Here is a 41,739-nt window from a genome sequence, read left to right on the forward strand (position 1 = left end):
GGTTGATACTTGTGCTGCAGAGTTTAAAGCATTTACACCATATTATTACTCAACTTTTGAAAGTGAAGTTGAAACCTCTAACGGAGAGCGTTTTGCAGATAACGAAAGTGTAGTGTCTGATAAAAAGAAAATTATTGTTTTAGGTTCTGGTCCAAATCGAATCGGACAAGGTATTGAGTTTGATTATTGCTGTGTTCATGGTGTTTTAGCTGCTGCTGAAAGTGGTTATGAAACCATTATGATTAATTGTAATCCAGAAACGGTTTCTACCGATTTTGATACTGCAGATAAACTGTATTTTGAACCTGTATTTTGGGAACATATTTACGACATTATTAAGCACGAAAAACCTGAAGGAGTCATTGTGCAACTTGGTGGTCAGACCGCTTTAAAGTTAGCTGAAAAATTAGACAGATACGGAATTAAGATTATTGGAACAACTTACCAATCTTTAGACTTAGCTGAAGATCGAGGGCTGTTTTCTAATTTGCTTAAAGAAAATAATATTCCATATCCTCAATTTGATATTGCAACGACTGCAGATGAAGCTGCTGCTATTGCAGATGTTTTAGACTTTCCGATACTGGTAAGGCCTTCGTATGTTTTAGGAGGACAAGGCATGAAAATTGTCATCAATAAACAAGAATTAGAAGAGCATGTAGTTGATTTGTTAAGGCAAATGCCTGGAAATCAACTGTTGTTAGATCATTATTTAGATGGTGCTATTGAAGCTGAAGCTGATGCGATATGCGATGGTGAAAATGTTTACATTATTGGAATAATGGAGCATATCGAACCTTGTGGTATTCATTCTGGGGATAGTAATGCGACATTACCTCCTTTTAATTTAGGCGAATTCGTCATGCAACAAATTAAAGATCATACTAAAAAAATCGCTTTAGCTTTAAATACTGTAGGTCTAATAAATATTCAATTTGCTATTAAAAATGATACGGTTTACATTATTGAAGCTAATCCAAGAGCTTCACGTACAGTGCCATTTATCTCTAAGGCTTATGGCGAACCTTATGTAAATTATGCGACCAAAATTATGTTAGGTGATAAGAAAGTAACAGATTTTAACTTTAAACCTGAATTAAAAGGCTATGCTATTAAGCAACCTGTATTCTCTTTTAATAAATTTCATAATGTGAATAAACAACTTGGGCCAGAAATGAAGAGTACTGGTGAAAGTATTTTATTTATTGATAGTTTAAAGGATGATGAGTTTTATAATTTATATTCTCGTCGTAAAATGTACTTGAGTAAATAGACCTTATTATTTGTTTTTATTAAAAAATCACTAAATTAGCCAGTAATAAACCTATTTATAAATAAACATTTATGTTATGAAAAAAAATTACTCATTTTATTTGAGCCTTTTAGGTATACCAGTTTTCGCCATATTATTCTTGTCTTTTGGTGCTGGTCAAAATGCTTTTTATGTTTCTGGATCACCAAGTGATATTGCTGAAAACAGTCCTGGCGATTGTACTTTTTGTCATACAGGTAACCCAGTAATTACAGATAGTCCAACAATTACTTTAACTGTTCCTAGTGATTATGATTTAAATACAACTTATAATATTACTGTAGCTTCTGGTTCTGGGGCTAGTAGACAAGGTTTTCAGATGTCTGCAGAAGATGGATCTGGAAATAAAGTTGGAGATTTTAGAGATGATGGCACTAACAGTCAGGTTTTTGATCTAGGTAGAGGTGAAGCGATTACTCATACAGGTTCTGGAGCGTTTAATCAGCCATGGTCTTTTGAATGGACTTCGCCTGCATCAGATGTTGGTCCTGTTACTTTTTATGTAGCTTTAAATGAGTCTAATATAGACTTCAACTCAACAGGTGATCAAATTCATTTAAAACAATCATCAGCGACTTTATCTGTTGATACTGCTATTTTTGAAAACTTAAAAGTATATCCTAATCCATCACAAGATATGGTAACAATAGATTTGCCTTCTCAATTAGAAGGCAATACTAATATTACCGTTTATGATTTTTTAGGGAAACAAATTTTGTCTAAAGAGTTAAACACTATAAGTAATACAGTAGATGTGTCTGCATGGCAATCTGGTGTATATTTAATGCAGTTAACAAATGAAAAGGCTGCTATTACTAAACGTTTTGTAAAACAATAATTGTCATAACATATAAACGAAAAAAAGCCTTCAATTCTGAAGGTTTTTTTGTTTTATTCCGAAAAGTAGTAAGAAATTCAATATTGCTTACTATTTTAAGGGTTTACTTTTAATGCCTTAAATAAAGATATAAAAGGCCTATACCTATAGCGATTCCAAAACTAATCAGTGTGCCTATAAGAATGTATTCTGTAAGTTTTCTATGTTTAGATTCTTTTAAATCGCCAAACCTAAATACAGATTTCGCTGTAATTAAAAAGCCCACAGCTTCCCAATGATCTGCAACAATAAAAACAAATACAAGAATACGTTCTAAAATCCCAATATATCGTCCAGCGTCTTTTAAAGATTCTGTGCCTTCAGTAAGTTTAGAAATGTTCCATTTCGTAAAAATGGTTTTCATAATTATTGAAACAGGTTGAGTCAAAAAAGCTAAGCAGGTTATTAGTAATAGATTTTGTTCTGAGAATAATTCAGCAAAATTAATTTTCACCTTACTATAAATAAGATAAACAGTAATAATAACTATAATATGTAAGACTTGGTCTATAAAGAAAAGAAGGCGTTTTGTTTCTTCTTTTTGAATGCTAAGTTTGATAGCATCTATTATAAAATGCGAAATACCAATAATAAGTACTATTGGCCAAAGTGTAATATCCCTAAGGATTAAGCACAATAACGCAATATGAATTAATACATGAAAGTATAGTTTAGGCGATTTTAGCTTTTTTACTTCTTTTTCATCAACCCACTGTTGTGGTTGTAAAAAGAAATCACCAATAAAATGAGCAAGTAATAATTTGATAAGTAAAATCATAAGATGCAACGAATTTTTTTTCTATACATTTGATCTAAGGCGAGTATTTCATCTAAATTAGCGCGTTTAAGACGTTTGCTAATAGCATTTTGATTGGTGCCTACTCGTTTGGCTAAATCCTCTTGTAATGCGTTAGGATGCTCTAGGGTTAATTTAACAATTTCTGCTGAATTTATTGTCCAATTATCCATCGTTATTAAAGCAAGTTTAAAATAAAGATTTAGCTCATCATTTAAAACCTGTGATTTAGTTTTAATGCGTAAGTTTTGTTTTTCTTTCTTTAATAGTTCAAAGGTTTCTCCAGAATAGACAAAAGCTTCGCCATTAGATTCAGTGACGTCTTTGCCTTGGTACGTTTTTTCGCCTATACCTATAGCAAGCCTAACATCTAGGCCTTTTATCATTTTTATAGCAGCTTTAATATAAGTTGAAGCCTTAAAACTAGAACTTATGTCTTTAATTTCTATTTGAAAGCTATCTCCTCTGTACACTTCCCAGAGGGTATTGTCTGGCTCTAGAGTCGATAAAGCAGACTTCAATGTGTTTAACCATACCTCAGGATTGGTTTGTCCGCGCGATTTAATGATGTCTCCTGTAATAACACTTGTCATAACTAAATATTCCTTTTTTATGGAATAATCAAATATATTCCTTTTTTATGGAATAATCAAATATATTCCTTTTTTATGGAATAAATTAAAGATGTGTCTGTTATAGGTGTGAAAAGCTTTAGATGAAAGTCAGTTAAGAATAGATGCTGTTCTAGTCATCTTCTTGAGCACGCTTTATAATTTTTTCAGGAAGTGATTTTTTTGCTTTAGCACCTAATTTTTTAAGTTTTTCAACACTAGTGATGAGGTTACCTTTGCCTTCAACTAATTTATTCATTGCAGAGGAGTAGTCGGATTTTGCTGCATCAATCTTTTTACCAACTCCAGTCAGGTCGTTAACTAAGCCTTCAAATTTATCATATAAAGCTCCAGCTTGGCGCGCGATTTCTATAGCGTTTTGTTGTTGCTTTTCATTATTCCACATAGAATCAATAGTGCGTAATGTGGCTAAAAGAGTAGAAGGTGTTACGATAACAATGTTCTTTTCAAAGGCTTTATTGTAAAGTGAATTGTCCTCATTTACTGCAATAGCAAAAGCAGGTTCAATAGGAATAAACATTAGCACGAAATCGGGTGATTCTATGTCGTATAAATCTTGATAGTTTTTTTCTGATAATTGATCGACATGCTTTTTAATCGAATTTACGTGTGCTTTTAAGTAGATGGCTTGGTCATCTTCATCTGCGTTAACCATACGCTCATAATCGGTTAATGAGACCTTGCTGTCTATAATCATACGCTTATTATCTGGAAGATGTAATACCACGTCAGGGAGTACGCGAGTACCATCATCAAGTTTGAAGCTTTGCTGAACATAATATTCTCTATCTTTCTCTAAACCAGATTTTTCCAAAACACGTTCAAGAACTAATTCGCCCCAATTTCCTTGCATTTTACTATCGCCTTTCAATGCTCTGGTAAGGTTGGTTGCTTCCTTAGTCATTTGCTGATTTAAATCTTTTAAACCTAATAACTGTTCTTTTAAAGCAGAGTGCATGCTAATGCTTTCCTTTTGAGTATCGTCCACTTTTTTCTCGAAGATTTGGATTTTCTCTTGTAAAGGATTTAATATGTTTTTTATGTTTTCTTTATTCTGAAGTGTGAATTTCTCGCTTTTTTCATCCAGAATTTTCGAGGCCATAATTTCAAAATCCTTTCGTAATTGCTCTTGTTGTTTGACTAACTCTTCGTCACGTTTTAGGTTCTGAGTTTGTAAATTTTCGTATTCAGTATGTTTTCTAGCTAATTCTTGATTTAGAATTTCTTTTTCATTTCTTATGACTTCACGTTCATCTTCAACCTTGCTTAAACTTTGCTTTAAATCATTTATCGTTAAACTCATTTGGTTTTGACGTTCTTCTAAAGTGCTTTGTTCACTTTTACTTTTTAGTTTATTAAAAAGCATACCTAAATAAGCACCAATAGCAGCAGAAATTAAAATAGAAATAATAAGAATAAGATTGTCGTTCATGAATTAGGTGTTGATTTTTATCAAAGATACTTATTTTTTCACTCTAAAACTTTCAGTATTCTTATCAAAATCAATTAAATCCTTTGGAAATAAATCATTGAAAGTCCCTTTAATTATCAAGTTAGAAGGCGTGTCTGTAATGACTTCAGATTTGGTCATTACAATCATGCGATCACACAATTGGATGGCCAAATCGATTTCATGAGAAGAAAACAAAATCGTTTTCCCTGTATTTTTGACTAACCTTTGAAGCAATTTTAGAATGTAAGCTTTATGATACATGTCTAGATGTGTTGTAGGTTCATCAAGTATAATTAAATCGGTATCTTGAGCTAAAGCACGAGCAATCATTACTTTTTGAAGCTGACCATCGCTAAGTTCGAAGCATTTTTTTTCTTTTAAATCTTCAATGTTGGTGTGCGAAATCGCTTTGTTTATAATTGTTTTATCATCTTCTGATAAATTTCCAACCCAGTTGGTATATGGTTGTCTGCCTAAAGCAATCAATTCAAAAACAGTAAGATTTTTAGAAGCAATGGCTTCTGTTAAAACTAAACTTAAATTTTTTGCTAATTCTATATTGGAGTAATCTTCTAATAATTGCTCTTGTAAATGAATGGTTCCTGATAATTTATTTTGAACATGAGTCAGTGTTCTTAATAGCGTAGATTTCCCAATACCATTAGCTCCAACAAGACCTATTAATTCTCCTTTTTTTAGTGTAATATCAATGTTTGAAGCAATAACTGTTTCTGTTTTTTTGGTTTTGTACCCAATAGACAGTTGGTTTGTTTCTAGAATGATATGTTGGTTTTTGTCGCTCATTAAAATATCATTTTACGTTTTCTCACTAATAACCAAATCACTACTGGAGCACCAATTATTGAAGTGATTGCATTTATTGGTAGCATGTAATCACTCGTTGGTATTTGTGCAATACTATCGCAAATAAGCATGACAATAGCGCCTAGTAAAAAGACAGCAGGTAATAATATTTTATGATTCGATGTGTTAAATAGTTGCCTTGTGATGTGTGGAATGGCTAAGCCTACAAAAGCAATTGGACCAGCAAAAGCGGTAATCGTGCCAGCTAACAAACTTGTTGCTATGATAATAATTAATCGACTTTGTTTAATATTTAAGCCCAAACTTTTAGCGTAATTTTCACCTAACAATAAGGTGTTTAATCCCTTGATTGAGATGATACTAAAAACAATTCCAAAGCTATAAATTATGAAAAAGATGAAAAGTTCATACCATGATAAATTCCCTAGACTTCCAAATCCCCAAAAGATATATTGCTGTAATTGCTCAGCAGAACTAAAATAGGAGAGGACACTCACCACAGCAGCTGTTATGCTTCCAAACATAAGTCCAATAATAAGTATAGCCATCGTATCTCGAACTCGAGTTGAAACTATTAACACAGCCAATAAGACTAAAAAACTACCTAAACTGGAGGCGATGACGATGCTCCATTTAGATATAAGAGCGGTTGCAAATAAACCACCAAAAAGTCCAGAGCCCAGAATGACTAGGGCTACACCTAAACTTGCTCCAGAACTAATACCAAGTACAAAGGGTCCTGCTAATGGGTTTCTGAATAGAGTTTGCATTAATAACCCCGAAATTCCTAAACCAGAGCCAACTAAAATTGCAGTAAAAGCTTTAGGTAATCTGTAATTTTGAATGATATAGTTGTCAGCTCCACCAAGCAGACTATCAATTATAGAACTTAAAGGAATAGATACAGAACCCAAGCTAATGTTAGCAAAAAAACAGACTATTAAAACTAGTGTTAATGCTAAGAAAGGGAGTTTATATGTGTTTGTTGTTGACAATTATTCAAGCGGTTTAAAAAAATAAGGTTGATACTCTTTTAATAATTCTGGGTGACAGATTTTAATGATGTCTTTTAACACTAAATCTGGTCTGGCAGTACCTAATTCATAATACATAACACCACCAGTTTTTCCAGTTGTATTTACAAATGAATAAATAGTTTTATTCTTAAAAGCGTCAAACTCGACATAATGCTGACTTGCTTTTTCAAGAGCTTCAAGCGATGAGTAATAAGAAGGACTTAGCCACAAATCAGCATCTTTTGCTTTATCAAAAACAGTTTCAAAGCTTAATGCAATACTGCCTTTGTCTGTAGTGTCCTTCCATAAATAATTCACATTTGCATCTTTAAGAATTTGTGCTTCAGGACTTGTGCCATTTGGTAAATACCAAACGTCTTTATGCATTGCGCCACATAAAACAGTAGGTTGCTTTTCTACTGTTAAAGCGACTGACTTAGCCTTTAAATAATCCGCTTCAATTTGGTTAAAAATAGAATCGGCTTCATGTTCTTTGTTATAAAGTACTCCAAAAAATTTAATCCATTCTGCTTTGGCTAAAGGCGAAGTTTCAACCCAATCTCCATTGTAAATCACAGGAATGCCAGATTTTTTAATGGTTTCAAACGTTTTGTTGTTTCCATCTATACCAAAGCCAACAACAAGATCTGGTTTGACGTCTAATAAAACTTCAGTATTAATGCCTTCATTTTTTCCTAGCTCTCTGACTTGACCTGAATCAATTCGAGTTCTCGTTTTTTCTGAAGACACATAATCTGTTCCAGGAAATCCAACTAAGGTTTTTTCTGCATCTAATAATTCTAATGCAGGAATGTGTGTCGTAGAGGTTACCACTATTTTTTCAATAGGAAGGGTTATAATACCATCATAATCTTCTTTGTTAAAAGTGCTTGCCATCGCTTGCGCTTTAGTGAGTAAGAGGTATTGATAGGTTTTTTCAGCTTGAGGCCAAGGATTATTTATTTCCAAGATTTTATGGGTTTCAAAATTTAAAACCTTAAAACCTGTAGCATAGGTGTTTGTATTTTGAATAACTGTAAGAGGTTGCTGTTTTATGCTTTGATTTTCTTTACAGCCAATAAGGGTTAAAAGGAAAAAAAAGAGTAAATAAAAGGTAGTGTTTTGTAACATTTGTAACTGATAAAATATGCTTTAATCAATAAATTTGATAAAATATTTAGTTATGCGTGATGGTTCAAATTTAACAATATATATAGTAGGAGGAATCATAATACTTCATTTTTTAATTGGCTTTATTTATCTTATTTATAAAATGACCAAGAAAAAGTAAATTTCCTTAGCCTGCATTTAAAAAAGAATCTACTTTTGCAATGAAATTTGGTTCTATTCAATTTTATTGAATGGATTAAAAGGGAATCTGGTGCGATACGATTATCAAATCCAGAACTGTTCCCGCAACTGTAAGTTTATACTCAACTAAATTGAGTACCTCATTATGAGATGCTATAACTTCTAAACCACTGACATTTTGTTGGGAAGGTTAAATAGCATGAAACAAGTCAGGAGACCTGCCATTTTCAAAACAAATAAGTCAAACTTTCGGGATAAAAGTTGATGTATGGAAACCTATACATACTCTCGAGTAAATTAAATTTAAAATGAACAAAAAGAATGTTCTTGGTATGTTATGCATACTATCTACAGTATTCGGATTTTCTCAAACCGAACCCAATGTTATCAAACCTGTATCACTTGAAGAAGTCGTTATCACAGATTCAAAATTTAAAATCAAACGTGAAAATGCTGGTAAGGTCATCACTAAAATCACACAGAAAGACCTTGAAAAGCTACAAGGAAAAAGCATTGCAGAAATTATAAGCATGACTGCTGGTGTAGAAATTAATGGCGTAAAAAGTAATGCAGGACAAAATTTAAGCTACAATATTCGTGGAGGAAGAAACCGTCAAGTGTTAATTCTTATTGATGGTATTCCAGTCACAGACCCTTCGCAAATTGCTAACGATTATGATTTACGTTTGCTAAACGCAGATCAAGTTGAAAGTATCGAAATCTTAAAAGGGGCTTCTAGTACTTTATATGGTTCTGGTGCTGCTTCAGCGGTTATTAATATCACTTTAAAAAAAGCTTCAAAAGACAAATTAGCAGCTAATTTTAGAAGTGTTTTAGGAACTAATATGTCTTCTACTGATGATAATTATGCTGTGGAAGACTTTAAAAATTCAGTTGCTGTGAATGGAACACTTAACAAATTCATCTATTTAGCGAGCTTCGGAAATCAGTTTACTGATGGATTGTCTGCTGTGGCTAACGGAACAGAGTCTGATGCTTTTAATGCCATTAACGGAAATTTAAAATTAGGCTATTCCTTTTCTGATGCGTTTAATATGAACGTTTACGGAAGTTTTGATACATATAAAACCGATTTTGATGATGGTTTTTCGGGAACAGATGCAGATCATGTTTCTATCTCAGATCAATATCGACTTGGTATTGCACCAGAGTTTAAGTACAAAAACGGAAGCATTACTTTAAATGCAGCTTATAATGCTATTGAGCGCGACATTCAATCGAGTTTTCCAGCACAATTTAATGCCAAAAGCTATATCGCAGATGTCTTTAATCGTTATAATTTTAAGGAGACACTTTTTACTGTTATTGGTGTTCATGCACAGCAAAATGAAATGGAAAGTTTTGCTATTCCTTTTGGAAGTTCTGCTTTTGAACAAAGCATAAATCCTGAAGATGCTACGTTTACAATTATAGACCCTTATGTTAATGTGGTATATGCTTCCGATTTTGGACTAAGTGTGAATGCAGGAGCACGATTAAATAACCACTCAGAGTATGGCTCACATGTGGTTTATAGTGCTAATCCTTCGTTTAAAAAAGAGGTAGGTTTTGGTTATGTAAAAGGATTAGCTAGTTATAGCACAGCTTATATCACACCTTCGTTGTATCAATTGTTTGAGCCTACCTATGGGAATGATGAATTGCAACCTGAAGAAAATACAACAATTGAATTTGGAGCGGAAATTCACTTTAGTAATAAAGCGACTTTAAGTTTGGTGTATTTTAATAGACGTGAAACTAATTTTATTGATTTTGTCGATTTGGGAAGTTTTACTTATCAGTATAAAAATGTAGATGAGTCTTTTACTGCTAGCGGATTTGAGTTTGTGGCAGATTATAATGTTTCTGAAAAACTGAAATTTCAAGCAAACGCAACATACACAAACGTAGAAGAGGATTTAAATTTACGCCTTCCAGAATTTAAAATAAATGCATCTATAGATTATGCTATTTCTGAAGCTAGTGTTGTGAGTTTACGTTATCAGTTTAATGATGACAGACGTGATTCTGTTTATAATAGTACAACATTTATGAACGATGATGTGACTTTAGAAAGCTATAATCTTTTTGACTTTTATGTGAGTCATAAAATAGCTAAGGATAAGATTACACTTTTTGCAAATGTGACTAATATCTTAAATGAAGACTATCAAGAGTTGTATGGTTATTCTACTCGAGGACGAAATGTTAATATTGGATTTAATATTAAGTTATAATTTAAAAAGCCACTCATTTAGAGTGGCTTTTTTTTAATCGATATACATGTCATTTTGTAGAGGATGATCATCTACTGTACTCTTAATGCGTTTAAAATCATATTGCTCAGGTGCTGAAACTCTACCATTATCAATAATGTGTTGGATTGCAGTAGCAAGTAGAGGTTCGTCTTCATGTCCTAAAGCGCCATAATTCATTGGGTTTTCATTTATTGTTATAGTTGGAGTTATTCCAGAAGAAGGTACGCTTTGATCTAGAGAATTCACAGTTTTAGCCACTAATGGTTGTAAGGCATAATTGTGGTTAGGATTCGCGCCACTTCTACCATAATCTGGTGAGTCATAAATGGTAATTGAAGCTTGAGACTTACCAGTGGTTACTTGTCCAATTTGAATGACATCAATATAAGGACTTAAACTATTAATAATCATTTCACTCGCCGAAGCTGAAGAGTCTGTAGTTAAGATATAAACCTTATTAAGATTCAAGCTATTAATAGAATTCCCAGAAAATGAATCAGTGAAATTGTAAATGGTATTATTGCTTTGTAAATCACTGTTATACTCTAATTTAGAAAACACCTCACCATTAAATTGACCAGTAATCATACTACCCAGTAATGTCGCGCTGAGTATTGAGCCTCCAGGATTGTAGCGCAAATCTAAAATTAAATGCTGAACATTATTCGCTTGAAAATCATCAAAAGCAAAATTAAGTTGATTGTTATAACTAGATGTAAAACCATTATACATTAAATACCCAACGTTTTCACCATTAACTTCTATGATTTCAGTTTTATGAATAGGATTTTCAGAATAATTAATTCTACTTAAAGTTACACTTTCAGATGTCGAATCAATTGAGTCATCTGTAATACTTGGTGTACCATTGTTATTATAATTCGCCAAATTTAAAGTGTACGAACTTTGATTTAATAACGCGCTATAATTACTTTCGGTTAAAGAAGTGCCATTGATTGCATTAAAAATTTGTCCGCGTTGTAAACCTTGGTTTTCAGCAGGACTATTATTTAAAACTAACCTAATAACTCCAAAAAGTTGAGTGGTGCTTCCTGGTTCAAAATAAAAATCAAATTCTGCGCCAGTACTTTGAGAATTTCCACTTAAAAATTGTTCTAAAGCTATATAATCACTTGTTATCCAACTAAACCGATCGACATGTTCTCTGTCGTGAATAAGGCTTTCAAATAATTCTTCAGGAGTAGAAAACCCATTTAAATATTCAGAATATTCTGAGTCATTAGTAAACCTATCGTTAGCAAGATTTGGAATATTTTCTTTATACAAATAGTAAGAGTTCATTCCTTTCCATACAAAATCTTTAACATCTTTAGAAGAAATTGGGTTGTCGTCTAAGTCTTCAAAACATCCTGTAAATACAGTCGCAACAAGAATTAGAAGTGCAATTTTTTTAATTTTCATCATAGCAATAAGGTATTCTTTTTCACCTTAAAAATACTTATTTTATCTTGGACTGAAAATTTTTTGTAACAAAAAGTAGAGTGGCTCGTCGTAATATCAAACAGCCTTAATAAAGTTGTTTTATAACCAATCAAGAATCAATGACACAAACAGAGTTTTTAAATACAGTAATGCCTTTTAAAGATAAGGTGTTTCGTTTGGCTAAACGCTTGTTGGTGTCTAGAGAAGAAGCAGAAGATGCCACGCAAGAAGTATTGTTGAAATTGTGGTCAAATAAGGCGAAAATGCAGGAGTATAAAAACGTTGAAGCCTTCTCTATGACAATGACTAAGAATTTTTGTTTAGATAAATTAAAATCGAAACAAGCACAAAATTTGAAGTTGGTTCATAGTAATTATCAAGACCACAAAGTATCATTACAAAAGCAATTAGAGTTGAATGATAGTGTGGATTGGGTTTCAAAAATTATTGAAGAATTACCAGAACAGCAAAAAATGGTAATTCAATTGAGAGATGTTGAGCAATATGAGTTTGATGAGATTGGCAAGATGCTTGATATGAATAGTACAGCAGTGCGAGTTGCACTGTCAAGAGCAAGAAAAGCAATAAGAGAAAAATTAACTAAAACACATAATTATGGTGTTAACTAATATAGAACAACTACTAGAAAAGTATGACAATGGTGAAACTACGCTTCAAGAAGAGCAGCAGTTAAAAGACTATTTTTCGCAAGAAACTGTAGCGCCACACCTAGAAATGTATAAGCCTTTGTTTACTTATTTTTTGGTTAATCAGCAAGAACAGTTTACTAAAGACGTTCCATTAAAATCTAAAACAAACAGTTGGTACAAGTGGATTTCTGTCGCAGCAGTAGCCGTTCTTATGTTAAGCGTCTATTTTAATCAATCTAATTTAGGAAATGATTATGGCACTTACGATGATCCGGAAATGGCTTACAATGAAGTTGTAAAGTCTTTAGAAATGATTTCTACTCATTTTAACAAAGGTGCTTCTAGTATTAACTATTTAGCCGAAGTAGATAACACAACCAGTTTAATTTTTAAAAAATAGAAAACATGAAAACACAAATAAACAATAAAACAAATACAATGAAAAAGAATGTAATTTTAGTCTTAATGGCTTTATTAATGATGCCTTTAACATCTATGGCTCAAGATATTTTTGCAAAATATAGCGATAATGCAGATGTGACTTATGTGAACATTAAACCAAAAATGTTTCAAATGCTAGCAAAAATGGAAGTCGATACAGATGATCCTGAAACTCAGGAATATATGAACATGGTTAATAGTATTACGAGTTTAAAAACTATTATTACTGAAAAAGGAGCTATTTCTTCTGATATTACTGCTTGGGTAAACTCTAAATCAAGAGCTTTAGAAGAATTAATGGAAGTTAAAGACGATGGTACAGTAATTAAATTCTATATTAAAGAAGGAAAAGATGAAGACCACGTTGAAGAACTTTTAATTTTTGTTAATGGTCTAAGTAATCAAATGAAGGATTCAGACGTTAAAATTAATGGAAAAGACCGTAAGTTTGAAACCATCATTGTCTCTTTAACAGGAGATATCGATTTAAATCAAATTTCTAAATTGACCAAAAAAATGAATATTCCTGGTGGAGAACATTTAGAGGATAAGAAGCACTAAAAATATGATACAATCAATCAAAAAATCATTGTTCAGCTTACTAGCACTAATCATGTTAGTAAGCTGTAGCAATACGCAATCATTACAAACATATTTTGTAGATAATCAAGAAACACCAAACTTTACTACTCTAGATATTCCTACAAGTATTGTTAAATTTGAAAACACAGAGTTATCTGCATCAGAATTAGAAGCTTATGAGTCTATAGACAAATTAAACTTTTTAGGGTTTAAGCTCGATTCTAATAACCTTGATAGCTATAAAGCTGAAATGAATAAAGTAAGCTCTATTTTAAGCGATAAAAAATATATTGACTTAGGAGAGTTTAATATGCAAGGTTCTAAAATGATAGTCAAATATTTAGGCGACAATGATATTGCTGATGAGTTTATCATATTTGGAAACTCTAAAGATGTTGGTTTTGGTGTTTTACGTGTTTTAGGTGACGATATGAGTCCAGCAAAACTCTATATGCTTGCGCAGTCTATGAATAAAGCAAGTGTCGATCAGTCACAACTACAAAGCTTAACAGACTTTTTTAAATAAGTAGAGTTAATGTTAATATATAAAAGGTTTGCCTTATTTGGTAAACCTTTTTTTATGACTCTAAGTTGTCTGTTTTCGAAATAATGTCTTGAGGAGCTTCGGTTTTTGGGTGTCTTTTTGTAATCAATAAATTGATAATAATTAAGCCAAAAAGAGACATGATAGGAATTGCAATATAAAGACGCTCTAGAATGTTAAGTATTCCAAAGACTACAAACCCTACTACAACAAGTGTACAAAGAAATATGGATTGTCTGTCTGTTAGCATTATTTATATTCCTGTATAATTACTAGGTGTTATGGCTTTTAATTCCTCTTTTATAACATCAGAAACCTCTAAGGTATCAATAAAATTTGAAATGGCGTTTTGATTGATTTTCTCGTTAGTTCGTGTTAATCCTTTTAAGGCTTCATAAGGATTAGGATAGGCTTCTCGACGTAATATTGTTTGAATCGCTTCAGCAACAACAGCCCAATTATTTTCTAAATCTTCAGCAAATTTTGCGTCATTTAATAATAGCTTATTCAATCCTTTTAAAGTCGATTTAAATCCAATTAAGGTATGTCCAAAAGGCACACCAACATTACGTAAAACTGTACTGTCTGTTAAATCACGTTGTAATCTCGATATTGGTAATTTTGCTGATAGGTGTTCAAATATCGCATTAGCAATACCTAGATTACCTTCAGAGTTTTCAAAATCTATAGGATTTACCTTATGTGGCATTGCAGAGCTTCCTACTTCACCAGCTTTAATTTTTTGCTTAAAATAATCCATAGAAACATAAGTCCAAATATCTCTATCTAAATCAATAATAATTGTATTGATGCGTTTTAAACCATCAAACAGCGCAGCCATATGGTCATAATGTTCTATTTGAGTTGTAGGGAAAGAGTGCTGTAAGCCAAGTTTTTCTTGAACAAATTGACTCCCAAATGCTCTCCAGTCTATATTAGGATAAGCAACTTTATGCGCATTAAAGTTTCCTGTTGCACCACCAAATTTAGCAGCACTAGGAATATCATTTAATAAATTAAATTGCTCTTCTAAACGCACTACAAAAACTTCAATTTCTTTTCCTAATCGAGTAGGAGAAGCTGGCTGACCATGTGTTCTTGCTAACATGGGAATGTTAGCCCAATCTTGAGCTAATGCTTTCAAACGTTTTAAAATCACAAAAAATTCTGAAACATAAACATCGTTCATAGCTTCCTTAATACTTAATGGAATAGCAGTATTATTTATGTCTTGTGAAGTTAATCCAAAATGAATAAATTCCTTGTAAGCACTTAAGCCTAAAGCATCAAATTTTTCTTTAATGAAATATTCAACAGCTTTAACATCATGATTGGTCACTTTTTCAATCTCTTTAATTGCTAAAGCATCTTCTGTTGAGAAGTGCTTGTAAATCGCTCTTAAGTCATCAAATACAGAAGTGTTAATAGCTTCTAATTGTGGTAAAGGTATTTCGCAAAGCGCAATGAAATATTCAATTTCAACTAAGACACGATATTTTATAAGTGCTTCTTCTGAAAAGTATTTGCCTAATTCATCAACTTTGTTTCTGTAACGACCATCAATAGGAGAAATAGCGCTAAGTGTATTTAAAGACATAGTTTGTGTGGTTTTAAGAAGTGGCAAAGATAAGGTTTTGAATTCCGAATTGCGAATTACTAATTATGATTTTTTTCCTTTTATTTTTTTTATGATATGTCTTGCTCTAGCCTTGAATCCAGAACTTTGCATTTGAAAGTCACGCTCTAAAATTAAGACCAATTCTGGGTGAATCCAATCATAATCTTTGCCAAGTAAAAATAGGCTGTTCATAGAGTAGGCTTTAGGTGCAATTTTTTCGTCATTAATCATATAATCAAAGCAAACTTCAATAATTTTTTCACGATGTTTCGGAAGTAATCCAGATTGAATTCTGTTTTCTGTTTTTGAATAATAGGCTTTGACTAGATATTCACAGACTTTAGCGACAGGACGAACCGCAGAATCTAAATGGACCTTATGCATGTTTTCAGTAAAAAAATCTAAATGAGGAATAATTTCTTCAAGGTTTTCACCACACATAAATTCAAAAACCCAAGCAGCGCGTGGCGAGATTTTATCATCTACCATAAAAAGAATCTCAAGAAGTTTCGGAATTAAATCAGGATGATCAATAATTAAATTGGCATAATATAAACGCTTTTCACGCGAGTGATTCACATAATTTAATTCTTGATAGAGTTGTGCTGTAGTCAAAAGGTTTTCTTATTTTTAAAGAATAAAATTAAATAAAATGAAGATTATAAAAAAAATACTTTGGCTTTTACTTCTAGTTTTTGTCATAGCTCAGTTTTTTGGTCCTGAAAAGAATGAAGGTGATATCGCAACTATTGATGCCTTTTTAGCAGAGACTAATCCTCCAGAAGATGTAAAGCTTATTTTAAAAGAAAGCTGTTACGATTGTCATAGCGATGTGACACGCTATCCTTGGTATAGTTATATTACTCCTGTTAATTATTGGATGGCAGATCATGTAAAACATGGCTCAAAACATTTTAATGTCTCTAATTGGGAAAACAATTCTGTAAAGCGAAAGGATCATAAGTTTGAAGAGCTTATAGAACTGGTTTCTGATAAAGAAATGCCATTGCCTTCATATACTTGGATGCATTCTGAAGCTAATCTAACAGAGGCACAAAGAGAGGCTGTTTTAAGTTGGGCAGAAGAAGTGCGATTTAAGTATAGTTTAGCTCCAAGACCTGAATAGTTTATTTTAATTAGCTCAATGCAAAAAAAACTGTTAATTATTGGTTATGTCTGGCCAGAACCAAATAGTTCTGCGGCTGGAAGTCGAATGATGCAGCTTATTTTTTGTTTTCAAGCGTATAATTATCAAATAACGTTTGCAAGTCCTTGTGCAAAAAGTGATAAGGCATTCGATTTAAATAGTATTGGTGTCACTCCAATGTCTATAGAAATAAATGATTCTCATTTTGATGATTTTATAAATAATTTCAATCCAGAGGTCGTTGTATTTGACCGTTTTATGATGGAAGAACAATTCGGATGGCGTGTTGCCGAAAACTGTCCGAATGCTCTACGAATACTCGACACAGAAGACTTGCATAGTTTGCGAAAAGGAAGGCAGCAGGCTTTTAAAGCGAAGACTGAATTTGATGACAGTGACCTGTTTAATGATACTGCAAAGCGAGAGATTGCAAGTATATATAGGTGTGATTTAAGTTTGATTATTTCTGAAGCCGAAATGGATCTATTAAAGCATCGCTTTAAAGTAGATGAAAGCTTATTGCTTTATTTGCCTTTTTTACTCGATGAAATCGATTCAGAAAACATTCAGAATTTACCAAAGTTTGATAATCGACAGCATTTTATAACGATAGGTAATTTTTTACATGAACCAAATTATAATTCAATTTTATATTTAAAAGAAACCATTTGGCCATTAATACGACAACAACTTCCGAAAGTAGATATGCATATTTATGGCGCGTATTCAAGTCAAAAGATAAACCAGTTACACAACCAAAAAGAAGGGTTTTTAATTCAAGGTTTTGCTGAAGATGCACAACATGTCATGCAAAATGCTAGAGTGTGTTTAGCGCCTTTGCGTTTTGGAGCTGGATTAAAAGGAAAACTGATTGATGCCATGCAAAACGGAACGCCAAGTGTTATGACTAGTATTGCAAGTGAAGGCTTATTCGGAGATTTAGAGCCTCATGGTTATACAGAAGATGATCCAGAAGAATACGCTAACAAAGCTGTGCAGTTGTACACCAATAAAACCCTTTGGGAAGCTAAGCAGCAAAACGGATTTATAGCGCTTCGTAGATTTGATAAAAAGGAATTTCAGAATCAGTTGCACCATAAATTAAATGATTTAAGGCATCAATTAATTACGCATCGATTTAATAATTTTACAGGTCAAATGCTCATGCATCACACATTACAAAGCACAAAGTATTTGTCACGCTGGATAGAGGAAAAACATAAAAATCAATAAAATGAATTGGATTCTTTTAGCTCAAGTCATTTATATACCTCTGCTTATTTTGGTTTGTTTGCGTGTAATCTATGATACTCAAGATATTACCAAAACATTAGCCTACTTGTTGTTAGTTATTTTCTTACCAATATTAGGAGTAATTATTTATTTCTCTTTTGGTGTGAATTTTAGAAAACGTAAAATATATAAGAAAAAACTGATTGATAATGAGCAATTAGAAAAACAAATGGAAAGCGCTCTAATAAAATATTCTAATAATGTTTTACTAGATAGTGACTCTAGTGTTAAGAGTAATAAAAAGTTAGTAAATCTCGTATTAAATGAAAATATAAGTCCACTTACCAATAAAAATGATGTTAAACTGCTTATTAATGGCGAAGAAAAATTCCCTGAAGTCTTTAAAGCTATTGAAAGCGCAACTGATCATATACACATTGAATATTATATTTTTGAAGACGATACCATAGGTACACGTTTTGTCGAACTATTAATAAAAAAGGCCAACGAAGGTGTAAAAGTTCGTTTTATTTATGATGATTTTGGAAGTCGTTCAATTAGAAAAAAACTTATACCAAAGCTTAAAGCTGCTGGTGTCGAAACCTCTCCTTTTTATGAAATTAAATTTTTTCTTTTAGCTAGTAGAATTAATTACAGAAACCACAGGAAAATTATAATAATAGATGCTAAAATTGCATTTGTTGGAGGTGTTAATGTTAGTGATAAGTATATTAATAAGAAGGAATTTAAATCTAAATTATACTGGCGAGATACACATTTAAAAATTGAAGGTCCAGCCATCTGGTATTTACAATTTCTATTTTTATGTGATTGGAATTTCTGTGCTGAAGCTAATGTGTTGCCAAGTGATCAATTGTTTTTACCAAAAGAAAAATTTAACACTAAACAAGACAAAATATTGCAAATTACTGCTAGTGGTCCAGACTCAGATGTTCCAACCATTCTTTTTGCGTTGTTGCAAGCGATTAATCTTGCGAAAAAAGAAGTCTTAATTACGACACCTTATTTTATACCTGGAGAAAGTATTTTAAATGCTTTAATCATTTCGGCAAAGAGTGGAGTGTCCATAAAATTACTAGTGCCAGGCATTTCAGATTCTAAATTAGTTAATTATGCAGCTCGTTCGTATTACAGTGATTTAATGAGCGCAGGAGTTGAAATTTATAAATATCAAAAAGGTTTTGTTCACGCAAAAACATTAGTCATTGATAATGAGATTGCCATAGTTGGAACTGCAAATATGGATATTCGTAGTTTTGAGCTTAATTTTGAGGTTAACGCTATTGTGTATGATAAAGTCGTGGCAGATGAATTAAAAACGGCTTTTTTTGAAGATCTTAATCATTCTGAAAAAATAGATTTAGAAACTTGGAAGAATAGACCTCAGCATAAACAATTCTTTGAAAAAATTGCTCGACTATTTTCTCCAATGCTTTAATTAATTAGAAGTAAAGAACAAGAATTAATTCTTATCTTTAAAAACGTTTAATATCAATTCAACCCAACCAAAATGAAATTATTTAAGAATTCTCTTGTAAGTGTACTATTCATGCTACTTTTAGCAAGTACGAGTTTAAAGGCTCAAGTCTCTTCACAACAAATCGATTCAATCGTTAATTATGCAATGACCAAATTTAATGTTGCAGGAGTTGCAGTTGCTGTTGTTAAAGATGGTAAGATTATTCACAATAAAGGTTATGGTGTTAAATCTATTGAAACTAATGAACCTGTGAATGAGCATACGCAATTCGCTATTGCTTCAAACAGTAAAGCTTTTGTAACTGCTGGATTGGCTATTTTAGTCGAAGAAGGTAAAATAAATTGGTTGGATAAAGTGAAAGATCATATTCCAGAATTTACGATGTATAATGATTATGTAGAAGATAATTTCAATATTTTAGATTTGGTCACACATCGTAGTGGACTACCTTTAGGAATGGGTGATTTAATGTTCTTTCCTGATGGTACAGATTTCACAATGGATGATTTATTGTCCAGCTTTCAGCATTTTAAATCGTCTTCTGCTTTTCGGACTAAATGGGACTATGATAATTTACTCTATATAGTTGCAGGTGAATTGATTGCAAGAAAAAGTGGAATGACTTGGGAAGCATTTACTAAAACACGTATTCTTGAACCTTTAGGAATGGACAATACATTTTCTTCCTTGGCAGATATTAAAGACAGGTCTAATTTAGCATCATCTCATTCAACAGAAACAGGAGAGATAAGAGTTATTCCAACGTTTAAAGAAATGATGAATGGTGCAGCTGGTGGTATTTTTTCTAACGTTGATGATTTATGCCAATGGCTATTACTCCATTTAAATGCAGGGAAATATGGAGAAAATAAGGAAAAAGAATTGTTTACAGCAGTCAACCATAATGAAATGTGGAAAATTCATACAGTTATGGGTGTTAACAAGAACCCTCGTTATAATTCTCATTTCTCAGGCTATGGCTTAGGTTGGTTCCTGTCTGATGTTTTAGGAAACATGAAAGTTGAACATACTGGTGGATTACCAGGGATGCTGTCGCAAACCATTTTAATTCCTGATATGGATTTAGGACTTGTTATTCTAACGAACACAAGTGACGATGGAGGAGGTTTGTTTTCTTCTGTATCTCAAACAATTTTAGATATATATTTCGGGTTAGATGATTTTAAATGGATTGACAAGTACTCAGATTACTTAAAATCTAGAGTAAGTGGAGGAGATGCAATAACAGGCAAAGTATGGGAAACGGTTGAAAATTTAAAGGATACACCAATTGATACCCAAAAGTATATAGGCTTATATAAAGATAGTTGGTTTGGCACTTGCGAAGTTTTTATGAAAGAAGATCAGTTGTGGCTTAAATTTCACCGTTCACCAAAACTCAACGGTCCATTAAAGTTATATGAAGATGAAACCTTTGCAATTAAATGGGAATACCAAGATATGAATGCTGATGCGTTTGTCACGTTTACCCTAGATAAAAATGGCAAAGCTGAAAGCATAAAGATGAAGGGCATATCACCTAACATTGATTTTAGTTTCGATTTTCATGATTTAGATTTAAAACGTCAAGATTAATGATTAGTGTACTAAGAAAAATTAGAAAAAAGTTCGTGGTAGAAAATCGAGTAAGTAAATATTTATTGTACGCTATTGGCGAGATTATTTTAGTCGTTATTGGTATTCTTTTAGCGCTTCAGATTAATACTTGGAAAAAAGAAAAGACTAATCATGACCTTAAAGTAACACTTCTAAAAAACGTGAAGTCAGATTTAATCATTCAGAAAGAATTGATTGAAGAACAAATTGTTTTTGAAGAAAGTATTATGTCTAAAATTAATACTTTAAATCAATTAGCTCAAGCAAAATCAATCAATGCAGCATTTGTTCAGGTGTTATTTGAAATCAGTACACGTAAAACCTTTAAAGCAAACAGAACTACATTTAATAACATGATCTCTACAGGAGATATTACTTTATTAGCTAAATCTGATCTGCAACAAGAAATCATTAGATACTATCAGCGCCTAGATTACTCAGAATCTGTGACCAACAATAATAACTTGTTCAATACAGATAGCCATTATGGTGCTTTTGTTGCTAGTAACGCATTGGGTTTAGAAATAGAAGAAAACAGCTCGATTGTGTTAGATAAAGAGCTTAGTAAAACTGATCGCTATTTAATATTCGCTCAATTAAAAGGACGTCATGGTAATTCCGAAAGTATTAATGCGATTTCTAAAAATTTATTAGAAAGAACTGAAGAATTAATTCAGAGTATAGACAAAGAACTCAAATAATAAAGCTATTTGGTTTTATAAATTAGGCTTATAAAATCCTTCATGCCTTCAGTAGCAGTTTTTTCAATTACAGTTAGGTTTTTGTGACCTCCAATAGAAGGTTTAGGATCTATAAAATAGGTTGATGTGTTTTCTGGTACATAATGCATCAGACTTGCTGCTGGATAGACTTGCATACTTGTGCCAATAATAAGTAATATGTCTGCCGTTTCACAAATCGTTACAGCCTTTTCAATCATAGGGACAGCTTCACCAAACCAAACAATATGCGGTCGCATTTGGTAGCCTTTTTTACATAAATCACCTAAAACTAAATCAGTCGTCCATTTCTGAATATCTTTTTCGTTATAACTACTTCTGGCTTTCAGTAATTCGCCATGCAAATGCACAACGTTTGTACTTCCCGAACGTTCATGTAAATCATCTACATTTTGAGTAACTACAGTCACTTCAAAATCTTGCTCTAAAGCCGCTAAATCAAAATGTGCTTTATTGGGCTGTACTTCAAAAAGTTGTCGTCGTCTTTGGTTGTAAAAATCTAAAACTAATTCTGGATTTTTAGCAAAGCCTTGTGGAGAAGCCACCTCCATCACGTCATGGCCTTCCCATAAACCATCAGCATCTCTAAAGGTTTTAATACCACTTTCGGCACTCATTCCAGCTCCTGTTAATACAACTATATGTTTCCGCATGCCATAAATTTAGTAATTTTGATTTATGGTAGACCTTCAGCTTTTAAAATATTTAGAAAACTATTTAACAGAGAGTCGTAAAGATAGGTTTCATAAAGTCATATCACAAAGAACAAAACATTTTACTGTTGCGACAGAAGATGTGTATCAACTGCATAATACAAGTGCAGTTATGCGTAGCTGTGATGTGTTTGGTATTCAAGAAGTGCATATTGTTGAAGAAGTGAATACTAAAAGCATAGACCGAGAAATTGCTATGGGCGCACAAAAGTGGGTCGATTTAAATCGATATCATACTGTTAAAGATTGTCTTACCAAACTCAAACAGAAGGGTTATCAAATTGTTGCTACGACGCCTCACACCAATGATGGTTTGCTTCATGAATTTGATGTCTCTAAAAAGTCTTGTTTTTTCTTTGGAAGAGAAACCGAAGGTTTGTCGCAAGAGGTTTTAGACGCAGCAGATTGTTATTTAAAAATTCCCATGGTTGGGTTTACCGAAAGTTTAAATATTTCGGTGTCTGCAGCAATTATTTTACAACACGTCACCACTAAACTAAAGCTTTCAAATGTCAATTGGCAACTTAGTGAAGAAGAGCAACATGAAAAACGATTAGATTGGATTAAGAAAACTATTAAAAGTTATGACGACATCGTGACTAGGTTTTATAGTGATAAATAATTGAGTCGCTCTCCTTTTAAATTTATTGGGAATGAAATTGGGTTTAATCCTAAAAGAACGAAGAGTTTTTTGTAAATTGAAAAGGTGTTAACTGAAAAATTAAAATTATGAATCTCAATCCTTATTTGGCCTTTAATGGTAATTGTGAAGAAGCTATACGTTTTTATGAAGATGTTTTGGGCGGCGAAATTACAATGATGATGCGCTATGGTGAAGCACCTCCAGAATATTTTCCTGTGTCTGATGATATGAAAAACCTTGTCATGCATTGCACTTTAGAGTTTAATGGGTGTACGTTTTTTGCTAGTGACAATATGGAAAGCAATGCTGGAAATAATTTTAGTATGAGCATTGATGCCGACGAAGAAGAACAAGCAGTTAAGATTTTTGAAAGTCTTTTAGAGGGCGGACAAGCTATCATGCCTTTTGATAACGTATTTTGGGGAGGAAAATTTGGAATGTTGGTTGATAAGTTTGGTGTTCAGTGGATGGTGAGTGTAGGACATTAATCGGCTTAAAATTTACCCGAACGACTTCTACTTAATACTTTATATTCTTCATAGCATTCGCTTATCGCGTCAAGAACCTGTAAATCGTTTGCAGTATTTATAAAGTCTTTAGAATAGTTGCATTGACTTACAATTTCATCAAGATCAACACGATCTACTTGTAGTAAAACCATTAACATTTCTCGGTCAAAACGTGTGGCTAATAGATTTCGAATTTCATCATCTTGCTTCATTTTTTTCAGCTTTCGCATTTCATTAGGTTGTTTCCCAAACATGCGATGTAAAAAATCGGCAGGATTAAAAATAGCACCTAAGATTTTAGTTACAGGATTTGAGGAACGTTTTCCAGCTTCATAACCAGTACTTGGTAAGCCAGAAATAGCATACCTGTAATTATTGTTTTGAACGACATTCTTAATGTCTACTTCTAAATGTCCTGTAAGCTTAAATTGACTCACAACCACTTCTTCTAATGCAAAGGCTAACTCAGTAAGCACAATATTTGAACTGCCGTATTTAAGCCAATCGTTCGTCACTTTTACTTTTACAGATTTAAAGCCTAAATACGAGAAGTGTAAAGTGTCATTCGCTTTTGCTGTAAGCTTAAATTCACCTTTGGCATTAGTCGTCGTTCCTAAAACTTGTGTAATGTTTACAATGTTAACGCTTTCTAGCGGACTGTCATCGGCGGCATTGATAACAACACCTATAACTTTCGTGGCGTCCTCTTGAGCATAACTAAATGTTAAAGTGAATAAGAGTATGAAAAGTATTGTAATGTACTTCATTCAGTTTGTACGTAATTAATTTTTGATAATTTTTTTAGTTAAAGCGCCTTGTTCTGTTTCAATTCTTAAAAAATACATACCAGAACTAAAATTTTTAAAATCTATTTTATCAATACCATAATTATGTTGCTTTACAAGTTTTCCTTCAAAATTATAAATAGAGATATGCTCAATGTTTTGATTATTTGAATTATCTAAAAATAGAGTATTCACTACGGGATTTGGATATACTGAAACACTATTCTTTAACAGATAGTCATCTACAGATAAACCACCACATTCTGTTTGGCCTTCATTTTCAATAAAAACAGTATGACTATCAATACTTGTCCAATTATCTGTGCTATACGTACAATCATCAACATAAATTAAATCAAGGTTTGGACTATTGCTAAAAATAACTTCAGAATTATTTAAATTAGTATTATTGCCGTTTCTCAAATCTACATTTTGTATGTTGCTATTATTTGACGCATAAATAGCATAAAGGCTAGGGTTCTGAGAAAAATCTAATGATGTTAAATTAATATTAGACCCACAGAATATTTCCATTAAACTAGATAATGGACTCGTGTCTATTTCACTTACAGTAATTCCTGAAATATATAAATAACGTAAATTAGTGTTAAAACTAAAATCTAAATTAGTAATGGGGTTATTAGTGCATCCAAACTCAAATAAAGAAGTGTGCTGTGATAAATCTAGTTCTGTGAGTAAATTATTTTGACAGACAAAAAAGTTTAAATTAGCATTTGGATGAAAAGTTAAACTTGTGATTGAATTTCCATCACAATTAAAACTAGTTAAACTTTCAAAATCTTCAAGACCAGTCATATCTGATATTCCTTGATTATCAACCCATAAATCTTGTTCTCCAGAAATATTAACTGTAGGAACGAAATCATCCATTACACCATTGCCGTAACTAGATGGATCACCTAAAGGGACTTCAGTTAGCCAGTCACTATGAGTTTCTAGGAAATATTCAAAGTTATCGTCAGGCACATAAGTGTTTTGCGCATGAACAGATATTGTTATAACAAAAATAAATAGTAAAGAAAACTTTTGAGATTTCATAATTTCTATATTAAATATTATAAAAAAATTAGTTATAAAAGTACTAAACATATTTTCAAATATGCAGCCATCTTATTTTTTTGACTAAAAATTAACAATAAAGTTTAACGTCTAGAGCGTCTAGGTCTTGAGTGAGTGGTTTTAAATTCAGATTTATCTCGGTCTGAGCGTCTTGATTTCCCTTCAGTAGCACGTCTTTCGCTTCTATTTCCTGAATCGCTTCGTCTTTCACTACGTCTTCCAGAATCATTGCTAGAGTCGCTTCTTCTTCCTGATGATCGTCTTTCGCCTCTTGGTCTATCAGAACCACGTCTTCTATCACCTCCACCATCACGACGTCTACCACGACCTCTGTCTCTTCCGCGACCTTTATCTTCGCTAACTTCAACATTAACAAAACGTCCGTCATGTTTAAAATCTGTAAAAAAGGCTAGAACTTTTTCTTGGTGTCCTTTTTCCGTATTGAAAAACGAAAAACTTTCTTTAACATCAACTTTAAAGACATCATCTCGGCCTAATTCTAAGACTTCTTTTAAGAAATCTTTTAGCTTCATCCAATCGTAACCATCTTTGCGCCCAACATTAATGAAATAGCGAGATTCATTACCACTACTCATTCTTCCGCCATCACGTTCACTACTATGAGATGCTTCAACGTTTAGGTTTTTAGATTTTTGATAGTAATTAAAAAAGCGGTTAAATTCAACAGAAAAGAATTTTTTAAGCAAATCATCTTTTTCAGTATCCTTAAATAATTCATTAATGCTATCTAAGTACTTATCAATCTCATGATTAACCTCAGTGTTATGAATTTTATTGGCTAAAGACATTAGCTGTACTTCACAAATTTCCATTCCATCTGGAATGTCTTTCTTCTCAAATTGTTTTTTGATTATACGCTCAATGCTCTTAATTTTTCGTACTTCACTTTTAGAAACAATCACCATTGAAACACCAGTTTTTCCTGCACGACCAGTACGTCCAGATCTGTGCGTATAGGTTTCAATCTCATCAGGTAATTGGTAGTTAATGACGTGTGTAATATCATCAACATCAATACCACGAGCAGCTACATCTGTAGCTACTAACATTTGTATTTGCTTGTTTCTAAACGATTTCATAACCAAATCACGTTGATTCTGACTTAAATCACCATGAAGTGCTCCAGCACTATAACCATCTTCTATTAAATTCTCAGCAACTTTTTGGGTATCTCGCTTGGTACGACAAAAAATAACAGAAAAGATATCTGGATTAGCATCAGCCAAACGTTTTAATGCGGCGTAACGATCTCTTGAGTTCACTAAATAGTACTCATGAGAGACTTGGTTCGTGCTTTCGTTTTTATTTCCAACAGTAATTTCCTGTGGATTATGCATGAATTTTTTAGCAATGGTTGATACTTCTTTAGGCATTGTTGCACTAAATAACCATGTGTTTTTGTCTTGTGGTGTATGCGATAATATTTCAGTAATGTCTTCATAAAATCCCATGTTTAGCATTTCATCAGCTTCATCTAGAACCGAATATTCAATTTTAGAGATGTCCACCAAACGTCTGCCAATCATATCTTTCATACGACCTGGAGTCGCTACAATAATTTGAGCGCCTTTTTTTACAGCTCTTGCTTGATCAGTTATGCTTGCGCCACCATAAATGGCAACAACATTTAAACCTTTACAGTATTTTCCGTACTGTTTTAATTCATTCGTAATTTGCAAACAAAGCTCACGAGTAGGAGACAGGATTAAACCTTGCGTGGTTCTGCTATCTACATTAATTTTCTGCAGCATTGGAAAACCAAAAGCAGCAGTTTTTCCTGTTCCTGTTTGTGCTAAAGCCACTAAATCTGTGTCTTCTTCTAATAAAATAGGAATAGCTTTGTCTTGAACTTCACTTGGTTTTTCAAAACCTAAATCGGTAATAGCGTGTAATAGATCTTCATTAAGACCTAAATCTTGGAATGTGTTCATTTTTAAAATGATAAGTAATCGATTATATTTGTAGTGTTACAAAAGAAGCGAATCGACATACTTAAACCCAATACTTCTGGTAACACATCCTCTCTCTGAGGAATTTACGACTCATATTTTTATGAGTTTCAAGCTGCAAAGATACACTATTATTTGGATATCTAATTTTTTGGGCGTTTTAACACGCTTTCACTACTCAATTTTTTTGTTTAGTGACTTTTGGGTTCAGTTAGAAACATTTCATAAAACAAAAAAGATTTCAAACAAACCGTTCAATCGTTAACGCAAATTAATTGTGATACGCAGTATTATGTGCTAAGGCGTTACCGCAAGTGCTACAATTACCTGCAGATCCAGCACCTCCAGAGCACCCACTACTACAAGTGTAATGCCAAACACCAGCAGCATTCTGACTAGGTTCAGCTTTTGGAGTTGTAGCTGTATTTGTTGGTGTTGTGCTAATTGGTGTCGTATTTGTAGTGTTGCTAGCATTGTTATGAAATGCTTGGTTATGTGCTAAGACGCTACCACATGTACTACAATTACCAGCAGCTGCAGAACCTCCTGCACAACCATTATTACAAGTGTAATGCCAGATGCTTCCTGAACTTTGTGTTGCAGAACCTTGCTGACTAGGCGAATCGAAAGCTTTTAAAGGAACTAGAGTTTCTTGTTGAGGAGTTTCTGTAGTCTCTTTGTCTTTACATGAAACAAAAGAAATAACCATACAGAAAAGAAGAATAGTTAGGGCTTTAATATTTTTCATCATAACGAAATTTTAGTTTTTATCAATTGTTGTAATATAACATTATTTTTTATTCTTGAGTTTTGTAAAATTCAATTTTAACAATCATTTAAAAAAGCAATTAACTGTCTTACTGCTTTTCCACGATGCCCAATTTTGTTTTTTTCTTCTAAAGAAATTTCTGCAAAGGTTTTGGTGTAGCCTGTGGCTTGAAAAATAGGATCGTAACCAAAGCCTTTTTCGCCATGCTTGTCTCGTGTAATTTTACCTTTACAGATGCCTGTAAAGCATTTTGTATTTCCATTTAAATGAAGCGCAATAACCGTTTTAAAGTGTGCTTGTCTATCAGACTTAGTACTTAGGTTGTCTAGAAGTTTGTCCATATTATCATTGGCATCACGTTGTTCACCAGCATAACGTGCAGAAAAAACTCCAGGTTCTCCGTTTAGTGCTTCGACTTCCAATCCTGTATCATCCGCAAAACCATCATAGCCATAATGGGTTTTAATATATTCTACTTTTTGAATGGCGTTACCTTCAATTGTGTTTTGTGTTTCAGGAACATCTTCAAAACAGCCAATGTCTTTTAAACTAAGTAGTTTAATGTGTTTTGGAATTAAAGACTGAACTTCTTTAAGTTTGTTTAGGTTGTTGGTTGCGAATACAAGTTGCATGGTTGTGAATTTCATTAAATCAAAAGTAATATTATTTCTATATAGAATCTTAATAAGTTTTTATATCTTGTAAAGAACAATAAATAAGAGGTATGCAGACGTTTAATTCGCCTTTAGAGGCATTCCTATATTGGGAAGAGCATACCCCAGATCGTGTTTTTTTAAACCAACCTATTAACGGAAAAGTAATTACTTATACTTTTTTTCAAGCTGGAGAGGAATCTCGTAAAATTGCTTCAAGCTTAAAAGCACTTAGCCTTCCAGAGCAAAGCCATATCGCATTGCTTTCGAAAAATTGTGCGCATTGGATAATAGCAGACTTAGCCATTATGATGTGTGGTTATGTGTCTATTCCTATTTATCCAACGCTTAACGCAGAGGCGATTAACCAAATTTTAATACATAGTGAATCTAAAGCGATAATCATAGGGAAGCTAGATGATTATAAGTCTCAAAAAAAAGGTATTCAAAATATTCCAAAAATAAGTATTGGGCTTTATGGTGTTGAAGATGGAGAGTTATGGGAAGATATTCTTCTTAAAGAAAAAAGGTTGGAACAGGTGCATATAAAAAAGCCTAATGATTTACACACTATAATTTATACCTCTGGAACTACAGGAATGCCTAAAGGCGTTATGCATTCGGTTAGTAATTTCATGAAATCTGCGAATACAGGAATAGATATATTTAAAATTCCAAATCATTGTAAGTGCTTTTCCTATTTGCCTCTTGCTCATGTTGCAGAACGCATAGTTACTGGCACATGTGGAGTAGTGGTTGGAGCAGAATTTTATTTCCCAGAATCTTTAGAAACATTTGCATCAGATTTAGAGAATTGTCAGCCTTATTTGTTTTTTGCTGTCCCACGAATTTGGTCAAAATTTCAAGAAAAAATATTGAGTAGTGTACCACAGAAGAAGTTAACATTTTTGTTAAAAATTCCAATAGTTAATAGTATTATTAAGAATAAGCTAAAGAAAAAGTTAGGATTAAAACAAGCACAAGTTATACTTTCGGGTGCAGCACCATTGTCAGAAAGTATAATTCATTGGTATAAGACATTAGGAATTACCATTCTTCAAGCTTATGGTATGACTGAGGACTGTATTATTTCGCATAGTAATTTGCATGAGGCGAATAAGATAGGAACGGTTGGAAAAGCTATAAAAGGGGTTAGAATCAAGTTTTCTAGTATTGGAGAAATCTGTATTAAGAATGATTGCTTAATGTCTGGTTATTATAAATTACCAGAAGTTACAGCGTCAGTTTTTGATCATGAAGGCTATTTTAAAACAGGTGATATAGGTGAGTATGATCATGATGGATTTTTAACCATAACAGGTCGTGTAAAAGATCAGTTTAAAACAGATAAAGGCAAATATATTTCGCCAGCACCTATAGAACTGGCGCTATCTAAAAATACAGATATAGAACAGATTTGTATTGTTGGAACTGGTATTCCACAACCTATTGCATTAATTACTTTGTCTGAATTAGGACGAAAAAAGAATAAAGCAGATTTAAGTGCTGGATTAATTGAAACAGTACATCAGCTCAATCCAAGTTTAGAAAAACATGAAAAGATTGAAAAAATCATAATCATGAAAGAAGATTGGAATGTCGATAATGGTTTAACCACGCCAACTTTAAAAGTAAAGCGCAATGCGATTGAAAAAATTCATCAAGAATTTTACAAAAGCTGGTTCGAAGACTCTGATAAAGTTATTTTTGAATAATTATCTGTGGTGATAGGGCTCATTCTTTAAAATAGTAAAACCGCGATAGAGTTGCTCAATAACAAATAAACGTACCATTTGATGTGAAAACGTCATTTTAGACAAAGATAATTTTCCCTGCGCCTTTTTATACACCTCTTGAGAGAATCCGTAAGGCCCTCCAATAACAAAAACCAATTGTTTGAGACCAGAATTCATATGTTTTTGCAAATAGTTTGAGAAATCAACTGAGTTGAGTTGTTTGCCATTTTCGTCTAATAAAATCAAGGCATCTGTTGGGTTAAGCTTTCCTATAATAAGTTCGCCTTCCTTTTGTTTTTGTTGGTCTTCACTTAAATTTTTTACCTTTTTTAAGTCAGGTATAATTTCAAATTCAAACTTAATGTAATGACTAAGTCGCTTTTGATAATCGTTTATCAAGCTTTGTAATTGCTTGTTATCAGTTTTGCCAATGGCTAAGAGTTTGATGGTCATAATATCAAAGATATGTTTTTTTGGAATTTGTGATTTAGAATTTAGTTTTTTTTGATTTTCAATTCCTATTTTTACATAAATTTTTATTCCAATGATTTCAAAAGAGCAGTTTAATAAAGAAATAGAATTAATTATAACAAATGCCATTAGAGAAGATGTTGGGGATGGTGACCATAGTTCTCTAGCGTGTATTCCTGATACAGCACAAGGTAAAGCCAAACTCTTAGTTAAAGACAATGGTGTAATTGCTGGCGTTGAATTTGCTAAACAGGTTTTTAATTATGTGGATCGCAATATGAAAGTGGAAACGCTTATTGAAGATGGAAGTTCTGTTAAATATGGTGATATAGTATTTTATGTTGAAGGAGCGTCACAATCGATTTTAAAAGCGGAGCGTTTAGTCCTTAACGCGATGCAGCGTATGAGTGCTATTGCCACTAAAACACGACAGTTTGTGGATTTACTTGAGGGTACAGGGACTAAAATTTTAGATACTAGAAAAACAACACCTGGAATTCGCGCTCTAGAAAAATGGGCTGTTAAAATAGGAGGAGGAGAGAACCATCGTTTTGCTTTATATGATATGATTATGCTTAAAGATAATCATATTGATTTTGCAGGTGGACTGACAAAGGCTATTGATAAAACAAAGCAATACTTAAAGGAAACCAACAGAGATTTAAAAATTATTGTTGAAGCTAGAGATTTAAATGAGATTAAAGAAATCTTAAAAAGCGATGGTGTATACAGGATTTTAATCGATAATTTTAATTATGACGATACTAGAAAAGCCGTTGAGCTTATTGGAAATAAATGCTTAACCGAAAGCTCTGGAGGAATTAATGAGAAAACAGTTCGTAAATATGCAGAATGTGGTGTAGATTATATCTCTTCAGGCGCTTTAACACATTCAGTTTATAACATGGATTTAAGCTTGAAAGCTGTTTAATATGACCAAAAGCATTGAAGATAAACTTGATAAAATCCCAGTAATTAATTTGTTTGTTAAACTCTTAAAGCAAATTAAATTACCTGGCTTCGAGGGTTTGTCAATTTATGATTTGTTAGAATTATATACTATTGGTATTGTTAAAGGGACTTTAACCACAAGAGCAAGTGCTATCGCTTTTAGCTTTTTTATGGCAATTTTTCCTTTTTTACTGTTTGTGCTAATCATTATTCCTTATATACCAATAGATGATTTTAAAATAGAATTCCTGTCTTTTTTAGATTCTTTTCTGCCGCCAAATACTTCAGATTTTTTTTACAGCAACATATATGAAAATATAAATACTCAACGAGGAGGTTTACTGTCTTCGGTGTTTTTATTGTCCATTTTTTTAATGGCAAATGGTGTTAATGCCGTTTTTTCTGGCTTTGAAACTTCATATCATGAACAATTAACTCGAAATATTTTTAAGCAATATTTATATGCGCTTGGTGTGGCAATCATTTTAGCCGTTTTGGTGATTTTAACGGTTGCTGTTTTTGGTTATTTTGAAATTTATATCATTCAACCACTTTTAGACCGTTTAAATGAACAGGGATTAACAGAGAAAGATTCAAATGTAGCTTGGATGGTTTTTGCTAAATATTTGTTTTTTGTGATTATGACTTATTTGGCAACTGCAACGCTGTACTATTTTGGAACCATGGAAGGACGTAAATCTAAATTCTTTTCTATTGGTGCTTTATTAACCACGTTGTTAATCATGCTTACCTCGTATTTATTCGGGATTTACATTACAAATTTCTCACAGTATAACGAGTTGTATGGCTCAATTGGTGCGCTTTTAATTTTAATGTTCTATCTCTGGCTAAACTCTAATATATTACTCTTGGGTTACGAGCTGAATGCGTCTTTAAATCGATTGCGAAAAATTAATAAACATGCGTAAATACTTACTATTATTTGCTGTTTTGTTCTTGTCAATATCTGCTTCATCACAAGATGTCTTTGGGAAATGGAAGACTATAGACGATGAGACAGGTGAAGCAAAATCTGTTGTAGAGATTTATAAAAAAGACGGAAAAGTTTTTGGGAAGATTTTAAAACTTCTTCGACCACAAGATCAAGAGGCGCTTTGTGATAAATGTACTGGAGTTAATTATAATAAATCTGTTGTAGGCTTAGAGATTATAAAAGAATTAAAAAAATCTAATCGCTATTATAAAGACGGAAGTATTTTAGACCCAGAAAATGGTAAAGATTATAATTGTAAAATATGGATTGATGAAGAAAATCCGAATATTTTAAATGTTAGAGGGTATATTGCCTTTTTCTATAGAACACAATACTGGAAACGCATTACTGATTAAAACTAAGATTAATAACAATTTGCATTACATAGATGTCATTCTTCCTATTCCTTTGCAAAAGCTATTTACATATAGCATAACAGAGGCTGAAGCTATTTTTTTAAAAGTAGGCATGCGCGTGGCTGTGCCTTTTGGAAAGTCTAAAATTTATACAGCTTTAGTGCAACGGGTTCATAATGAAAAGCCATTGGTCTATGGGGCAAAAGACATTCACCAGATTTTAGATGAATTACCTATAGTTAATGAGTCGCAGCTGCGTTTTTGGCAGTGGATTTCTAATTATTATATGTGTACTTTAGGTGAAGTCATGAGAGCTGCTTTACCTAGTGCTTTTCTGTTAGAAAGTGAAACAATCATTAGTAAAAATAATGATAAAATTATAGCAGATACAGATTTAAAAGATGATGAGTTTTTAGTTTATGAAGCTTTACATCATCAATCGTCCCTGAAAATTCATGATTTGATGAATATTTTAGACCGAAAAAATGTACTTCCAGTTATTAAACGCTTACTTGAAAAAGAAGCCATTCATTTAGACGAAGAAATCTATGAGAAGTATAAGCCAAAATGGGTGCGCTATGTCAAGTTAAATGCTAACTTTTCATCTGAAGCCAAACTTCAAAAGCTGATAGAAGATTTAAGTCGTGCACCAAAACAGAAGCAAGTTATTCTGACTTTATTTTCTTTATCAGCGAAAACCAAAAAGCCTATAAAAGTGTCTGAGTTATCTCATGAAAGTCAGAGCTCTTCAACAATAATTAAAGCTTTAATTGATAAAGGTATTCTCGAAGAATACCATATACAAACTGATAGAATAACCTATTCTGGTGAAGAAAATGAAGCGTTAAAACGATTAAATCTACATCAAACTAATGCATTAAATGATATTAGTCAATCATTTGAAAAACAAAATATTACACTTTTACATGGCGTAACATCTTCTGGTAAAACAGAAATATATGTCAAGCTTATTGAAGATGTACTTGCTCAAGGCAAACAAGTGTTGTACTTGCTTCCAGAAATAGCATTAACCACGCAATTGGTTACTCGATTGCAAAATTATTTTGGAGAACAAGTTGCTGTGTTTCATTCTAAATATTCTATTCATGAACGTGTAGAAGTGTATCATAATTTGTTAAATAATTCTGAGAAGGCACGAATTGTTTTAGGAGCTCGATCTTCTATCTTTTTGCCATTTCAGAATTTGGGTTTTATTATTGTCGATGAAGAACATGAGCAATCTTATAAACAGTTTGATCCTGCACCTCGTTATCATGCCAGAGATTCGGCTATTGTGCTTGGGAGTATTCATAAAGCTAAAACACTTTTGGGTTCAGCAACACCTAGCCTGGAAAGCTACTTTAATGCGAAGCAAAATAAATATGGTTTTGTGGAGTTAAATACACGCTATAATGATGTCTTGATGCCAGAAATTGAATTGGTAGATATTAAGGATAAGCATAAGCGAAAACGCATGACTGGTCATTTTAGTGATCGTTTGATTGAAGAAATGAAGGAAACTTTAGAGGCTAATCAGCAAATTATTCTTTTTCAAAATAGACGAGGTTTTTCGCCAATTGTAGAGTGTAACACTTGCGGACATGCGCCTCAATGTCCTAATTGTGATGTGAGTTTAACTTATCACCAATATCGAAATGAATTGCGTTGTCATTATTGTGGGTATCATTCTGCGATGTTGCAAAATTGTATGGCTTGTGGAAGCTCAGAATTAGATAGTAAAGGCTTTGGGACAGAACAGATAGAAGTAGAGGTGAAGGCGTTATTTCCTGAGTATAAGGTTGCTAGAATGGATTTAGACACAACGCGTGGAAAATATGGATATGAAAAAATAATCACTTCTTTTGAACAGCAGGAAGTTGATATTTTAGTCGGTACACAAATGCTTACTAAAGGTTTGGACTTTAGACATGTAAGGCTTGTAGGTATTATGAATGCTGATAATATGCTAAACTTTCCAGACTTTAGAGCGCATGAACGTAGCTTTCAATTGATGCTGCAAGTGTCTGGAAGAGCAGGACGAACAGATGCTCGTGGGAAAGTGCTTATTCAAACCTATAATCCCTACCATAAAATATTGCAACAGGTATCTACACATGATTATGTGAGTATGTTTAGCGAACAAATGGACGATCGTTATAATTATAAATATCCGCCAATTTATAGGTTAATTAAAATCACTTTAAAGCATAAGGATTATAATCGTGTAAACTTAGCTTCGGATTGGTTTGCGAAGTCCTTAAGACTTGTTTTTGCTGATTATGTACTAGGACCAGAGTTTCCTCCTGTGTCAAGAATTCGCAATCAGTTTCATAAAAATATACTGGTAAAAATTCCACAGAAACAGTCTTTATCAAAAACAAAAGCGGCAATACTTAAAATTCAAAATAGCTTTGATAATGTTAAAGATTTTAGAAGTGTTCGTGTGGTATTAAACGTCGATAATTATTAGCAATAAAAAAAAGTCCAACTAAAAAGCTGGACTTTATCTTCATTTTTAGATTTGGGGATCTAATTATTGTTTAAAGCTTCTACAAGCTGCGTTTTCTTATTCCTACTTAAAGGAATTTCGTAAGCGCCAACTTCAACATTCTTGCTGTTAAATCTGTCGATTTTATCGAGATTTACGATATAAGATTTATGGATTCTTAAAAACTTGCCTTCAGGCAATTCGCTTTCAAAAGCTTTCATTGTAGATAATACAACTAGGCTCGTTTCTTCGGTTACTAATTTTACATAGTCACCAAGCGCTTCAATCCATTTAATGTCTTTAATATAGACTTTTCGTTTTTTCAGGTTACTTTTTACAAAGATATGTTCGCCTTCAGCTTCATTAAAGTCTAATTTTAATTTATGATGCTCAAGTGCTTTTTCTACAGCAGTATTAAAACGTTCTCTAGTGATAGGTTTTTGTAAATAATCTGTAGCATCATAATTAAATGCTTTAAAAGCGTATTCTGTTTTACCAGTTACGAAAATGATTTGGGGTTTGTTGTTTAATACGTCTAGTAATTCAAATCCGTTTAGCACTGGCATTTCAATGTCTAAAAAGATTAAATCTACTTTATGAGTATTAAGGCCATTCTTAGTTTCAAGAGCGCTACTGTACTCTGCAATTAAGTTAAGAGAAGAATGATTTTCTATTAACTTTACAATTGAGAGACGTTGTATTGCTGAATCATCAACTACGACACAGTTTAAAGTCATAACATTTATATTTATTCGGTTAAGATATCGACAATAGTACAAAAAATTCGGTTAAAAACCAAAAAACATCGACTAAATGAATTTTTTAACATAATATTAACATTTCAAACAGCCTATACTTTCTTGCTTATTTATATTGAGATTTGTTGTGTTATATAAATAAAATAGTTATTTTTGCACCCAATTTTTAACAAATAAAATAGATTTTTATGAATCATTATGAAACTGTTTTCATCTTAAATCCCGTTTTATCTGAAACTCAGATAAAGGAAACAGTAAAGAAATACGAAGATTTTCTCGTTTCTAAAGGAGCAAAGATGATAGCCAAAGAAGATTGGGGCTTAAAAAAATTAGCTTATCCAATTCAAAACAAAAAAAGTGGATTTTATCATTTATTTGAGTACACTGTAGATGGTGAAGTTATTACACCTTTAGAAGTAGAGTTTAGACGTGATGAGCGTTTTATGCGTTACTTAACTGTTAGTTTAGACAAGCATGCAATTGCTTGGGCTGAAAGAAGACGAAAAAGAGATAACCAAAAAGCGTAATTATGTCAACAATTGAACAACAATCAAAAGGAAAAAAAGACGGAGAAATTAGATATTTAACTCCGCTTAATATAGAAACTAATAAGACGAAGAAGTACTGTCGTTTCAAAAAATCTGGAATTAAGTATATCGATTATAAAGATCCTGATTTCTTATTGAAATTTGTAAATGAGCAAGGTAAAATTTTACCTAGACGTTTAACAGGAACTTCATTAAAATACCAAAGAAAAGTGTCTGTTGCTGTAAAAAGAGCACGTCACTTAGCATTAATGCCATATGTGGCTGATTTGTTAAAATAAAACTATTATAACTATGGAACTTATATTAAAACAAGACGTTGAAAATTTAGGATTTAAAGACGATATTGTAACAGTTAAGAACGGTTATGGTAGAAACTTTTTAATTCCTCAAGGAAATGCGATTTTAGCGACTTCTTCTGCAAAGAAAGTATTAGCTGAAAACTTAAAGCAAAGAGCTTTTAAAGAAAAGAAAATTATTGACGATGCTAATAAAGTGGCAGAAACACTTAAAGCATTAGAAATTAAAATAGCTGCTAAAGTTGGAGCTGGAGACAAATTATTTGGATCTGTTAACAATATTAATGTAGCTGAAGCTTTAGAAAAAGAAGGTCAAGAAATTGATAAAAAATACATCACAGTTACTGGTGGATCTGTAAAACGTTTAGGTAAATACAATGCTACTGTACGTTTACACAGAGAAGTAACAGTTGAGTTACCTTTTGAAATTATTGCACAAAACTAAATCTTAGTGATTTAAAATATATAAGCCTCAATGTCACGTTGAGGCTTTTTTTTATTAAATATTATAGAAGATGAAATACTCTAGACTCACCAAAGAGCAATTTGAAGAATTGCATCAAGAGTTCATAAATTTTCTAGCAACACAATCTATTACTGCTAGTGAATGGCAAGATATAAAAACCAACAAGCCTGAAGTTGCTGAACAAGAATTAGACGTTTTTAGTGATTTGGTTTGGGAAGGTGTGTTGAATAAAACACAATACATAGAACACATTTCTCCGCAACAAATGCATTTATTTCATCTTAATGAAGTCAATATGCATGTTATTGCTGTTCAAATTAAAAATGCGATTGACTTAACAACTAAAGCAGGTTTTGGCTGGTTGCGTGAGCATTTAATGGATGATGATGTTGAATTTTTACAAGCCAAAAAAGACTATTCAGAAGATAGAAACAAAGATAAGTTTACACTTATTCAGCAAGGTGGTGTGATTACTAAAGGGGAACTGTTCCGTTTTTTTGATAAATTAATCAACTAATTTACTCGTAACGTAAAGATTCTATAGGATCTAGTTTTGATGCTTTTAGTGCTGGCATTAATCCAGAAACGACGGCAACGATAAAAGCAATAGTAAAGGCGCTAAACATGGCAAACCAAGGTGTGGTAAAGTTAAAGTTGGCTAGTGTGGCAACAAGTAATCCAATTAAAACACCAAAAATAATGCCTATAATACCACCTAATTGTCCTATTATAATAGCTTCCATAAAAAACTGAAACGCAATTGTTTTTCTTTTGGCGCCTAGTGCTTTTCTTACACCTATTTCACGTGTTCTTTCTGTAACTGAAACAAAAAGAATATTCATAAGTGCTATAGATGATCCTAATATGGTAATGATACTTATAATCCAAGCTGCATATTCTAAATAAACCGTTATTGAACCAATTCGATTAATTAAATCATCGCTACGCTCAATTCCAAAATTATTTTCCTCTATAGGATTTAATCCACGAATGTTTCTAAAGGTAATGATCGCTTCATCTTGCGCGCCTTCTAACATGTCTTTATTATCCACCATGATACTAATTGCATAATCAATATTGGCTAAAGTAAAAATAGAACGTGCGTTTTGTATAGGAATAATAACTCGTAAGTCTTGATTGTTTCCAAAAGTGGCGCCTTTAGATTCAAGTGTGCCAATAACATTAAACTTTACACCTCTAACACTAATGGTTTTACCAATTGGGTTAACCCCTTCAAATAGCGCTTTCTTTAAATCACTACCAATAACACAAAGGTTACTATTGTTTTTAATATCAAAAAAATTGAGTTCTCGACCTGCATCTAATTTTAGTCCTGAATTTTGAATAAAATGTTCGTTTGCACCAATTATAGTCACTTCAGGGTCTGTCTTTTTATTTTCAAATTTCACTTCTGCACTGCGTGTACCTGTAAACGATAATGATGTTTTTGTTCCAGGAAAAACATAGTTGTCTTCAAAAGCTTTGACATTTCTGTAACTAATTACAGGATTGACTTTTCGTTCTTCACCACGACCACGTCTTTGCGTCGTAAACTCGTAGCGCTGTATATTAAAGGTATTTGAACCCATTGAGGAAAAATCACTAGAAATCGTATTCTCTAAAGCTGAAACAGCACTTAAAATACCAACCAGAGCAGTAATGCCAATTGCAATAATTAAAACAGTTAAAATAGTTCGCAGTAATTGACTTTTAATAGAATCTAAGGCAATTCTTATATTTTCTCTAACGAGTGAAAACATATATTTTTAGTATTTCTAGTTTGTTGTTTTAGATAAGACTATTAAAACAGCATAAAGTTACTATAATTCTCAAATAATTATGACTGACTCTAAAATTTATGATATTTTTGTGACTGTAGAATTAATATTAATACTGATTTTCGTTTTAACGGAAAAATAAATATGGCACAAAAACCAAGTATTCCTAAAGGTACACGAGATTTTAATCCTGAACAAGTCGCAAAACGTAATTATATTTTTAATGTAATAAAGGCGAATTTTGAACGCTTTGGATTTCAACCGATTGAAACCCCAAGTTTTGAAAACTCGGACACGTTAATGGGAAAATATGGTGATGAAGGTGACCGACTGATTTTTAAAATTTTGAATTCAGGGGATTATTTATCAAAGGTAAATGATGCACTTTATGCAACGAAAAACTCTACTAAAATAACATCAAAAATCTCTGAAAAAGCGCTACGTTACGATCTTACTGTGCCTTTTGCGCGTTATGTGGTGCAACACCAAAATGAAATTGAGTTTCCGTTTAAACGCTATCAAATACAACCAGTTTGGCGTGCAGACCGACCTCAAAAAGGACGTTTTAGAGAATTTTATCAATGTGATGCCGATGTGGTTGGTTCAAAGTCGTTGTTTCAAGAAGTGGAATTCATTCAGCTTTATGATGCTGTGTTTTCAGATTTGAAATTAGAAGGTGTTACCATCAAAATTAATAATAGAAAAATACTATCTGGTATTGCTGAAGTTATTGGTGCCAGTGATAGGCTCATCGATTTTACTGTCGCACTTGATAAATTAGATAAAATAGGCGAGGAGAAGGTGAAAGAAGAAATGTTAAGTAAAGGAATTCCGCAAAGCGGAATAGATCAAATGCAACCTTTATTTACATTGTCTGGAACTTTTGAAACTCAAATTGAAAGCTTAAAAACTATTCTTAATTCTTCTGAAGAAGGGCTGAAAGGGATTGAAGAATTAGAGTTTATCAATCATGCAATTTCAGAATTAAAATTGAATACAGCTAAACTTCAACTTGATGTCACTTTAGCACGTGGTTTAAATTATTATACAGGTGCGATTTTTGAAGTCTCTGCACCAGAAACTGTGCAAATGGGTTCGATTGGAGGCGGAGGACGCTATGATGATCTTACGGGAATTTTCGGACTTAAAGATGTGAGTGGGGTTGGGATTAGTTTTGGATTAGATCGCATATACTTGGTGTTAGAGGAATTGAATTTGTTTCCGGAAACAATTAATCAATCTGTAGATGTGCTCTTTATCAATTTTGGCGATACTGAAGCTTTATTCTGCTTAAAGGCAATCAAAGCATTAAGACAGCAAGGTGTTAATGCCGAAGTCTATCCAGATGCAGCTAAAATGAAAAAACAAATGAATCATGCTAATAAGCGTAGTATTCCATTTGTGGTTTTAGTAGGCGAGGAGGAAATGAATAGTAACCTCTACACTTTAAAAGATATGATCTCTGGAGAGCAGACTAAATTATCTTTACAAGATTTAATTTCAAGATTAAAATAAAAAAAGCCCAAAACATGATGTTTTGGACTTCTAAAGTTTAGTCAACTTTAAGGTAAGGCTTTTGTATTTGTTTTATTTAACGAGAACCTTTTTCGAGACTTCGCCAATTTCAGTTTCTAATTTTATAATGTAAGCACCAACGCTTAAATTTTTAGTTTTTAATTCAATAGACGTACTTGTTTCAATAGTATCAAACGTCATAACGACTTGTCCAATCATGTTTATGATTTTTGCTGAATCTATTTCAACACTATTCGGATTATT

At 32.6% G+C, this 41,739-nt stretch carries 44 protein-coding genes and 1 riboswitch (1 of these 45 only partly in view); of the genes, 24 read left to right on the forward strand and 20 right to left on the reverse strand.

The genetic code is table 11. The features are described from left to right. Positions 1 to 1,273, forward strand: partial view of a carbamoyl-phosphate synthase large subunit gene (carB, locus tag ACFS5M_RS10240; RefSeq protein WP_183489842.1) — the final stretch only. It extends 1,580 nt beyond the left edge of the window; the window shows 1,273 of its 2,853 coding nt (coding positions 1,581-2,853); its start codon lies beyond the left edge, outside the window; the stop codon is at positions 1,271 to 1,273. A gap of 76 nt (positions 1,274 to 1,349) precedes the next feature. Beyond that, positions 1,350 to 2,150: a T9SS type A sorting domain-containing protein gene (locus ACFS5M_RS10245; protein WP_183489845.1), complete on the forward strand. Its 801-nt coding sequence runs from the start codon at positions 1,350 to 1,352 to the stop codon at positions 2,148 to 2,150. Positions 2,151 to 2,259: 109 nt separating this feature from the next. On the opposite strand, the gene ACFS5M_RS10250 is transcribed toward ACFS5M_RS10245, so the two are convergent. From ACFS5M_RS10250 to ACFS5M_RS10275, 6 genes are all read right to left on the reverse strand, one after another. Continuing rightward, positions 2,260 to 2,967 carry a DUF3307 domain-containing protein gene (locus tag ACFS5M_RS10250; RefSeq protein WP_183489848.1) on the reverse strand — a complete coding sequence of 236 codons (708 nt, stop codon included), beginning with the start codon at positions 2,965 to 2,967 and terminating at the stop codon, positions 2,260 to 2,262. Further along, entirely contained in the window at positions 2,964 to 3,578 is a 615-nt protein-coding gene (locus tag ACFS5M_RS10255; protein WP_183489850.1) for a transcriptional regulator, read from the reverse strand. Before ACFS5M_RS10255 ends, ACFS5M_RS10250 begins: the two co-directional genes overlap by 4 nt. Before the next feature lie 151 nt (positions 3,579 to 3,729). Next, the gene (gene rmuC / locus ACFS5M_RS10260) at positions 3,730 to 5,049 is read right to left on the reverse strand and encodes a DNA recombination protein RmuC (RefSeq protein ID WP_183489852.1); all 1,320 of its coding nucleotides are present in this window, start codon (positions 5,047 to 5,049) and stop codon (positions 3,730 to 3,732) included. A 30-nt stretch (positions 5,050 to 5,079) separates the two neighbouring features. Then, positions 5,080 to 5,874 (reverse strand): ABC transporter ATP-binding protein, encoded by a 795-nt coding sequence (locus ACFS5M_RS10265; RefSeq protein ID WP_183489853.1) that lies wholly within the window; start codon positions 5,872 to 5,874, stop codon positions 5,080 to 5,082. After that, positions 5,874 to 6,890, reverse strand: coding sequence for a FecCD family ABC transporter permease (locus ACFS5M_RS10270; RefSeq protein ID WP_183489855.1), 1,017 nt, complete (start codon positions 6,888 to 6,890; stop codon positions 5,874 to 5,876). Before ACFS5M_RS10270 ends, ACFS5M_RS10265 begins: the two co-directional genes overlap by 1 nt. Further along, positions 6,891 to 8,042 carry an ABC transporter substrate-binding protein gene (locus ACFS5M_RS10275; RefSeq protein WP_183489857.1) on the reverse strand — a complete coding sequence of 384 codons (1,152 nt, stop codon included), beginning with the start codon at positions 8,040 to 8,042 and terminating at the stop codon, positions 6,891 to 6,893. Positions 8,043 to 8,233: 191 nt separating this feature from the next. Continuing rightward, positions 8,234 to 8,462: riboswitch (cobalamin riboswitch) on the forward strand. A gap of 68 nt (positions 8,463 to 8,530) precedes the next feature. Between ACFS5M_RS10275 and ACFS5M_RS10280 the strand changes: the two genes are divergently transcribed. After that, positions 8,531 to 10,459, forward strand: coding sequence for a TonB-dependent receptor plug domain-containing protein (locus ACFS5M_RS10280; protein ID WP_183489859.1), 1,929 nt, complete (start codon positions 8,531 to 8,533; stop codon positions 10,457 to 10,459). 33 nt (positions 10,460 to 10,492) lie between these two features. Here ACFS5M_RS10280 and ACFS5M_RS10285 read toward each other — a convergent pair whose 3' ends face one another. Continuing rightward, entirely contained in the window at positions 10,493 to 11,905 is a 1,413-nt protein-coding gene (locus ACFS5M_RS10285) for a S41 family peptidase (RefSeq protein ID WP_183489861.1), read from the reverse strand. A 137-nt stretch (positions 11,906 to 12,042) separates the two neighbouring features. On the opposite strand from ACFS5M_RS10285, the gene ACFS5M_RS10290 reads away from it, so the two are divergent. The 4 genes from ACFS5M_RS10290 to ACFS5M_RS10305 are packed head-to-tail and all read left to right on the forward strand — an operon-like array spanning position 12,043 to position 14,122. After that, positions 12,043 to 12,552: an RNA polymerase sigma factor gene (locus tag ACFS5M_RS10290; protein WP_183489865.1), complete on the forward strand. Its 510-nt coding sequence runs from the start codon at positions 12,043 to 12,045 to the stop codon at positions 12,550 to 12,552. Then, positions 12,539 to 12,973, forward strand: coding sequence for a hypothetical protein (locus tag ACFS5M_RS10295; RefSeq protein ID WP_183489867.1), 435 nt, complete (start codon positions 12,539 to 12,541; stop codon positions 12,971 to 12,973). The genes ACFS5M_RS10290 and ACFS5M_RS10295 overlap by 14 nt, the downstream gene beginning before the upstream one ends. A 5-nt stretch (positions 12,974 to 12,978) precedes the next feature. Then, positions 12,979 to 13,575: a DUF4252 domain-containing protein gene (locus ACFS5M_RS10300; RefSeq protein ID WP_379898761.1), complete on the forward strand. Its 597-nt coding sequence runs from the start codon at positions 12,979 to 12,981 to the stop codon at positions 13,573 to 13,575. 4 nt (positions 13,576 to 13,579) lie between these two features. Continuing rightward, on the forward strand, positions 13,580 to 14,122 hold the full coding sequence (locus ACFS5M_RS10305) for a DUF4252 domain-containing protein (protein WP_183489870.1): 543 nt from the start codon (positions 13,580 to 13,582) through the stop codon (positions 14,120 to 14,122). A 52-nt stretch (positions 14,123 to 14,174) separates the two neighbouring features. Here the strand turns inward: ACFS5M_RS10305 and ACFS5M_RS10310 are convergent, their stop codons facing one another. The 3 genes from ACFS5M_RS10310 to ACFS5M_RS10320 form a co-directional block, all read right to left on the reverse strand. After that, positions 14,175 to 14,390 carry a hypothetical protein gene (locus ACFS5M_RS10310; RefSeq protein ID WP_183489873.1) on the reverse strand — a complete coding sequence of 72 codons (216 nt, stop codon included), beginning with the start codon at positions 14,388 to 14,390 and terminating at the stop codon, positions 14,175 to 14,177. A gap of 3 nt (positions 14,391 to 14,393) precedes the next feature. After that, the gene (gene purB / locus ACFS5M_RS10315) at positions 14,394 to 15,737 is read right to left on the reverse strand and encodes an adenylosuccinate lyase (protein ID WP_183489875.1); all 1,344 of its coding nucleotides are present in this window, start codon (positions 15,735 to 15,737) and stop codon (positions 14,394 to 14,396) included. A 63-nt stretch (positions 15,738 to 15,800) separates the two neighbouring features. Next, positions 15,801 to 16,373 carry an adenylosuccinate lyase gene (locus ACFS5M_RS10320; protein ID WP_183489878.1) on the reverse strand — a complete coding sequence of 191 codons (573 nt, stop codon included), beginning with the start codon at positions 16,371 to 16,373 and terminating at the stop codon, positions 15,801 to 15,803. 37 nt (positions 16,374 to 16,410) lie between these two features. On the opposite strand from ACFS5M_RS10320, the gene ACFS5M_RS10325 reads away from it, so the two are divergent. The 5 genes from ACFS5M_RS10325 (at position 16,411) to ACFS5M_RS10345 (ending at position 21,957) form a co-directional block, all read left to right on the forward strand. Beyond that, entirely contained in the window at positions 16,411 to 16,884 is a 474-nt protein-coding gene (locus tag ACFS5M_RS10325) for a heme-binding domain-containing protein (RefSeq protein ID WP_183489884.1), read from the forward strand. Between the two features lie 18 nt (positions 16,885 to 16,902). Next, a complete protein-coding gene (locus ACFS5M_RS10330) occupies positions 16,903 to 18,138 on the forward strand; it encodes a glycosyltransferase (RefSeq protein ID WP_183489887.1) in 1,236 nt (411 codons plus the stop codon). Position 18,139: 1 nt separating this feature from the next. Beyond that, the gene (gene cls / locus ACFS5M_RS10335; protein WP_183489890.1) at positions 18,140 to 19,597 is read left to right on the forward strand and encodes a cardiolipin synthase; all 1,458 of its coding nucleotides are present in this window, start codon (positions 18,140 to 18,142) and stop codon (positions 19,595 to 19,597) included. A gap of 72 nt (positions 19,598 to 19,669) precedes the next feature. After that, entirely contained in the window at positions 19,670 to 21,235 is a 1,566-nt protein-coding gene (locus tag ACFS5M_RS10340; RefSeq protein WP_183489893.1) for a serine hydrolase, read from the forward strand. Beyond that, positions 21,235 to 21,957: a DUF6090 family protein gene (locus tag ACFS5M_RS10345; RefSeq protein ID WP_183489896.1), complete on the forward strand. Its 723-nt coding sequence runs from the start codon at positions 21,235 to 21,237 to the stop codon at positions 21,955 to 21,957. The genes ACFS5M_RS10340 and ACFS5M_RS10345 overlap by 1 nt, the downstream gene beginning before the upstream one ends. A gap of 5 nt (positions 21,958 to 21,962) precedes the next feature. Here the strand turns inward: ACFS5M_RS10345 and ACFS5M_RS10350 are convergent, their stop codons facing one another. Beyond that, entirely contained in the window at positions 21,963 to 22,649 is a 687-nt protein-coding gene (locus ACFS5M_RS10350; RefSeq protein WP_183489899.1) for an SIR2 family NAD-dependent protein deacylase, read from the reverse strand. 25 nt (positions 22,650 to 22,674) lie between these two features. Between ACFS5M_RS10350 and ACFS5M_RS10355 the strand changes: the two genes are divergently transcribed. Next, complete coding sequence (locus ACFS5M_RS10355) at positions 22,675 to 23,331, forward strand: TrmH family RNA methyltransferase (protein ID WP_183489903.1); 657 nt, start codon at positions 22,675 to 22,677, stop codon at positions 23,329 to 23,331. A gap of 107 nt (positions 23,332 to 23,438) precedes the next feature. Next, complete coding sequence (locus tag ACFS5M_RS10360; RefSeq protein ID WP_183489904.1) at positions 23,439 to 23,840, forward strand: VOC family protein; 402 nt, start codon at positions 23,439 to 23,441, stop codon at positions 23,838 to 23,840. 5 nt (positions 23,841 to 23,845) lie between these two features. On the opposite strand, the gene ACFS5M_RS10365 is transcribed toward ACFS5M_RS10360, so the two are convergent. From ACFS5M_RS10365 to ACFS5M_RS10385, 5 genes are all read right to left on the reverse strand, one after another. After that, positions 23,846 to 24,628 carry a carboxypeptidase-like regulatory domain-containing protein gene (locus ACFS5M_RS10365; RefSeq protein ID WP_183489907.1) on the reverse strand — a complete coding sequence of 261 codons (783 nt, stop codon included), beginning with the start codon at positions 24,626 to 24,628 and terminating at the stop codon, positions 23,846 to 23,848. A gap of 15 nt (positions 24,629 to 24,643) precedes the next feature. After that, positions 24,644 to 25,705 carry a T9SS type A sorting domain-containing protein gene (locus ACFS5M_RS10370; RefSeq protein WP_183489910.1) on the reverse strand — a complete coding sequence of 354 codons (1,062 nt, stop codon included), beginning with the start codon at positions 25,703 to 25,705 and terminating at the stop codon, positions 24,644 to 24,646. A 104-nt stretch (positions 25,706 to 25,809) separates the two neighbouring features. Next, positions 25,810 to 27,678 (reverse strand): DEAD/DEAH box helicase, encoded by a 1,869-nt coding sequence (locus ACFS5M_RS10375; protein WP_183489912.1) that lies wholly within the window; start codon positions 27,676 to 27,678, stop codon positions 25,810 to 25,812. Between the two features lie 289 nt (positions 27,679 to 27,967). Beyond that, positions 27,968 to 28,447 (reverse strand): hypothetical protein, encoded by a 480-nt coding sequence (locus tag ACFS5M_RS10380; protein WP_183489915.1) that lies wholly within the window; start codon positions 28,445 to 28,447, stop codon positions 27,968 to 27,970. A gap of 74 nt (positions 28,448 to 28,521) precedes the next feature. Beyond that, complete coding sequence (locus tag ACFS5M_RS10385; RefSeq protein WP_183489978.1) at positions 28,522 to 29,097, reverse strand: non-canonical purine NTP diphosphatase; 576 nt, start codon at positions 29,095 to 29,097, stop codon at positions 28,522 to 28,524. Positions 29,098 to 29,189: 92 nt separating this feature from the next. On the opposite strand from ACFS5M_RS10385, the gene ACFS5M_RS10390 reads away from it, so the two are divergent. Beyond that, positions 29,190 to 30,833 carry an AMP-binding protein gene (locus ACFS5M_RS10390; RefSeq protein ID WP_183489919.1) on the forward strand — a complete coding sequence of 548 codons (1,644 nt, stop codon included), beginning with the start codon at positions 29,190 to 29,192 and terminating at the stop codon, positions 30,831 to 30,833. Here the strand turns inward: ACFS5M_RS10390 and rlmH are convergent, their stop codons facing one another. Further along, positions 30,834 to 31,307 (reverse strand): 23S rRNA (pseudouridine(1915)-N(3))-methyltransferase RlmH, encoded by a 474-nt coding sequence (rlmH, locus tag ACFS5M_RS10395; protein ID WP_183489922.1) that lies wholly within the window; start codon positions 31,305 to 31,307, stop codon positions 30,834 to 30,836. It lies immediately after the preceding gene. A 91-nt stretch (positions 31,308 to 31,398) separates the two neighbouring features. Here rlmH and nadC point away from each other — a divergent pair, with 91 nt between their 5' ends. From nadC to priA, 4 genes are read left to right on the forward strand one after another with little or no spacing between them, the layout of a single operon-like run. After that, entirely contained in the window at positions 31,399 to 32,256 is an 858-nt protein-coding gene (nadC, locus tag ACFS5M_RS10400) for a carboxylating nicotinate-nucleotide diphosphorylase (protein ID WP_183489925.1), read from the forward strand. A gap of 1 nt (position 32,257) precedes the next feature. Then, the gene (locus ACFS5M_RS10405; protein ID WP_183489928.1) at positions 32,258 to 33,205 is read left to right on the forward strand and encodes a YihY/virulence factor BrkB family protein; all 948 of its coding nucleotides are present in this window, start codon (positions 32,258 to 32,260) and stop codon (positions 33,203 to 33,205) included. Beyond that, a complete protein-coding gene (locus ACFS5M_RS10410; RefSeq protein WP_183489930.1) occupies positions 33,198 to 33,626 on the forward strand; it encodes a DUF2147 domain-containing protein in 429 nt (142 codons plus the stop codon). The genes ACFS5M_RS10405 and ACFS5M_RS10410 overlap by 8 nt, the downstream gene beginning before the upstream one ends. Then, positions 33,565 to 36,096 (forward strand): replication restart helicase PriA, encoded by a 2,532-nt coding sequence (gene priA, locus ACFS5M_RS10415; protein ID WP_183489933.1) that lies wholly within the window; start codon positions 33,565 to 33,567, stop codon positions 36,094 to 36,096. The genes ACFS5M_RS10410 and priA overlap by 62 nt, the downstream gene beginning before the upstream one ends. Before the next feature lie 59 nt (positions 36,097 to 36,155). Here the strand turns inward: priA and ACFS5M_RS10420 are convergent, their stop codons facing one another. Beyond that, a complete protein-coding gene (locus ACFS5M_RS10420) occupies positions 36,156 to 36,851 on the reverse strand; it encodes a LytR/AlgR family response regulator transcription factor (RefSeq protein ID WP_183489935.1) in 696 nt (231 codons plus the stop codon). Positions 36,852 to 37,060: 209 nt separating this feature from the next. On the opposite strand from ACFS5M_RS10420, the gene rpsF reads away from it, so the two are divergent. The 4 genes from rpsF (at position 37,061) to ACFS5M_RS10440 (ending at position 38,699) form a co-directional block, all read left to right on the forward strand. Beyond that, a complete protein-coding gene (gene rpsF / locus ACFS5M_RS10425; protein WP_183489938.1) occupies positions 37,061 to 37,399 on the forward strand; it encodes a 30S ribosomal protein S6 in 339 nt (112 codons plus the stop codon). Positions 37,400 to 37,401: 2 nt separating this feature from the next. Continuing rightward, on the forward strand, positions 37,402 to 37,698 hold the full coding sequence (gene rpsR, locus ACFS5M_RS10430) for a 30S ribosomal protein S18 (RefSeq protein WP_183489942.1): 297 nt from the start codon (positions 37,402 to 37,404) through the stop codon (positions 37,696 to 37,698). A 13-nt stretch (positions 37,699 to 37,711) separates the two neighbouring features. Next, positions 37,712 to 38,161, forward strand: a complete 450-nt coding sequence (gene rplI, locus ACFS5M_RS10435; protein WP_183489947.1) for a 50S ribosomal protein L9 — start codon at positions 37,712 to 37,714, stop codon at positions 38,159 to 38,161. Between the two features lie 70 nt (positions 38,162 to 38,231). Further along, a complete protein-coding gene (locus ACFS5M_RS10440) occupies positions 38,232 to 38,699 on the forward strand; it encodes a DUF6495 family protein (protein WP_183489949.1) in 468 nt (155 codons plus the stop codon). Between the two features lies 1 nt (position 38,700). Here ACFS5M_RS10440 and ACFS5M_RS10445 read toward each other — a convergent pair whose 3' ends face one another. After that, on the reverse strand, positions 38,701 to 39,942 hold the full coding sequence (locus ACFS5M_RS10445; RefSeq protein WP_183489952.1) for an ABC transporter permease: 1,242 nt from the start codon (positions 39,940 to 39,942) through the stop codon (positions 38,701 to 38,703). Positions 39,943 to 40,104: 162 nt separating this feature from the next. Here ACFS5M_RS10445 and hisS point away from each other — a divergent pair, with 162 nt between their 5' ends. Further along, on the forward strand, positions 40,105 to 41,475 hold the full coding sequence (gene hisS / locus ACFS5M_RS10450) for a histidine--tRNA ligase (RefSeq protein ID WP_183489955.1): 1,371 nt from the start codon (positions 40,105 to 40,107) through the stop codon (positions 41,473 to 41,475). Positions 41,476 to 41,547: 72 nt separating this feature from the next. Here hisS and ACFS5M_RS10455 read toward each other — a convergent pair. Beyond that, positions 41,548 to 41,739, reverse strand: a 192-nt coding sequence (locus ACFS5M_RS10455) for a T9SS type A sorting domain-containing protein (RefSeq protein WP_379898781.1), incomplete at its 5' end; no start/stop codon positions are given.

It is taken from the genome of Lacinutrix iliipiscaria (assembly GCF_042686125.1).
Taxonomy (GTDB): Bacteria; Bacteroidota; Bacteroidia; order Flavobacteriales; family Flavobacteriaceae; genus Oceanihabitans; species Oceanihabitans iliipiscarium.

Excerpts from the sequence above, each read along its gene's own strand:
- ACFS5M_RS10245 (WP_183489845.1), top strand. The coding sequence starts at position 1,350 with ATGAAAAAAAATTACTCATTTTATTTGAGCCTTTTAGGTATACCAGTT.
- ACFS5M_RS10250 (WP_183489848.1), bottom strand. The coding sequence starts at position 2,967 with ATGATTTTACTTATCAAATTATTACTTGCTCATTTTATTGGTGATTTC.
- ACFS5M_RS10255 (WP_183489850.1), bottom strand. The coding sequence starts at position 3,578 with ATGACAAGTGTTATTACAGGAGACATCATTAAATCGCGCGGACAAACC.
- rmuC (WP_183489852.1), bottom strand. The coding sequence starts at position 5,049 with ATGAACGACAATCTTATTCTTATTATTTCTATTTTAATTTCTGCTGCT.
- ACFS5M_RS10265 (WP_183489853.1), bottom strand. The coding sequence starts at position 5,874 with ATGAGCGACAAAAACCAACATATCATTCTAGAAACAAACCAACTGTCT.
- ACFS5M_RS10275 (WP_183489857.1), bottom strand. The coding sequence starts at position 8,042 with ATGTTACAAAACACTACCTTTTATTTACTCTTTTTTTTCCTTTTAACC.
- ACFS5M_RS10280 (WP_183489859.1), top strand. The coding sequence starts at position 8,531 with ATGAACAAAAAGAATGTTCTTGGTATGTTATGCATACTATCTACAGTA.
- ACFS5M_RS10285 (WP_183489861.1), bottom strand. The coding sequence starts at position 11,905 with ATGATGAAAATTAAAAAAATTGCACTTCTAATTCTTGTTGCGACTGTA.
- ACFS5M_RS10290 (WP_183489865.1), top strand. The coding sequence starts at position 12,043 with ATGACACAAACAGAGTTTTTAAATACAGTAATGCCTTTTAAAGATAAG.
- ACFS5M_RS10295 (WP_183489867.1), top strand. The coding sequence starts at position 12,539 with ATGGTGTTAACTAATATAGAACAACTACTAGAAAAGTATGACAATGGT.
- ACFS5M_RS10300 (WP_379898761.1), top strand. The coding sequence starts at position 12,979 with ATGAAAACACAAATAAACAATAAAACAAATACAATGAAAAAGAATGTA.
- ACFS5M_RS10305 (WP_183489870.1), top strand. The coding sequence starts at position 13,580 with ATGATACAATCAATCAAAAAATCATTGTTCAGCTTACTAGCACTAATC.
- ACFS5M_RS10310 (WP_183489873.1), bottom strand. The coding sequence starts at position 14,390 with ATGCTAACAGACAGACAATCCATATTTCTTTGTACACTTGTTGTAGTA.
- purB (WP_183489875.1), bottom strand. The coding sequence starts at position 15,737 with ATGTCTTTAAATACACTTAGCGCTATTTCTCCTATTGATGGTCGTTAC.
- ACFS5M_RS10325 (WP_183489884.1), top strand. The coding sequence starts at position 16,411 with ATGAAGATTATAAAAAAAATACTTTGGCTTTTACTTCTAGTTTTTGTC.
- ACFS5M_RS10330 (WP_183489887.1), top strand. The coding sequence starts at position 16,903 with ATGCAAAAAAAACTGTTAATTATTGGTTATGTCTGGCCAGAACCAAAT.
- cls (WP_183489890.1), top strand. The coding sequence starts at position 18,140 with ATGAATTGGATTCTTTTAGCTCAAGTCATTTATATACCTCTGCTTATT.
- ACFS5M_RS10340 (WP_183489893.1), top strand. The coding sequence starts at position 19,670 with ATGAAATTATTTAAGAATTCTCTTGTAAGTGTACTATTCATGCTACTT.
- ACFS5M_RS10345 (WP_183489896.1), top strand. The coding sequence starts at position 21,235 with ATGATTAGTGTACTAAGAAAAATTAGAAAAAAGTTCGTGGTAGAAAAT.
- ACFS5M_RS10350 (WP_183489899.1), bottom strand. The coding sequence starts at position 22,649 with ATGCGGAAACATATAGTTGTATTAACAGGAGCTGGAATGAGTGCCGAA.
- ACFS5M_RS10355 (WP_183489903.1), top strand. The coding sequence starts at position 22,675 with ATGGTAGACCTTCAGCTTTTAAAATATTTAGAAAACTATTTAACAGAG.
- ACFS5M_RS10360 (WP_183489904.1), top strand. The coding sequence starts at position 23,439 with ATGAATCTCAATCCTTATTTGGCCTTTAATGGTAATTGTGAAGAAGCT.
- ACFS5M_RS10365 (WP_183489907.1), bottom strand. The coding sequence starts at position 24,628 with ATGAAGTACATTACAATACTTTTCATACTCTTATTCACTTTAACATTT.
- ACFS5M_RS10370 (WP_183489910.1), bottom strand. The coding sequence starts at position 25,705 with ATGAAATCTCAAAAGTTTTCTTTACTATTTATTTTTGTTATAACAATA.
- ACFS5M_RS10375 (WP_183489912.1), bottom strand. The coding sequence starts at position 27,678 with ATGAACACATTCCAAGATTTAGGTCTTAATGAAGATCTATTACACGCT.
- ACFS5M_RS10380 (WP_183489915.1), bottom strand. The coding sequence starts at position 28,447 with ATGATGAAAAATATTAAAGCCCTAACTATTCTTCTTTTCTGTATGGTT.
- ACFS5M_RS10385 (WP_183489978.1), bottom strand. The coding sequence starts at position 29,097 with ATGCAACTTGTATTCGCAACCAACAACCTAAACAAACTTAAAGAAGTT.
- ACFS5M_RS10390 (WP_183489919.1), top strand. The coding sequence starts at position 29,190 with ATGCAGACGTTTAATTCGCCTTTAGAGGCATTCCTATATTGGGAAGAG.
- rlmH (WP_183489922.1), bottom strand. The coding sequence starts at position 31,307 with ATGACCATCAAACTCTTAGCCATTGGCAAAACTGATAACAAGCAATTA.
- nadC (WP_183489925.1), top strand. The coding sequence starts at position 31,399 with ATGATTTCAAAAGAGCAGTTTAATAAAGAAATAGAATTAATTATAACA.
- ACFS5M_RS10405 (WP_183489928.1), top strand. The coding sequence starts at position 32,258 with ATGACCAAAAGCATTGAAGATAAACTTGATAAAATCCCAGTAATTAAT.
- ACFS5M_RS10410 (WP_183489930.1), top strand. The coding sequence starts at position 33,198 with ATGCGTAAATACTTACTATTATTTGCTGTTTTGTTCTTGTCAATATCT.
- priA (WP_183489933.1), top strand. The coding sequence starts at position 33,565 with ATGTTAGAGGGTATATTGCCTTTTTCTATAGAACACAATACTGGAAAC.
- ACFS5M_RS10420 (WP_183489935.1), bottom strand. The coding sequence starts at position 36,851 with ATGACTTTAAACTGTGTCGTAGTTGATGATTCAGCAATACAACGTCTC.
- rpsF (WP_183489938.1), top strand. The coding sequence starts at position 37,061 with ATGAATCATTATGAAACTGTTTTCATCTTAAATCCCGTTTTATCTGAA.
- rpsR (WP_183489942.1), top strand. The coding sequence starts at position 37,402 with ATGTCAACAATTGAACAACAATCAAAAGGAAAAAAAGACGGAGAAATT.
- rplI (WP_183489947.1), top strand. The coding sequence starts at position 37,712 with ATGGAACTTATATTAAAACAAGACGTTGAAAATTTAGGATTTAAAGAC.
- ACFS5M_RS10440 (WP_183489949.1), top strand. The coding sequence starts at position 38,232 with ATGAAATACTCTAGACTCACCAAAGAGCAATTTGAAGAATTGCATCAA.
- ACFS5M_RS10445 (WP_183489952.1), bottom strand. The coding sequence starts at position 39,942 with ATGTTTTCACTCGTTAGAGAAAATATAAGAATTGCCTTAGATTCTATT.
- hisS (WP_183489955.1), top strand. The coding sequence starts at position 40,105 with ATGGCACAAAAACCAAGTATTCCTAAAGGTACACGAGATTTTAATCCT.